Source organism: Rhizomicrobium sp. (assembly GCA_037200045.1).
Taxonomy (GTDB): Bacteria; Pseudomonadota; Alphaproteobacteria; order Micropepsales; family Micropepsaceae; genus Rhizomicrobium.
The window spans coordinates 2093461-2147830 of the sequence record JBBCHM010000001.1; the positions used below are offsets into that span (position 1 = coordinate 2093461).

Annotated in this window: 65 protein-coding genes (2 of these 65 running past the window's edge); 29 read left to right on the forward strand and 36 right to left on the reverse strand. The window is 66.4% G+C overall.

Going from position 1 to position 54370, the window contains the following annotated elements; all coding sequences use genetic code 11:
• A protein-coding gene (locus WDM86_09950; protein MEI9990350.1) for an efflux RND transporter periplasmic adaptor subunit crosses the window boundary here: on the reverse strand, positions 1-517 show its 5' portion. 311 nt of this gene lie to the left of the window's left edge; only the first 517 of its 828 coding nucleotides appear in the window; the start codon lies at positions 515-517; its stop codon lies beyond the left edge, outside the window.
• Positions 514-1149: a TetR/AcrR family transcriptional regulator gene (locus tag WDM86_09955; GenBank protein MEI9990351.1), complete on the reverse strand. Its 636-nt coding sequence runs from the start codon at positions 1147-1149 to the stop codon at positions 514-516. The genes WDM86_09950 and WDM86_09955 overlap by 4 nt, the downstream gene beginning before the upstream one ends.
• Before the next feature lie 135 nt (positions 1150-1284).
• Here WDM86_09955 and WDM86_09960 point away from each other — a divergent pair, with 135 nt between their 5' ends.
• The 4 genes from WDM86_09960 to WDM86_09975 all read left to right on the forward strand — a co-directional run bounded on the left by WDM86_09960 (position 1285) and on the right by WDM86_09975 (position 4327).
• Entirely contained in the window at positions 1285-1887 is a 603-nt protein-coding gene (locus tag WDM86_09960; protein ID MEI9990352.1) for a TetR/AcrR family transcriptional regulator, read from the forward strand.
• Positions 1884-2582 (forward strand): VC0807 family protein, encoded by a 699-nt coding sequence (locus WDM86_09965; protein MEI9990353.1) that lies wholly within the window; start codon positions 1884-1886, stop codon positions 2580-2582. The genes WDM86_09960 and WDM86_09965 overlap by 4 nt, the downstream gene beginning before the upstream one ends.
• Positions 2579-3724 (forward strand): DSD1 family PLP-dependent enzyme, encoded by a 1146-nt coding sequence (locus tag WDM86_09970; GenBank protein MEI9990354.1) that lies wholly within the window; start codon positions 2579-2581, stop codon positions 3722-3724. Before WDM86_09965 ends, WDM86_09970 begins: the two co-directional genes overlap by 4 nt.
• Positions 3725-3787: 63 nt before the next feature.
• On the forward strand, positions 3788-4327 hold the full coding sequence (locus WDM86_09975) for a hypothetical protein (protein ID MEI9990355.1): 540 nt from the start codon (positions 3788-3790) through the stop codon (positions 4325-4327).
• On the opposite strand, the gene WDM86_09980 is transcribed toward WDM86_09975, so the two are convergent.
• Positions 4324-4545 carry a sulfurtransferase TusA family protein gene (locus WDM86_09980; GenBank protein MEI9990356.1) on the reverse strand — a complete coding sequence of 74 codons (222 nt, stop codon included), beginning with the start codon at positions 4543-4545 and terminating at the stop codon, positions 4324-4326. The genes WDM86_09975 and WDM86_09980 overlap by 4 nt on opposite strands.
• Before the next feature lie 70 nt (positions 4546-4615).
• Between WDM86_09980 and WDM86_09985 the strand changes: the two genes are divergently transcribed.
• Complete coding sequence (locus tag WDM86_09985; protein ID MEI9990357.1) at positions 4616-6406, forward strand: long-chain-acyl-CoA synthetase; 1791 nt, start codon at positions 4616-4618, stop codon at positions 6404-6406.
• Positions 6407-6412: 6 nt separating this feature from the next.
• Here WDM86_09985 and WDM86_09990 read toward each other — a convergent pair whose 3' ends face one another.
• From WDM86_09990 to WDM86_10000, 3 genes are all read right to left on the reverse strand, one after another.
• The gene (locus tag WDM86_09990; protein ID MEI9990358.1) at positions 6413-6937 is read right to left on the reverse strand and encodes a cysteine hydrolase family protein; all 525 of its coding nucleotides are present in this window, start codon (positions 6935-6937) and stop codon (positions 6413-6415) included.
• A gap of 82 nt (positions 6938-7019) precedes the next feature.
• Positions 7020-8192 carry an LLM class flavin-dependent oxidoreductase gene (locus WDM86_09995; protein MEI9990359.1) on the reverse strand — a complete coding sequence of 391 codons (1173 nt, stop codon included), beginning with the start codon at positions 8190-8192 and terminating at the stop codon, positions 7020-7022.
• Positions 8193-8369: 177 nt separating this feature from the next.
• Positions 8370-9770: an amidase family protein gene (locus WDM86_10000; protein MEI9990360.1), complete on the reverse strand. Its 1401-nt coding sequence runs from the start codon at positions 9768-9770 to the stop codon at positions 8370-8372.
• Between the two features lie 100 nt (positions 9771-9870).
• Between WDM86_10000 and WDM86_10005 the strand changes: the two genes are divergently transcribed.
• From WDM86_10005 to pssA, 6 genes are all read left to right on the forward strand, one after another.
• On the forward strand, positions 9871-10896 hold the full coding sequence (locus WDM86_10005) for an alcohol dehydrogenase catalytic domain-containing protein (protein ID MEI9990361.1): 1026 nt from the start codon (positions 9871-9873) through the stop codon (positions 10894-10896).
• Between the two features lie 159 nt (positions 10897-11055).
• Positions 11056-11562, forward strand: a complete 507-nt coding sequence (locus tag WDM86_10010; GenBank protein MEI9990362.1) for a PAS domain-containing protein — start codon at positions 11056-11058, stop codon at positions 11560-11562.
• Positions 11563-11602: 40 nt separating this feature from the next.
• Positions 11603-12229, forward strand: coding sequence for a hypothetical protein (locus tag WDM86_10015; protein ID MEI9990363.1), 627 nt, complete (start codon positions 11603-11605; stop codon positions 12227-12229).
• Between the two features lie 123 nt (positions 12230-12352).
• Entirely contained in the window at positions 12353-12649 is a 297-nt protein-coding gene (locus tag WDM86_10020; GenBank protein MEI9990364.1) for a hypothetical protein, read from the forward strand.
• Positions 12650-12737: 88 nt separating this feature from the next.
• Positions 12738-13403 (forward strand): phosphatidylserine decarboxylase, encoded by a 666-nt coding sequence (locus WDM86_10025; GenBank protein ID MEI9990365.1) that lies wholly within the window; start codon positions 12738-12740, stop codon positions 13401-13403.
• Positions 13404-13441: 38 nt separating this feature from the next.
• A complete protein-coding gene (pssA, locus tag WDM86_10030; protein ID MEI9990366.1) occupies positions 13442-14191 on the forward strand; it encodes a CDP-diacylglycerol--serine O-phosphatidyltransferase in 750 nt (249 codons plus the stop codon).
• A gap of 3 nt (positions 14192-14194) precedes the next feature.
• Here pssA and WDM86_10035 read toward each other — a convergent pair whose 3' ends face one another.
• The 5 genes from WDM86_10035 to hrcA form a co-directional block, all read right to left on the reverse strand.
• A complete protein-coding gene (locus tag WDM86_10035) occupies positions 14195-14671 on the reverse strand; it encodes a DUF1003 domain-containing protein (GenBank protein MEI9990367.1) in 477 nt (158 codons plus the stop codon).
• Between the two features lie 106 nt (positions 14672-14777).
• Entirely contained in the window at positions 14778-15350 is a 573-nt protein-coding gene (locus WDM86_10040; protein ID MEI9990368.1) for a DUF4337 family protein, read from the reverse strand.
• 2 nt (positions 15351-15352) lie between these two features.
• Entirely contained in the window at positions 15353-16564 is a 1212-nt protein-coding gene (locus WDM86_10045; GenBank protein ID MEI9990369.1) for a M20 family metallopeptidase, read from the reverse strand.
• Positions 16565-16613: 49 nt separating this feature from the next.
• On the reverse strand, positions 16614-17195 hold the full coding sequence (gene grpE / locus WDM86_10050) for a nucleotide exchange factor GrpE (GenBank protein MEI9990370.1): 582 nt from the start codon (positions 17193-17195) through the stop codon (positions 16614-16616).
• Between the two features lie 16 nt (positions 17196-17211).
• On the reverse strand, positions 17212-18288 hold the full coding sequence (gene hrcA / locus WDM86_10055) for a heat-inducible transcriptional repressor HrcA (protein ID MEI9990371.1): 1077 nt from the start codon (positions 18286-18288) through the stop codon (positions 17212-17214).
• A gap of 114 nt (positions 18289-18402) precedes the next feature.
• On the opposite strand from hrcA, the gene rph reads away from it, so the two are divergent.
• Genes rph through hemW form a run of 3 tightly spaced genes read left to right on the forward strand, consistent with a single transcriptional unit; the run spans position 18403 to position 20860 of the window.
• Complete coding sequence (rph, locus tag WDM86_10060; protein MEI9990372.1) at positions 18403-19119, forward strand: ribonuclease PH; 717 nt, start codon at positions 18403-18405, stop codon at positions 19117-19119.
• Entirely contained in the window at positions 19116-19721 is a 606-nt protein-coding gene (gene rdgB, locus WDM86_10065) for an RdgB/HAM1 family non-canonical purine NTP pyrophosphatase (protein MEI9990373.1), read from the forward strand. The genes rph and rdgB overlap by 4 nt, the downstream gene beginning before the upstream one ends.
• Positions 19718-20860, forward strand: coding sequence for a radical SAM family heme chaperone HemW (hemW, locus tag WDM86_10070; protein MEI9990374.1), 1143 nt, complete (start codon positions 19718-19720; stop codon positions 20858-20860). The genes rdgB and hemW overlap by 4 nt, the downstream gene beginning before the upstream one ends.
• A 104-nt stretch (positions 20861-20964) precedes the next feature.
• Here the strand turns inward: hemW and WDM86_10075 are convergent, their stop codons facing one another.
• Positions 20965-22209 (reverse strand): penicillin-binding protein activator, encoded by a 1245-nt coding sequence (locus WDM86_10075; protein ID MEI9990375.1) that lies wholly within the window; start codon positions 22207-22209, stop codon positions 20965-20967.
• A gap of 86 nt (positions 22210-22295) precedes the next feature.
• Here WDM86_10075 and rsmI point away from each other — a divergent pair, with 86 nt between their 5' ends.
• Genes rsmI through gshB form a run of 4 tightly spaced genes read left to right on the forward strand, consistent with a single transcriptional unit; the run spans position 22296 to position 25229 of the window.
• On the forward strand, positions 22296-23111 hold the full coding sequence (gene rsmI / locus WDM86_10080) for a 16S rRNA (cytidine(1402)-2'-O)-methyltransferase (protein MEI9990376.1): 816 nt from the start codon (positions 22296-22298) through the stop codon (positions 23109-23111).
• Positions 23101-23478: a YraN family protein gene (locus WDM86_10085; protein MEI9990377.1), complete on the forward strand. Its 378-nt coding sequence runs from the start codon at positions 23101-23103 to the stop codon at positions 23476-23478. The genes rsmI and WDM86_10085 overlap by 11 nt, the downstream gene beginning before the upstream one ends.
• A complete protein-coding gene (locus WDM86_10090; protein ID MEI9990378.1) occupies positions 23475-24278 on the forward strand; it encodes a transglutaminase-like domain-containing protein in 804 nt (267 codons plus the stop codon). Before WDM86_10085 ends, WDM86_10090 begins: the two co-directional genes overlap by 4 nt.
• 9 nt (positions 24279-24287) lie before the next feature.
• A complete protein-coding gene (gshB, locus tag WDM86_10095) occupies positions 24288-25229 on the forward strand; it encodes a glutathione synthase (protein ID MEI9990379.1) in 942 nt (313 codons plus the stop codon).
• A gap of 241 nt (positions 25230-25470) precedes the next feature.
• On the opposite strand, the gene WDM86_10100 is transcribed toward gshB, so the two are convergent.
• The 4 genes from WDM86_10100 to WDM86_10115 all read right to left on the reverse strand — a co-directional run bounded on the left by WDM86_10100 (position 25471) and on the right by WDM86_10115 (position 29953).
• Positions 25471-26310, reverse strand: a complete 840-nt coding sequence (locus tag WDM86_10100; GenBank protein ID MEI9990380.1) for a GNAT family N-acyltransferase — start codon at positions 26308-26310, stop codon at positions 25471-25473.
• 100 nt (positions 26311-26410) lie between these two features.
• On the reverse strand, positions 26411-27754 hold the full coding sequence (locus WDM86_10105) for an MFS transporter (protein MEI9990381.1): 1344 nt from the start codon (positions 27752-27754) through the stop codon (positions 26411-26413).
• On the reverse strand, positions 27751-28029 hold the full coding sequence (locus tag WDM86_10110; protein MEI9990382.1) for a response regulator: 279 nt from the start codon (positions 28027-28029) through the stop codon (positions 27751-27753). The genes WDM86_10105 and WDM86_10110 overlap by 4 nt, the downstream gene beginning before the upstream one ends.
• Positions 27938-29953, reverse strand: coding sequence for an ATP-binding protein (locus WDM86_10115; GenBank protein ID MEI9990383.1), 2016 nt, complete (start codon positions 29951-29953; stop codon positions 27938-27940). The genes WDM86_10110 and WDM86_10115 overlap by 92 nt, the downstream gene beginning before the upstream one ends.
• 159 nt (positions 29954-30112) lie before the next feature.
• On the opposite strand from WDM86_10115, the gene WDM86_10120 reads away from it, so the two are divergent.
• The 5 genes from WDM86_10120 (at position 30113) to pstB (ending at position 33342) form a co-directional block, all read left to right on the forward strand.
• Positions 30113-30490 (forward strand): hypothetical protein, encoded by a 378-nt coding sequence (locus WDM86_10120; GenBank protein MEI9990384.1) that lies wholly within the window; start codon positions 30113-30115, stop codon positions 30488-30490.
• 215 nt (positions 30491-30705) lie between these two features.
• Positions 30706-31038: a hypothetical protein gene (locus WDM86_10125; GenBank protein MEI9990385.1), complete on the forward strand. Its 333-nt coding sequence runs from the start codon at positions 30706-30708 to the stop codon at positions 31036-31038.
• Between the two features lie 32 nt (positions 31039-31070).
• Complete coding sequence (pstC, locus tag WDM86_10130; protein ID MEI9990386.1) at positions 31071-31697, forward strand: phosphate ABC transporter permease subunit PstC; 627 nt, start codon at positions 31071-31073, stop codon at positions 31695-31697.
• Positions 31694-32563 (forward strand): phosphate ABC transporter permease PstA, encoded by an 870-nt coding sequence (pstA, locus tag WDM86_10135; GenBank protein MEI9990387.1) that lies wholly within the window; start codon positions 31694-31696, stop codon positions 32561-32563. Before pstC ends, pstA begins: the two co-directional genes overlap by 4 nt.
• Positions 32564-32565: 2 nt before the next feature.
• Entirely contained in the window at positions 32566-33342 is a 777-nt protein-coding gene (gene pstB / locus WDM86_10140) for a phosphate ABC transporter ATP-binding protein PstB (protein MEI9990388.1), read from the forward strand.
• Between the two features lie 2 nt (positions 33343-33344).
• On the opposite strand, the gene WDM86_10145 is transcribed toward pstB, so the two are convergent.
• Together WDM86_10145 and WDM86_10150 are read right to left on the reverse strand one after the other, a co-directional pair.
• Positions 33345-33548: a hypothetical protein gene (locus WDM86_10145; protein MEI9990389.1), complete on the reverse strand. Its 204-nt coding sequence runs from the start codon at positions 33546-33548 to the stop codon at positions 33345-33347.
• A 5-nt stretch (positions 33549-33553) separates the two neighbouring features.
• Positions 33554-34615 (reverse strand): histidine kinase dimerization/phosphoacceptor domain -containing protein, encoded by a 1062-nt coding sequence (locus tag WDM86_10150; protein MEI9990390.1) that lies wholly within the window; start codon positions 34613-34615, stop codon positions 33554-33556.
• A 192-nt stretch (positions 34616-34807) separates the two neighbouring features.
• On the opposite strand from WDM86_10150, the gene WDM86_10155 reads away from it, so the two are divergent.
• Complete coding sequence (locus tag WDM86_10155) at positions 34808-35095, forward strand: hypothetical protein (GenBank protein MEI9990391.1); 288 nt, start codon at positions 34808-34810, stop codon at positions 35093-35095.
• A 57-nt stretch (positions 35096-35152) separates the two neighbouring features.
• On the opposite strand, the gene WDM86_10160 is transcribed toward WDM86_10155, so the two are convergent.
• The 9 genes from WDM86_10160 to WDM86_10200 all read right to left on the reverse strand — a co-directional run bounded on the left by WDM86_10160 (position 35153) and on the right by WDM86_10200 (position 43672).
• Positions 35153-36706 carry a sodium:solute symporter gene (locus WDM86_10160; protein ID MEI9990392.1) on the reverse strand — a complete coding sequence of 518 codons (1554 nt, stop codon included), beginning with the start codon at positions 36704-36706 and terminating at the stop codon, positions 35153-35155.
• Positions 36703-36912: a DUF3311 domain-containing protein gene (locus WDM86_10165; GenBank protein ID MEI9990393.1), complete on the reverse strand. Its 210-nt coding sequence runs from the start codon at positions 36910-36912 to the stop codon at positions 36703-36705. The genes WDM86_10160 and WDM86_10165 overlap by 4 nt, the downstream gene beginning before the upstream one ends.
• A gap of 118 nt (positions 36913-37030) precedes the next feature.
• Positions 37031-37543 carry a hypothetical protein gene (locus WDM86_10170; protein MEI9990394.1) on the reverse strand — a complete coding sequence of 171 codons (513 nt, stop codon included), beginning with the start codon at positions 37541-37543 and terminating at the stop codon, positions 37031-37033.
• Complete coding sequence (gene modA, locus WDM86_10175) at positions 37540-38313, reverse strand: molybdate ABC transporter substrate-binding protein (GenBank protein MEI9990395.1); 774 nt, start codon at positions 38311-38313, stop codon at positions 37540-37542. The genes WDM86_10170 and modA overlap by 4 nt, the downstream gene beginning before the upstream one ends.
• Before the next feature lie 73 nt (positions 38314-38386).
• Complete coding sequence (locus WDM86_10180; GenBank protein MEI9990396.1) at positions 38387-38608, reverse strand: hypothetical protein; 222 nt, start codon at positions 38606-38608, stop codon at positions 38387-38389.
• Positions 38609-38667: 59 nt separating this feature from the next.
• Positions 38668-40182, reverse strand: coding sequence for a YifB family Mg chelatase-like AAA ATPase (locus tag WDM86_10185; protein ID MEI9990397.1), 1515 nt, complete (start codon positions 40180-40182; stop codon positions 38668-38670).
• Between the two features lie 96 nt (positions 40183-40278).
• Positions 40279-41382, reverse strand: coding sequence for a hypothetical protein (locus tag WDM86_10190; GenBank protein MEI9990398.1), 1104 nt, complete (start codon positions 41380-41382; stop codon positions 40279-40281).
• A 24-nt stretch (positions 41383-41406) separates the two neighbouring features.
• The gene (locus tag WDM86_10195) at positions 41407-41817 is read right to left on the reverse strand and encodes a DUF1761 family protein (GenBank protein MEI9990399.1); all 411 of its coding nucleotides are present in this window, start codon (positions 41815-41817) and stop codon (positions 41407-41409) included.
• A gap of 28 nt (positions 41818-41845) precedes the next feature.
• Positions 41846-43672, reverse strand: a complete 1827-nt coding sequence (locus WDM86_10200; protein ID MEI9990400.1) for a tetratricopeptide repeat protein — start codon at positions 43670-43672, stop codon at positions 41846-41848.
• A 102-nt stretch (positions 43673-43774) separates the two neighbouring features.
• Between WDM86_10200 and WDM86_10205 the strand changes: the two genes are divergently transcribed.
• The gene (locus WDM86_10205) at positions 43775-44626 is read left to right on the forward strand and encodes a MoxR family ATPase (GenBank protein MEI9990401.1); all 852 of its coding nucleotides are present in this window, start codon (positions 43775-43777) and stop codon (positions 44624-44626) included.
• Here the strand turns inward: WDM86_10205 and WDM86_10210 are convergent.
• Positions 44623-44847 carry a hypothetical protein gene (locus tag WDM86_10210; protein MEI9990402.1) on the reverse strand — a complete coding sequence of 75 codons (225 nt, stop codon included), beginning with the start codon at positions 44845-44847 and terminating at the stop codon, positions 44623-44625. The two genes, WDM86_10205 and WDM86_10210, sit on opposite strands and share 4 nt — an antisense overlap.
• Positions 44848-44887: 40 nt before the next feature.
• Positions 44888-45271 (reverse strand): VOC family protein, encoded by a 384-nt coding sequence (locus WDM86_10215; protein ID MEI9990403.1) that lies wholly within the window; start codon positions 45269-45271, stop codon positions 44888-44890.
• Between the two features lie 79 nt (positions 45272-45350).
• Between WDM86_10215 and WDM86_10220 the strand changes: the two genes are divergently transcribed.
• Positions 45351-45971 carry a hypothetical protein gene (locus WDM86_10220; protein MEI9990404.1) on the forward strand — a complete coding sequence of 207 codons (621 nt, stop codon included), beginning with the start codon at positions 45351-45353 and terminating at the stop codon, positions 45969-45971.
• 81 nt (positions 45972-46052) lie between these two features.
• Positions 46053-47228, forward strand: coding sequence for a VWA domain-containing protein (locus tag WDM86_10225; GenBank protein MEI9990405.1), 1176 nt, complete (start codon positions 46053-46055; stop codon positions 47226-47228).
• A gap of 6 nt (positions 47229-47234) precedes the next feature.
• Here the strand turns inward: WDM86_10225 and WDM86_10230 are convergent, their stop codons facing one another.
• The gene (locus tag WDM86_10230; GenBank protein ID MEI9990406.1) at positions 47235-48950 is read right to left on the reverse strand and encodes a DUF885 domain-containing protein; all 1716 of its coding nucleotides are present in this window, start codon (positions 48948-48950) and stop codon (positions 47235-47237) included.
• 146 nt (positions 48951-49096) lie between these two features.
• On the opposite strand from WDM86_10230, the gene WDM86_10235 reads away from it, so the two are divergent.
• Both WDM86_10235 and WDM86_10240 read left to right on the forward strand, forming a co-directional pair.
• Positions 49097-49723: a glutathione S-transferase gene (locus WDM86_10235; protein MEI9990407.1), complete on the forward strand. Its 627-nt coding sequence runs from the start codon at positions 49097-49099 to the stop codon at positions 49721-49723.
• A gap of 32 nt (positions 49724-49755) precedes the next feature.
• Positions 49756-50751, forward strand: coding sequence for an RICIN domain-containing protein (locus WDM86_10240; protein ID MEI9990408.1), 996 nt, complete (start codon positions 49756-49758; stop codon positions 50749-50751).
• 4 nt (positions 50752-50755) lie between these two features.
• Here the strand turns inward: WDM86_10240 and WDM86_10245 are convergent, their stop codons facing one another.
• From WDM86_10245 to WDM86_10270, 6 genes are all read right to left on the reverse strand, one after another.
• Entirely contained in the window at positions 50756-52576 is a 1821-nt protein-coding gene (locus tag WDM86_10245; GenBank protein ID MEI9990409.1) for a DUF885 family protein, read from the reverse strand.
• Between the two features lie 118 nt (positions 52577-52694).
• Complete coding sequence (locus WDM86_10250; GenBank protein MEI9990410.1) at positions 52695-53315, reverse strand: methyltransferase domain-containing protein; 621 nt, start codon at positions 53313-53315, stop codon at positions 52695-52697.
• Between the two features lie 11 nt (positions 53316-53326).
• The gene (locus tag WDM86_10255; GenBank protein ID MEI9990411.1) at positions 53327-53713 is read right to left on the reverse strand and encodes a type II toxin-antitoxin system death-on-curing family toxin; all 387 of its coding nucleotides are present in this window, start codon (positions 53711-53713) and stop codon (positions 53327-53329) included.
• Complete coding sequence (locus WDM86_10260; GenBank protein MEI9990412.1) at positions 53710-53937, reverse strand: AbrB/MazE/SpoVT family DNA-binding domain-containing protein; 228 nt, start codon at positions 53935-53937, stop codon at positions 53710-53712. Before WDM86_10260 ends, WDM86_10255 begins: the two co-directional genes overlap by 4 nt.
• An 83-nt stretch (positions 53938-54020) precedes the next feature.
• Positions 54021-54329 (reverse strand): 2Fe-2S iron-sulfur cluster-binding protein, encoded by a 309-nt coding sequence (locus WDM86_10265; GenBank protein MEI9990413.1) that lies wholly within the window; start codon positions 54327-54329, stop codon positions 54021-54023.
• Positions 54326-54370, reverse strand: partial view of an NAD(P)/FAD-dependent oxidoreductase gene (locus tag WDM86_10270; protein ID MEI9990414.1) — the end only. 999 nt of this gene lie beyond the right edge of the window; only the last 45 of its 1044 coding nucleotides appear in the window; its start codon lies off the right edge, out of view; the stop codon is at positions 54326-54328. The genes WDM86_10265 and WDM86_10270 overlap by 4 nt, the downstream gene beginning before the upstream one ends.

The window sequence follows — 54370 nt, forward strand, 5'->3', positions numbered from 1 at the left end:
CGCGGAAATAGACGTCCTCGACCCGGCCGGTGGTGCGCGCGATCACGTCGCGCTCGGAGAGCTGATAGGCGGCGCCGGCGAGCGAGGCGCGCGCCTGCGCGATCTGGGCCTCGATCTGCGCCACCTGCGCGCCGGCGGAATCGTAGGTCGCCTTGGCGACGTCATAGGCCTGCTTGGTGCCGGCCTGCTCGGCGAGCAGGTTGGCTTGGCGGACCAATTGCTTCTGCGCCAGCACCAGATTGGCCTTGGCGGCGGCGAGCTGGCCCTGCGCCACCGCGATGGCGGCGTTGGCCTGGTCGCGGGCCGAGGCCTGGTTGGTGTCGTCGAGCGTGAAGAGAAGATCGCCGGTCCTGACCGCGTCGCCGCGGCGGACCGCGACCCGGGCCACCCAACCGGCCTGGGGGGCGGCGATGAAGGCGTCCTCGCCTTCGACATAGCCGAGCCAGGCGGGCTTGTCGTCGTCCCCGCCGCAGCCCGCGAGCAGCAGCAGCACGGCCAGCATCAGCGCGTGTTTCATGGCGTCTTTCCTTCCGGCGCGAGGCCGCGGAACAGGACATCGAGATGGGTCTCGATCAGGCCCTGATAGTCGTAGGGCTCCGGATCGAAGGCGGCGAAGGTCGAGCGCCACACCGCGCCCAGGAGCACCGGCGCCATGCAAAGGCGGATGACGTGATTCACCGGCGCGCGGCGGAATTCGCCCCGCGCCATGCCGCGCTCGATCACCGAGGACAGCGCCGCCATGCCCTTCTCGATGATCTCGAAGCGGTAGAAGAGCGCGAGTTCGGGGAAATTCCCGCTTTCGGCGATGATGATCTTGGGCAGCACGACACGCTCGCTGTCGAGCAGCGCCGTTATCGATGTGAGCGCGGAGCGCAGGAGGTCGCGGGCCGAGCCTTCATGGCCCGCGATCTGTTCCGCGACGGCGCCGATCGTGTTGCCGATCGATTCGCGCACCAGCGATTTGAACACCGCTTCCTTGTTGTCGAAGTAGAGATAGATCGTGCCCTTGGTCACGCCGGCTTCGCGCGCGATGTCGTCCATCCGCGCCGCGGCATAGCCCTTGGCGGCGAACACTTTCAGCGCGGCATCGAGAATCTCGGCCGGACGCGCCTGCTTGCGACGGCTCCAGCGCTGTTCGTGCGTGTCCATGGCGTCCAATTAATAACTGACCAGTCAGTTATATAGTGAACCTTCTGCCAGAGCCAGTGCGCGCTGGCAGAACAAGGCTGGAACCGCGAATAATAGTTCTTGCATGAAACACCCGTTACATGTAACGGGTGTTTCATGCATGCACCCATTGATCGCCGGACCGAACTGCTTGGCAAGATCGTCGAGGCGCTGCTGGACAGCGGCGCCGGCGATCTGTCGCTGCGCCCGCTGGCCGAGCGCGTGGGCACCAGCGCCCGGCTCCTGATCTATCACTTCGAGTCCAAGGAGGCGCTGGTCGCCGCCGCGCTGGCCGAGGTCCGCCACCGGATCGGCGCTTCGCTCGCGCAGCGTGCCGCCGACATCCATCCGACATCCCTGCGGACGCTGCTCATGATGGCCTGGGAGTGGGCGCTCGAAGAGCCCAACCAGCGCTATTTCCGGCTTCTGTTCGAAGTCGACGGCCTTTCCATGTTCGACCGGATCACGTTCTCCCGCGAAGTCCGGGCGGCCAACAGCGCGGTCTGGATCGCGCTGATCGACAAGGCGGCCCTGCGCCTGTCCGAAGGCGGCAAGACCTTCTCGGTCCATGCCGTCCTGATCCGGGGCGCGTTCACGGGGCTGCTGCAGGAATTCCTCACCACCGGCGACCGCGAGAACACCACCGCCGCGCTCGGCGCCCTGATCGATCTGCTGTCCGGCACCGCGCCCGCGGCTTCTCAGCAAGGATACCGGTCATGACCAGCGTTCCCCCGGCCAAGGGTTGGCGCAAGGTGACGGGCCACGTCGCCGTCCGGGCGCTCTTCAAGAGCGTGCTTATCAACATGGTCGCGCCGGTGATCCTCTACCGGCTGTCGGCGCCGCATTATGTGTCGACCAGTCTTCTGCCGCTGGCGATCTCGGGCGTGCCGCCGATCCTGTGGCTCGCCTATGGCGTGATCAAATTGCGCGCCATCGACTTCCTCGGCCTGTTCGCGGCGGAGAACGTCGTGGTGAGCATGACCGCCCTGGTGCTCGCCCATACCGAGCGCGACGCGCTGATCGGGCGGTCGATGCAGAACGTCGTGCTGGCGGGCATTTTCCTGGCCTCGCTCGCTTTCGCCAGGCCGCTGATGTTCTACATGGCGCGCCAGCTTTCGACCGGCAACGATCCGGCGCAGCGCGACAGCTTCAACCGTGCCGCCGCGCAGCCTTATGCCATGCGCGCCTATCGCGTGCTGACCTGGGGCTGGACGGCGGCGCTCCTGATCAAGGCGGCCGGCGGCTATGTCCTGGCGGCGCATCTGCCGACCAACACGTTCCTGCTCGCCTCGCCGCTCTGGGATCTGGTCAGCGATTCCGTGCTGGTCGGCTGGACCATCGTCTATGGCCGCGCCAGGCTGGCCGCCGCGAGCGACCGCGCGCCGCCCGCGATGTCGTCGGTGGTGCTGCCATGACCGATGAGGAATTGCATGGCCCTCTGCTCAACCAGCAGGGATCGCGCCACAGCCTGAACACCCCGGTCCTGGTGATCGATCTGGACGCGCTTTCCCGCAACATCGCCGCGATGGCCGATTTCGCCCGGAGCAAGGGCCTGTCCCTGCGCCCCCACGCCAAGACCCACAAGAGCCCGGAGATCGCCAAGCGACAGATCGCGGCCGGCGCCATCGGTATCTGCTGCGCCAAGATCGGCGAGGCCGAGGTCATGGCCGATCACGGCGTCGTTCGCGGCCTGCACATCACCTCGCCCGTCGTCTCGCGACCGGCGGTCGCGCGGCTGGCGGCGCTGAACCTTCGCACCGAGGACCTGTTGTGCGTGGTGGACAATCCGGCCAACGTCCAAGCGCTGGGCGCGGCGGCACGCGCCGCCGCGAAGCCGTTGTCGGTCATCATCGACATCGATCCCGGCATTCGCCGCACCGGTGTCGGCTCGCCGGAAGCGGCCGTCGCATTGTTCGAAGCGATCACGTCCGAAGTCTTCCTCACCTACCGGGGCGTGCAATGCTATTGCGGCGCCCAGCAGCACATCGAAGCGTTCGAGGACCGCCTTGAGTCCATGCAGGAGCGGGCCGCCTTCGTCCGCACCGTCATCGAAGCGCTCACCGCCGCGGGCGGTCGGCCGCAGATCGTGACGGGCGGCGGCACGGGCACGCACCGCATCGATCCCACGCTCGATCTCTTCACCGAACTTCAGGTCGGCTCTTATGTGTTCATGGACGGCCAATATCTCGCCTGCGACCTGACCGGCGACGGCGAGCCTTCCCCGTTCGAGACCGCCCTGATGGTCGACGCACGGGTGGTCAGCGCCAACACCCCGGGCCTCGTCACCCTGGATGCCGGCTTCAAGGCCTTCGCCACCGACGCCGAAGCGCCGCTGGTACTGGCCGGCGCGCCGCCGGGCGCGCTCTACCGCTTCATGGGCGACGAGCACGGCGCGCTGTTCCTGCCCGACGGCGGGACCCTGCCGCTTGCCGCCATGGTGACGCTCGGCGCGCCCCATTGCGATCCGACCGTCAACCTCTACGACACCTATCATGTGGTGCAGGGCGACACGCTGCGGGCGCTCTGGCCGGTCGCCGCCCGCGGCCGGTCGCGCTAGACGGCCCTGTATCAAACGCCGGGTCCGATGCGCTAGGATGGGGCGTGCCGGTGGAGAAGAGCCATGACAGTCAAACGCCTAGCCGTTCCGCTGCTTTTCCTGGGACTGGCCGCCTGCGCCACGCCGACGCCCTATGCGCCCGCGACGGGCGACCGGGGCACCGGCTATTCCGACCAGCGGCTGGCTCAGAACCGCTATCGCGTGACGTTCACCGGAAACTCGCTGACCAAGCGCGACATGGTGGAGAACTACCTCCTGCTGCGCTCCGCCGAGGTGACACGCGATGCCGGCTATGCCTGGTTCGCGTTCGACACCCGCGACACCGAATCCAAGACGACCTATCACACCGATTTCGGTGCCTATCCCGGCTGGGGCTGGGGACCCGGCTTCGGACGCTATTGGCATAGCTGGCGCTACGATCCCTGGGACCCCTTCTGGCACGACACCGCCTTCCCGACGACGCGCTACGAGGCCTATGCCGAGATCATCCTGTTGACGCCGGAGCAGGCGAAGGCCGATCCGCATGCGCTGCAGGCCTCCGACGTGATCGCCCGGCTCGGCCCGCAAGCCGCGCCGCCGCCGCCGCCAGCGGCGACGCATTAGGGCCGGCGCAGGACCAGCGTGACGGCATCGCCGTCGCGCGCGCTCGAGAGGACCTCATAGCCTTCCTGGCGGCACATATGCGGGATGTCGATATGCGCGAGCGGATCGTCGGCCACCACCGTGATCTCGCCGCCTCGCGCGGCGCGGGCCAGCGCGCGGCGCGCCAGCAGCGCGGGCAGCGGACACTTCAGGCCTTTGAGGTCAAGCGGCTCGGTCATGGCCTCGCAATTGTTTTCCGTCTAACCATATCCTGGTCTTGAAACCGTCATCCCGCCTGTCACGGATCCCATGGGACTTGCCGCCGCCGCCGCGCGCGAAGCCACTTATATAGCCGCGATCACGAGGACGCTGTGGTCGCTGCGCGACGTCAAGCCGGACAGTCCGCACACCGTCGTCGACATCGTCGAGAAGCAGGCCAGGGCGACGCCGGACGCGGTGGCGTTCTACTACCTCGACCGCACCATGACCTATGGGCAGCTTGACGCCTACGCGAACCGCGTGGCGCATTGGGCCAGGGCCTCGGGCGTCGCGCGCGGCGAAGCGGTCGCGCTGCTGATGGAGAATTGCCCGGAATATGTCGCGACTTGGCTGGGACTCCTGAAGGTCGGCGCCATCACCGCGCTGATCAACACCAATCTGAGGGGCCAGCCGCTCGCCCATTCCATCGCCATCGCCGCGGCGAAGCACGCCATCGTCGGCGCCGAGCTGGCCGAGACCTTCGCCGAAGCGGCGCCGCAGATCGCGCCGCCGCCCAAGGCCTGGCGCGCCGGCGGCGCGGCGCCCGGCTTCGAGGATTTCGACGCCGTGCTGGCGGCCCAGCCGGCCGCGCCAGCCGACAAGGCCTGGCGCGACGGCGTCACAGCCAAGGACAAGGCATTCTATATCTACACGTCCGGCACCACGGGGCTGCCCAAGGCGTCGAACTTCACCCATATGCGCATGCTGTTCATGATGCACGGCTTCGCCAGCGGGCTGAACGCCAAGGCGTCCGACCGGCTGTACAACGTGCTGCCGCTCTATCATTCGGCGGGCGGGGTGTGCGCCATCGGGCCGGCGCTCTTGACCGGCGGCTCGGTCATCCTCAAGCGCAAGCTTTCGGTGCACGAATTCTGGGACGACGTACACCGCTATCGTGCCACGCTGTTCCAGTATATCGGCGAGCTGTGCCGCTATCTCCTGAACGCGCCGGTGCGGCCGCACGAGCGCGACCATGCCATCCGCGCCATCACCGGCAACGGGCTTCGGCCCGAGATCTGGAAGACCTTCCAGACGCGCTTCGCGATCCCCAGGATCATCGAGTTCTACGGCGCCACCGAGGGCAATGTCTCGATGCTGAACTATGACGGCACGGTCGGCGCGGTCGGGCGCGTGCCGCCCTATATGCGCGCCCTCCTCACCACGCGGATCGTGAAATTCGACATCGAGCACGAGATGCCGGTGCGCGGCTTCGACGGCTTCTGCATCGAATGCGCAGACAACGAGGTCGGCGAGACCATCGGGCGGATCGAGAACGAGCCCGGCAAGACCTTCGACGGCTATACCAAGGCGGCCGACACGCAGAAGAAGGTGCTCCACGACGTGTTCGAGAAGGGCGATGCCTGGTTCCGCACCGGCGACCTGATGCGGCACGACCGGCTGGGCTATTACTATTTCGTCGACCGGATCGGCGACACCTTCCGCTGGAAGGGCGAGAACGTCGCGACCAGCGAAGTGTCGGAAGCGCTCGGCGTGGTGCCCGGCGTCAAGGAAGCCAATGTCTACGGCGTCGCGGTGCCCGGTGCCGACGGCCGCGCCGGCATGGCGGCGCTGGTGACCGGCGAGGGCTTCGATATCGGGCGGCTCGCCGAGGCGCTGGCGGGGAATTTGCCGGCCTATGCGCGGCCCGTGTTCATCCGGCTGCTGCCGGAGCTGGAGATCACCGGCACGTTCAAGCAGCGCAAGGTCGACCTGGTGAAGGAAGGCTTCGACCTGAAGGCGATCCGCGATCCGCTCTTTTGGCTCGATCCGGCGACCGGACGGTATGAGCCGCTGACGCCGCGGGCGGTGGATGAGATCGCGGGCGGCCGGTTGAAGTTCTGACTGGAGCTAAAGCATCACCTGCGCCGCCGGGATCACCTCCGCGAAGCTGCCGTTCATCGTGTCGTTCTGGATGGCGACGATGTCCTTGGCTTTCGCCACCTTCGTATCGAAGGTCGAATGCGCGTCGGAGACGAAGGTCACCTTGTAGCCGCGCTCGACCGCGCCGCGGATCGCGGAATCGACGCAGTATTCCGACTGCATGCCGGTCACGACGAGGTGATCGATGCCGGACTTCTTCAGTTTCGCGTCGAAATCGGTGCCGTGGAACGCGCTGGAGTTGTGCTTGATCGTTACGTCGTCGCCCGGCTGCGGCGCCAGCTTGTCGACGAAGGCAAAGCCCGGCTGGCCGGGCTGCATCGCCTCTTCCTCCAAATCATGATGCTGGACGAAAAAGATCGGCGTGCCGTTGGCGCGCGCGGCGGCGATAAGGCCGGCGATGCGGTCGACGACGGCTTCGCCATCGAGCGGCGGGAGGCCCGGCATCGCGAACATGACCTTCTGGACGTCGATGACGACAAGCGCCTTGCTCATGCAAGAAACTCCCCGGTGAGACTGCCCCCTCCCCGAAAAATGCTTCGCATTTTTCGACCCTCCCGTGAACGGGAGGGTTGATTTACTCCGCCGCCTTGGTCGCCTTCTTGGCTTCGGCTTCGTGGTGCTTCTGGATGGTCTGCATCGCCGCGCTCATCGCCGCGCCGATAAAGCGCTCCTTGTTGTCGCGCGCCCAGGCGAAAGCCTCTTCGCGCTTTTCGTTGGCGCCGTTGATCACCGGCGTGACGTGACGCTGCCACAGTTCGTAGGACTTCTTCGTCGCGTCGAAATTCGCCCAGTTGTGCGCGAGCTGGAGGAACACGCCGAACTCGCCCTGCTTGGCCTGGAGCCGGCGGATCTGGGCGATGGCGTCGTCCGGCGTGCCGATGACGAGCTGGCCGTCCTCGACCAGCTTCTCCACCGAGCGCGCCTCGGTCGCCTCGCGGCCCGCCACCGCGCTGATGCCGCCGAAATAGGCCTGCCATTTGGCGAGGCCGAACTTCACGTTCTCGAAGGCCTGTTCGCGGGTCTCGGCGATGTGCACCGGGCCGACCAGGCGCAGGCGCGCCGGGTCCATCGTCTTGCCGTGCTCGGCGGCGGTGTCGTTGGCGATCTTCCAGTTGATGCCGAGCGCGTCATAGCCGCCGGCCTGCGTCGCGGCGACGCACAGCATGCCGAAGCCGTGGCGCCCCGCCAGCTTGCCGCCCGACGGCGTGACCGACGACGCCACCGCCACTTCGGGATGCGGCCAGGTATAGGGCTTGAGCTGGCAGGTCGCGTCGATGAGCGTGAACCAGTCGGATTTGTGCGTGACGCGCTCGCCCTTGAAGAGGCGCAGGATCACCTCGATCGCCTCGACCATGCGGTCGCGCTGGGTCGCGGGCTCGATGCCCATGGCGAAGGCGTCGGACGGCAGCAGGCCGGGGCCGACGCCGAGCATGAAGCGGCCGCGCGTCTGGTGGTCGAGCTGGATGACGCGGTTCGCGGTCATCAGGGGGTTGTGATAGGGCAGCGAGATCACGCCGGAGCCCAGCATGATGCGCCTGGTGCGCTCCGCCGCGGCGGCGATGAAGACTTCGGGGCTGGCGATGATCTCAAAGCCGGCGGAGTGATGCTCGCCGATCCAGGCTTCTTCATAGCCGAGGCGATCAAGATGTTCGATCAGTTCGAGATCGCGCTGGATGCAGAGCGTCGGATCCTCGTCGACCGGATGAAAAGGCGCGAGAAAGATTCCGTTCTTGAGCTTGATCGCCATGACTCTTCCTTCCGATTGTTCTGATGCGACTATGCCATAGCGCATGGCACGCGCCCAACCTTACGCACCGTCACGAAGAGTAGGATTCACGCGGAGGCGCGGAGCCGCGGAGAGCGGGCTCCGCTCCGCGTTCTCCGCGGCTCCGCGTGAGATTCTTCTGCGCGCGGACGCGCGCGATCAAAGCGGTGGCGGCGTAAAGCCGCCGAGCTCATCTTCGATGGCGGCTGCGAAGTCGAACAGGCGATCCTCGCCGTGCCACGGGCCGACAATCTGCACGCCGACCGGCAGGCCCCGCGCGGTCTGCCCGGCCGGCACCGCGAGCGCCGGCGCGTGCAGCGCAGAGGCGGGCGATATCCAGTTGAGCATGGCGCGATAGGGCACCGCTACGCCGTCGACGTCGAGGACGCGTTCGTTGAACCCCGGCTCCTGCTGGTGCGCGAAGGGCGGCACCATGCCGATGGGCATGACGATGGCGTCATAGCGTTCGAAGAAGTCCGCGAGCTTGTCCTTCAGCGCCTGGCGGCGCACCAGCGCCGCGACGTGTTCGCGATAGGTCGGCACGGCGAGCAAGCGGGACAAGGCGATCTCGGCGCCCGCACCGCCGGCGGCGATCAGCGTCAGGTCCGCCTCGCGCATTGCCTCGAAGGATTTCAGGAGCGCGTCGGGATATTCCGATGCCACGATCGGTACCAGGAGCGCGAGATAGGTCTCCATCAGCGCCTGGCCGTCGATGTCGGGCTTGGCGCGCTCGACCTGCGCGCCGGCTTTTTCCAGCGCGGCGGCGGCGCGGGCCACGCCGTCGCGCACATCGCGCGCCAGCGGCCAGGAGGCTTCTTCGTCCCACACCGCGACCAGCGCGCCTTTCACATCGCGGCGCGGTTGCTCGGGCGTTCCGTGCAGCACGCTCCACAGCAGCTTGAGATCATCGGCATTGCGCGCCATCGGGCCGTAGACGCCGATGTCGCATTCGTAATAGGCGCCGGGGCTCGGCGGTACGTGGCCTCGCCCGTCGAGCGCGCGCCAGGTCGGCTTCAACGCGGTGACGCCGCAATAATTCGCCGGATGGCGCAGCGAGCCGCCGATGTCCGAACCGATCTCCAGCGGCGTCACGCCGGTGGCGAGCGCCGCGCCGGCGCCGCCCGACGAGCCGCCGGGGACTTTCGTCACGTCATAGGGATTGTTCGTGGTGCCGTGCAGGACGTTGAAGGTCTGGTAGTCGCCGAGCATGAAGGGCACGTTGGTCTTGCCCCAGATCACCGCGCCCTGCTTGCGCGCGGCGGCGACCACCGTCGCGTCGGCGCAATCCTTGGCGCGGTCCTTGAAGGCGGGATTGCCGGACGTGGCCGGCATGTTCTGCACGTCGAAGCCGTCCTTGATCGTCATCGGCAGGCCGGCGAGCGCGCCGAGCGCCGCGCCCTTGGCGCGCGCGTCGTCGATCGCGGCGGCGTCTTTCCGCGCGCGCGCGATATCGGTTGCGATGACGGCGTTGATCGTCGGCGCGATGGCGTCGTTGCGCGCCAGATGCGCGTCCAGCAATTCGCGGGCCGAGACCTTCTTCGCCTTAAGATCGGCGAGCATCGACCGTGCCGTAGCGTAAGTGTCCACCGCTGCGCCCTCCCGTTTGCCTCTCCCGGAACATGGCATAACGTGCCGCCGCTCGAAATGCTTTGGGGTCCCCATGCGCGCCGCCGTGTTCCAGGAAATCGCCAAGCCGCTGGTCGTGGAGAACATCGCCGATCCGGTGCCGGGGCCGCACGACATCATCCTGCGCGTAAGGACGTGCGGCATCTGCGGCTCGGACCTGCACATGACCGAGGCCGGCACGATCATGCCGCTGCCGGGCGGCGCGGTGATGGGACATGAATTCGCCGGCGAGGTGGTGGAGGTCGGCAAGGCGGTCACGCATCTGTGGAAAGCGGGCGAGCGCGTCGCGGGCTTTCCGGTGATCTGCTGCGGCGAGCATTCGCCGTGCCTGTCGCTGTCACTGAGCAGCGCCTGCCCGAAATTGATTCCCGTCGGGCTGGGCCACAGCCCCGGCGCCTATGCGGAATATGTGCGGATCGGCGCCAGCAGCGGCTACCGCCTGCCGGCGAATGTCTCGTTCCGCGAGGGCGCGATGGTGGAGCCCTTGGCGGTCGGCCTGCATGCCGTCGACATGGCGAAGCTGGAGCGCGGCGCGACCGTCCTGGTGATCGGCGCGGGACCGGTCGGGCTCGCGGTGATGCTGTGGGCGAAGTTCCTGGGCGCGCGCCATGTGATCGTGAGCGAGAAGGCGGATGTGCGGAAGAAGATGGCGGCGCGCTTCGGCGCCACCGACGCGATCGATCCGGACCTGCCGCTGACGCCGCAGGTGCAGAAGATCGCCGGCAAGGCGCCGGACGTGATCTTCGAATGCGTCGGCGCGCCGGGCCTTCTGATGAACGCGATGGCGGAAGCCCCGCGCGGCGGGCGCATCCTGGTCGCCGGCGTGTGCCAGAAGCCCGACACGATCATGCCGCTGATCGGCATCGTGAAGGAGATCGCGATCCAGTTCGTGCTCGGCTATCGCGCGGCGGATTTCGACTATGTCATCGCGATGATCGCGTCCGACCGCGTCGACGTCGAACACATGATCACCGACATCGTCGATCTCGACGCCCTGCCGGCCGCCTTCGAGGCGCTGCGCAAACCGTCGCATCAGTGCAAGGTGATGCTGGAGAACTGAGGTCGCCGTTATATCGGACCGCGATACGCGGGACGTTCGGTCGCAGCACCTTCCGCAACGGAACTGTTACAAGCCCGGCCGCGATTCGCTGCTTGCGGGAATCGCCACTCCCAAGAACCTCTGGAGCGGACACGCGGGAACGCGCGTCCAAAAGGCCGTATGAGCAAGGAAGAAGACCGATTCGTTGACAGCGTTATCAGCGAGAGGCTGCGCGCGGTCCATGGCGTGTGGACGGAACTGGCGGCGGGACGCCTCGGTCCCAAGCGCGCCGAACTGACGCCCGCCAAGCTGCGCCGCGCCACGGCCTGGGCGTTCACCGTCGAGGTGATCGATGGCGGCACGGATTTCCGCGTCGGCTTTCGCGGCGACAAGGTGACCCAGTTCATGGGCGAACCCTGTACGGCGCAAAGCCTTGCGAGCCTGCGCGGCATTGCCTTCTTCGACATCGCGGAGGCGTTGTTCCGGGCCTGCGTCGAGAGCCGCAAGCCGCTGGTCAGCGCACCCCGGCGGACGCAATACAAGGGCAAGGAGCATCTCGAACGCGAAGTGCTGCTGCTGCCCCTGTCGGAAGACGGCGTCACCGTCACCGGGCTTCTCGGCGCGTTCGACACCTGGCAGCTCGGCACCCATTCGCGCGCGGCGGCGACGGCGGCCGCGGCGGATTGAATCTGCTAGGGTGACCGGCGGACTATCGGGACGGGCGGCCATGCCGGCGCACTACGACTACCTGACCTTCACGCTCGCGCGCGGGCGCCAGGCCTGGACCGATTTCGCCGCGCATATCCGTAGCATCGCGGCGCCCGCGATCGCGGCCGCCGGCGGCGAGGTGCTGGGGCTGTTCCAGGGACAACTCGGCTTCGCCTCGAACGAAGCGGCGATCCTGTTGCGGTGGCCGAACGCCCTGCGCGACCGGCTGCGCGAGCTCGATACCGCGCCCGGCGCCGTCGCGATATATCCGCAGAAGCTGACACCGACGGTGCGGCCGGCCGACGACAAGCGGCTCAGGAGCGGCGGCATTTATGTGCATCGCTGGTTCACCGTCGATGCCGACAGCGTGGCGGATTTCGTGGCGCTGTCGAACCGCGCCTGGGAGAATTTCGAAGGCAGCTACGACACCGAGATCTTCGGCCTCTTCATCGCCGAGACGACGGCCGAGGACGTCCGCGACGGCGCCGGAAGGCTGCTCCTGCTGACCTATTATGCGAGCCATGGCGTGTGGGAGAACTCGCGCGACCAGACGCGCGATCCGGCCGGTCTGTTCGCCAAGCGGCATGAACTGACGCGCTCGACCATCGGGCGCAGTTCGCTTGCCGTGCCGCTGACGCAAACCTAGGGAATTGATCCCGCACGGGAATTTCCGGCGTGGCCGAGATTTCGTGACGTCAACGTCACCTTAAGCCTTGCCTACGCCCCCGCGTCTCTCTTAGATGCACGCCTTCAGACAAGGGAGGACGATATGTCCGTCGATGGCAAGTGGAACATCACGATCAATTCACCGATGGGCGCGCAGAAGGCGACGCTCGATCTCAAGGCCGACGGCGCCACGCTGACCGGCACCCAGGCCGCCGCGCAGGGCTCCATGGCCATCGCGAATGGCAAGGCCGACGGCAACAATATCTCCTGGGCCGTCTCGATCACCTCGCCGATGCCGATGACGCTGGAATTCAGCGGCAAGGTCGAGGGCGACAGCCTCTCCGGCAATGTGAAGGCGGGGGCGTTCGGCTCCTTCCCGTTCTCGGGCGGCCGCGCTTAAGCCGCGCCACGATACGGAATCGGGGCGGCGCCGCGATGCGCCGCCCTTTTTCTTTTTACGCGTTACCATCGGGCGCGTCTCGCAGAGGATCGTCGCCTTGCGCATTCCCATCCATCGCGAAGGCTGGCCGTTCATCGCGATCTTCGCGGTCGCGAATTTGCTGATCTATCTGTTCTCGCACGGCGCGGCCCTGCTGTTCGCGCCGCTGACGCTGTGGTGCATCGCGTTCTTCCGCGATCCGGAGCGCACGCCGCCGCCGGGCGAGACGCGCATCGTCAGCCCCGCCGACGGCAAGCTGCTGCCGACCGTCGAGGCCGTGCCGCCCGAGGAACTGGGGCTGGGCCCGGAGCCGCGCCGACGCCTGTCGATCTTCATGAATGTCTTCAACGTGCATGTGAACCGCATGCCGGTCAGCGGCACGGTGGTGGCGCTCGCCTATCGCCCGGGCCGGTTCTTCAACGCCTCCTTCGACAAGGCCAGCGTGCACAATGAGCGCATGTCGGCGCGGGTGCGGCCGGCGGGCGCAACCGATCCGGGCCAGGACCTTGCCGTGGTGCAGATCGCCGGCCTCGTGGCGCGGCGCATCGTCTGCGACATCAAGGACGGCGACGCCGTCCGGCGGGGCGCGCGCTATGGCATGATCCGCTTCGGCAGCCGGTTGGATGTCTATTTACCCCCTTCGGCTAAGATCGTGGTACAAGACGGTTCTGTGACAAAGGCCGGCGAGACCGTGCTCGCGGAACTACAAGGGTAGGTAACCCATTGGCGTATCGTAGAATCGATCCAAGGCGCATGGCCGAAAGGCTCGAAGAGCTTTCCGTCGGCCGCGTCGTGCCGAGCGTGCTCACCCTGCTCGGCCTGTGCAGCGGCATCACCGCCATCAAATTCGCCATCGAGGCCGATTGGGGCGCCGCGGTCATCGCCATCATCTTCGCGATGGTGTTCGACATGCTGGACGGCCGCGCGGCGCGCTTCCTCGGCGCCGATACGCGGTTCGGGGCGCAGCTCGATTCGCTGGCCGATCTCGTCAGCTTCGGTGTGGCGCCCGGCGTGCTCATTTATATGTGGAGCCTGGAGCGCATGGGCAATGCGGGCTGGATCGCGGCGCTGATCTTCTGCGTCTGCTCCGCCATCCGCCTGGCGCGGTTCAACGTGCAGAGCGTGCGCGACGAAGGCGCCACCTCGCACAATCCCTATTTCACCGGCCTGCCGACCCCGGCGGCCGCCGGCCTCGTCATGCTGCCGATGCTTTTGAGCTTCCAGGGCGGCGGCGACATCTTCCGCACCCCGATCGTCAGCGGCGTGATGATCGCGCTCTCCGCCAGCCTGATGGTGAGCCGGCTGCCGACGCCGTCGATCAAGTATATGCGGCCGGCGCCCCGCCACCGCGTGCTGCTCTGGGGCTTTGTCGGCCTTCTGGCCGGGTTCATGTTCACCTGGCCCTGGGTGACGGCGACGGTCGGCATGGCGATCTATCTGGCGTCGATCCCGCTCGGCATCGCGATGCAGGCGCGCCGCGCGCGCACCCATCCGGGCGAATGAGCCTCAGCTCTGCGAGGACAGGATCTCGTCGAGCTTGATGCCCTGCCGCTGCAGCATCGCCATCAGAATCTCGTTCTGACGCTCGAGGTGATGCAGGATCACCTCGACCTCGGCCTCCGCCTTGATGTTCACCTCCAGATCGTGCTCGGCGCGCGCCTCGGAGGCGCGGCCCTGGATGTTCTGGCCGATCATCAGAAGCGGCATGAGCATGATCTGGACCAGGTTCGAGATGAACAGCCAGAACACGAAGCCCATCGGCGGATCGAATTGCAGCGAGGCCGGTGCGAGAAAGTTCCAGCCGAGCCACAGCACGGTCCACACGACGATCAGCAGGAAGAACGTCATGGTGCCGACATGGTCGGTGATCCACAGCGCGACCTTCTCCATCTGACCCATCTGGGCCTTGATGCCGGCATAGGTGTTGCGCAGCGGGTGCTTGGCCCGCAGTTCGGCAAGTTTGGCGAGTGCCGCTGACGCCATGATGATTCCCCCAATGAAAGAAGACGCGTTCACACTATCGTCACGCGCGCCGTCCGTGCGCAATGGCCGGATTTGGAACGCCGGACTAAACTTCGCGTAATGCCGCCTAGAGAGCGTAGGCCGTCCCGAGCAGGACGACGCCGATCGCGCCGAACCCGACGGCGGCGTACCACAGCCACCCTTTATGGGTGATGATCGCGACCGTCGACATGGCGATGCCGATCTCGAACAGCGTGGCGGCGCCGGTCAGCCATTTGTGGCGCTCTTCATGGACGGCGCTGGCGGCCAGCAGGCGGTCGCGGTCCTTTTCGTTGTCCTCGGCCTTTTCGCGCAGCTTGTCCTGCGTGTCGCCGTATTCCTTGGACTGCTTCTTGAAGAAGTCGCCGTCGGCGCTGCCGGCCGGCGCGTTCTTCGCCGCGATGCCGTAGATGTGCTTCTTGATGCTGTCGGCCTGGAACTCGTTCCACGAATCGGTGGCGCGGTCCTGCTGCAGCACCGCCTCGCTGGTGGCGGCGAGCGAGCCTTCGCCCTCCATCGTCTCCAGGCTGCCGGCGGCGGCGGTCAGGACCGCGAGCACCGCGACCGTGATCGCGACGCGCGAGATGAAGGGGTCATGCTCGTGCGAGGCATGCTCGGCATGTTCCATGTGCTCATGCGCTTCGAGCGCGGGATTTTCCACCGTCACACCCCTCCCAGGAACCGGTCGGCGATCGCGGCGTGCAGCGCGACGCCATTGGCCATCGCCGCCTCGTCCATCATCATGCGGTTGGAGTGGCAGGCATGGGCGTGGTGGGCCGAGACGCCGTGCGGCGCCACGCCGAGAAACACCATCGCGCCCGGCATCTTCTGCAGCACATAGGAGAAATCCTCCGCGCCCATGATCGGGGCCGGCAGCCTGGCGAAGCCGTGCTCGCCGAACAGGTCGGTGACGACGCCCTGGGCGAATTTCACGAACGCCTCGTCGTTGATGGTGACGGGATAGCCGGGCTTGAGGTTCACCGTGGCTTCGATGTCGTGCGCCCGGGCGATGTTCTCCGCGATGCGGACGATGCCTTCGCGGGCCGCGGCGCGGCTCTTCTCCGAGAAGCTTCGAAGCGTGCCGAGCAGCCTGGCGCTTTCGGGAATCACGTTCTGGGTGGTGCCGCCTTCGATCTTGGTGATGGAGAGGACGACGGGATCGAACGCGTCGACCCGGCGCGTGACCAGGGTCTGCAGCGCGACCACGATCTCGCACGCCGTCGGGATCGGATCGAGCGTGTAGTGGGGCTGCGAGGCATGGCCGCCCTTGCCCGTGACCTCGATCTCGATCGTGTCGGTCGCCGCCATCAGCGGGCCGGAGCGGGTGGCGACGACGCCGGCCGGGATGTTGGGCGAGATATGGATGGCGAAGGCGGCGGACGGCGCGGGGGCCGCGTCCAGCATGCCTTCTTCGATCACATGGCGGGCGCCGGCATAGCCCTCTTCGCCGGTCTGGAAGAAGAATTTGACATTGCCGTTGAGCCGGTCGCGATGGCGATGCAGCAGATGCACCGCGCCGACCAGCATGGCGGTGTGCGAATCGTGGCCGCAGGCGTGCATGCGGCCTTCGTTGACGGATTTGAATTCGAGATCGGTGTCTTCCGGCATCGGCAGCGCGTCCATGTCGCCGCGCAGAAGGATGGTCGGGCCCTGCTGGGCGCCGCGCAGCGTGACGATCATGCTGGTCGTGGTCTTGCTGTCGGCGATCTCGACATCGAGGCCGGCGAGCGCCTCGCGGGCGCGGCGCGTGGTCTCGGGCAAATTGAGGCCGAGTTCCGGATGCTTGTGGATCTCGCGGCGCAGCGCCACCACCATCGGCATCAAATCCTGCGCGCCCTCGCGCCAGAAGCTCAGATCGCCCGTCGGATTGTCCATCTTGTTCTCCTGTGTCGCGATCCACGCTCCCCCATGGGGCGGGGAAATCCTACGCCGTCGTGTCCACCGTGCCGCCGGGAGCGGCGCCGTTGCCGGTTTCCTTCTTCGCCACCGTCACCATGGCGGGGCGCAGCAGGCGGTCGGCGATCGTGTAGCCGGACTGGACGACATTCACGATGGCGCCGGCCGGCTTGCCTTCGCCCGGAACCTCGGCGATCGCCTGGTGCAGATTGGGATCGAATTTCGCGTCGGTCGTGTCGATCTGCTTGACGCCGTGCACGCCGAGCTTGGCGAGCAATTGCCGCTCGGTCGCTTCCACGCCCTCGATCACCGAGCGGATCTGCGGATCGGCGGCGTCGCGCAGCGCCTGCGGCAGATGGCTGAGCGCGCGGGCGAAATTGTCCGCGATCTCCAGCATGTCGCGGGCAAAGCGCGTGACGGCATATTGGCTGGCGTCGACCCGCTCCTTCTCGGCGCGCCGCCGGACGTTTTCCGTCTCGGCGAGGGCGCGCAACAGCTTGTCCTTCAGCTCGACATTCTCGGCGTTCAGCGCCTGGATCACGTCGGCGGGATGGGGTTGCGCGGGGTCGGCCCTATTCGAATCTTGCGGCAGTTCGTCTTCTTCGCTCATGGGTCTCTCTGATGCGTCAGCCGAGCAATCGGCCGACGACTTTGGCGGTGTGGTCGACCATCGGGATGATGCGGCCATAGTTGAGGCGGGTGGGACCGAGAACGCCGATCACGCCCACGATCTTGCCGGCCGCATTGGCATAGGGCGCGGCGACAATGGAAGAGCCGGAGAGGCTGAACAGCCGGTTCTCCGAGCCGATGAAGATGCGCACGCCGTCGCCCTCGCGGGCGAGTTCGAGCAGGCGGATCAAATCGGCCTTGCGCTCGATGTCCTCGAACAGGGTGCGCACGCGTTCGATGTCGGCAACCGCCTCGACCGTGTCGAGCAGATGCGAGGTGCCGCGCACGATCAGCACTTTCTCTTCCGTGTCGCGCGCTTCGCCGGCCGGCACGGACAGCGTGGCGAGCCCCTCGGCGACGATCTTGGCGGTCAGCACGTCGAGCTCGGCGCGCTCGCCTTCGAGTTCCGCCAGCACCTCGGCGCGGGCCGAATCGAGCGTGCGGCCGCGCAGCCGCGCATTGAGATAATTCGAGGCCTCCGACAGCGCCGAGGCCGGCAGGCCCTTGGGCGTGTCGATCAGGCGGTTCTCGACCTGGCCGTCCTCGCTGACCATGATCACCATCGCCTTGCCGGGCGCGATGGCGGCGAACTCGACATGTTTGAGCACCGCGTCCTGCTTGGACGAGACGACCAGGCCAGCGCAGTTGGAGAGGCCGGACAGCAGGCTGGTCGCCTGGACCAGGACCTCCTCGAGCCGGCGGCCGGTGCCGCTCATCCGCGCCTCGATGGAGGCGCGCTCGTCGGGCGACAGCTCCCCCACTTCCAGCAAGCCGTCGACGAATAGCCGCAGGCCCTTTTCCGTGGGCGCCCGGCCGGCCGAGGTGTGCGGCGCGTAGAGCAGCCCCATGGTCTCCAGATCGGCCATCACATTGCGGATCGAGGCCGGCGACAGGGCCAGCGGCAGGCGCTGCGACAGGGTGCGCGACCCCACCGGCTCGCCGCTCGACAGGAAGGCTTCCACCAGATGGCGGAAGACCTCCCTTGGGCGGTCCCCCAGGATGGCGTTCAAGGTACGGGCAGCCGTCTGATCCAAATATACAAGCCTTTGAAAGGACTTACGTTTTTACGCGAAGGGGCGCGCCATTTGCGCCGCCGGCGGCAAAGCCGCTAGGTAACGGTCGACGCCCGAAACTTCAAGGCAAACAACATGCGCCCTTCTTCCCGCGCAAACGACCAGATGCGTACCGTGACCCTGGAACCGGGGGTCGCCAAGCATGCCGAGGGCTCCTGCCTGGTCAAGTTCGGCGACACCCATGTCCGCTGCACCGCCAGCCTGGAGGATACCGCCCCCGGCTTTCTGCGCGGCACCGGCAAGGGCTGGGTCACGGCCGAGTATGGCATGTTACCGCGTTCCACCCATGAGCGCATGCGGCGCGAGGCGGCGCAAGGCAAGCAGTCCGGCCGCACGCTGGAGATCCAGCGGCTGATCGGCCGGTCCCTGCGCGCCGTGGTCGATCTTTCCGTGCTCGGCGAACGCCAGATCGTGATCGATTGCGACGTCATCCAGGCCGATGGCGGCACGCGCACCGCCTCGATCACCGGCGGCTTCATCGCACTGTCCCAGTGCATCGCCTTCATGAAGAAGACCGGCGCGATCACCAAGCCCGCGATCAAGGACCACATCGCCGCCGTCTCCTGCGGCATCTGGAAGGGCGAGGCCTGCCTCGACCTCGACTATGCCGAGGATTCGACCGCCGAGACCGACGCGAATTTCGTGCTGACCGGCCGGGGCGGACTGGTCGAGGTTCAGGGAACCGCCGAGGGCGAGCCGTTCAGCGACGAGCAGTTCGCGCAATTGCTCAAGCTGGCGCGCAAGGGCATCGGCGAACTCGTCGCGTTGCAAAAGAGCGTGCTGGGCGCATGAGGCTTTCGCGCGGCGACACGCTGGTGGTGGCAAGCCACAATCCCGGCAAGGTCCGCGAGATCGTCGAACTGCTCGCGCCTTATCGGCTGCATGTGATCGGCGCCGGCGATCTGGAGATTGCCGAGCCGGAGGAGACCGAAACGACCTTCGCCGGCAACGCGGCGCTGAAGGCGCTGTGGGTGGCGAACCATTGCGGCCAGATCGCGCTCGCGGACGATTCCGGCCTGAGCGTCGCCGCGCTGGACGGGGCGCCGGGCGTCTACTCCGCCCGCTGGGCGGGGCCGCACAAGGATTTCGGGGCGGCGATGGCGCGCGTCGAGCAGGAGCTCAAGGATCGCGGCGCGACCGACATGTCCGCGAAATTCGTTTCCGCGCTGGCGCTCGCCTTGCCGCACGAGACGCCGCGCATTTTCGAAGGCGAAGTGCACGGCTATCTCGCCTTTCCGCCGCGCGGCGCGAACGGCTTCGGCTACGATCCGATCTTCGTCGCCGAGGGGATGCCACAGACCTTCGGCGAGATGGAGCCCAAGGCCAAGCTCGCGATGAACCACCGCAGCCGCGCGTTCCAGAAGCTGATCGCGAGCGACGTCTTCGCCCCATGAGCGGCTTCGGCATCTATGTCCACTGGCCGTTCTGCGCGGCCAAATGCCCCTATTGCGATTTCAACTCCCATGTCCGCGCCTCGGTCGACGAGCAGGGCTGGATCGATGCGATCGTACGCGAACTGGAATGGACGGCGGCGCGCCAGGGCGCCGACCGGCCCATCGTCGAGACGGTGTTCTTCGGCGGCGGCACGCCGTCGCTGATGCAGGGCACCAGCGTCGCGCGCACGCTGGACACCATCGCGAAGCTCTGGCGCACCGCCAACGATGTCGAAGTCACGCTCGAATCCAATCCGGCCAGCGCCGACAGGGCGCGCTTCGCGGATTACCGCGCCGCGGGCGTGAACCGGCTGTCGCTCGGCGTGCAGGCGCTGAACGATGCCGATTTGAAGATGCTGGGCCGGCTGCACAATGTCGCCGAGGCGAAGGCGGCGCTGGCGCTGGCGATGCGCAATTTCGACCGCGTCTCGCTCGATCTCATCTATGCCCGTCCGTATCAGACGCTGGCGCAATGGCGCGGCGAACTCGCCGAGGCCTTGTCCTTCGGCACCGATCATCTTTCGCTCTACCAGCTCACCATCGAACCAGCGACGCCGTTCGCCACGCTGTACAAGACCGGCGCGCTGACGATCCCCGACGACGACCGCGCCGCCGAACTCTTCGAGTTGACGCAGGAGATGACCGAGGCGGCGGGCCGCCCGGCCTATGAGATATCCAACCATGCGCACCCCGGCTCGGAGGCGCGCCACAATCTGATCTATTGGCGCTATGGGGCGTATGCCGGCGTCGGCCCCGGTGCCCATGGCAGGCTCGATATCGGCGGCAAGCGCATCGCGACCCAGACCGAGCGCCTTCCCGAGCGCTGGCGCGAGGCCGTGCTGCGGCAAGGTCACGGCCTCATCGAGCAGAGCGACATCGCCCCCGCCGATGCCGCGCGCGAACACCTGCTGATGAATCTGCGATTGGCCGAAGGCCTCGACCTCGCCGCTTACCGCGCGCGTTGGAGCACCGTGCCGAACGCGGATCGCATCACGTCCCTCGTCGAAGATGGCCTGCTGATACTGGAGGGTGACCGCCTGACCGCTACTCCGCGCGGCCGCCTGCTGCTCAACAGCGTGATCGCGGCATTGGTCGAATAGATTGGCTCACGCGGAGCCGCGGAGAACGCGGAGATTGAGCTCAACTCCGCGCTCTCCGCGGCTCCGCGTGAATCCTTGGCGCGCTAACGCGCGCCGGAGGCGGTTCAGCTCCCCGGCTTCACGAAGGTCGTCGGCGCGGGATCCACCACGTGGAAACCGTCGGGCGCAATCGCGATGACGGCGAGGCCGCGCTCCGCCGTGCCGTCGGGCGCGAAGCGGAAGATGCCGTCGGCGCCGGCGAAGCCGTTGGGATCGGCCAAGGCGGCGCGCGTGAAGCGCTTATAGGGCTCGCCCTTGGCCAGCGCCGCCACCAGCGACACCGCGTCGTAGGCGAGCGCGGCCAGCGGCGGCGGATTGACGCCGAACGCCTCGCGGAATTTCGCGTTGAACGCAATCTCGCTCTTCGGATCCGGCCCCGCGAACCAGGCGCCGGACAGCGCCGGCTCGGCGAGATTGGCGGTCTCGTTCCACTGGCCGGTGCCCAGCAGCTTCACCTTGCCGGTGACCAGGCCGCCCGCGGTCAGCGCCGGCGCCGCGGCGCGCAACACCCCGCCGCCCTGCGGAAGGAACAGCGCATCGGCATCGGTCTTGGCGATCACGCCCGCCGGCGCGACGACGCCGTCCAGCGTGCCCTCGAAGCGCTCGACCTGGCCGACCTCGCCCTTGCCGTTCGTGACCGCGGCTTTGAACGCGTCGAGCGTGACATCGCCGAAGGCGGTCCGCGGCACCAGCGCCGCGAAGCTGTGCTTGCCCTGGCCGAGCGCGTAATCGATGACGCGGGTGGTGTCGCCCTCGGGCTGGAAGCCCATCAGATAGACGCCGTCGCCCGCCACCGTCCGGTCGGTCGAGAAGGCGAGCACCGGCACGCCGCGGTCGCGCGCCGCGCCGGAGATCGCCTTGACCGAAGGGCCATAGAGCGGCCCGACGATGATCTCCGTGCCCTGTTCCAGCAGTCGGTCGGCGGCGGCGGCGGCGTCCGCCGGCGTCGAGCCTTCATCCGCCGTGATCAGGACGATGTCGTGGTTGCCCGATTCATAGAGTGCCATCTGCGCCGAACGCAGCATGGCCTGCGCCAGAAGCTTCACCGCCGGCGTGCCGCTGGTGAAGGGCAGAATCACGCCCACCCGCACCGGGATGTGGTCGGCCGGGATATTGGACAGGGTGAGGAAGCTCGGCTTGTTTTCGGTCAGGGGATGGCCGGCCGGGGTCTCGGGCTCGGCGGCAGGCGCCGGCGGCGGCGGCGCGACCGGTTTGGCGACGCAGCCGGCCAGTGCTATCGCGGCGAGGCAGGCGATGGCAAAAAGGCGCGCGGCTCCAAGAGGGGCCACCGGACGGGATAGAACAGGCATTGAGACCTCCACAGACCGGCGAAACTAAGGCTTTGGGCACGTTCCGTAAATCGGGCGCGGCGGCGGAACTTGCCCCCGGGCTTTACGTGACGGCGACCCCCATCGGCAATGCCCGCGACATCACCTTGCGGGCGCTCGATGTACTTTCCGGCTGTGACGTCATTGCGGCGGAGGATACGCGCGTCACGTCCAAGCTGCTGGCCATCCACGGGATATCCAAGCCGCTGACCGCCTATAACGACCACAATGGCGCGCGCGAGCGGCCCAAGCTGATCGCCAGGCTGCGCCATGGCGCGCGGATCGCGCTGGTGAGCGACGCCGGCACGCCGCTGGTGTCCGATCCGGGCTACAAGCTGGTGCGCGAGGCGCTGGCCGAAGGCGTACCGGTGCACGCGATCCCCGGCGCCTCGGCGACGCTGACCGCGCTGGCGCTGGCGGGGCTGCCGAGCGACCGCTTCCTGTTCGCCGGCTTCGTCCCGGCCAAGGCGGGCGAGCGGGCGAGCTTCCTGGCGGAGCTGAAACCCATCCGCGCCACGCTGATCCTGTTCGAATCGGCGCAGCGCCTGGCCGAATCGCTGGCGCAGATGGCGGAAATCCTGGGCGACCGCGCCGTGGCGGTGACGCGCGAACTGACCAAGCTGCACGAGGAAGTGCGGCGCGGCACGCTGGCGCTGCTCGCGCCGCGCTATGCGGACGCGCCGCCGCCCAAGGGCGAGGTCACGATCCTGATCGGCCCGCCGGCGCAGGCCGGGGCCGATACCGGGCGCATCGACGCGCTGCTCGACCATGCGCTGCCCTTCATGCCGGTGAAGGCGGCGTCGGAGATGATCGCGCTGGCGCTCGACATCCCGCGCAAGGAAATCTACGAACGCGCGCTGATGAAGAAGACCGATGAAGGCTGACGGCATCACCGCCAAGCGCCGGCGGGCGGAACGGTCCGGCCGCGGCGGCGAGACCTGGGCCGCGCTCCTGCTGCGGCTGAAGGGTTATCGCATCCTGGGTCGGCGGGTGCGCACCCATGCCGGCGAGATCGATCTGGTGGCGCGCTCGCCGCGCGGCATCCTGTGCTTCGTCGAGGTGAAGGCGCGGCCCGATGCACGCGCCGCCGTCGAATCCGTCGCGCCGCGCCAGCGCGCCCGCATCGCGCGCGCCGCCATGCTGTATGTCGCCGGCAAGCCGCAACTGGCGCGCGCCGCCCGCCGCTTCGACATCGTGACCGTCTCGCCGCGCGCTCTGCCGCGCCACATCCGCGACGCCTGGCGGCCATGAGCGAGGACCCGCGCGCCTATCTGGAAAAGCTCGGCCAAGCCGGCGACGGCCCGCACGATATCGCGCGAGCGGCGCTGATGCTGGCGGCGCTCGACCATCCGGGCCTGCCGCTTGAGCCGTTCCGCGCCCATCTGAACGAGATCGCCGATGCGATGAAAAGCCAGGCGGCGATGATCACCCGCGTCGGCGAAGGCGCCAGGGCGCTCGCGATCCTGCTCACCACCCGCTACGGCTATGACGGCGATCGGCTGCACTATGACGATCCGAAGAACGCCGACCTCATCGACGTGATCGAGCGCCGCCGCGGCCTGCCGGTCGCGCTCGGCATCCTCTACATGCACGCCGCGCGCGCCGCCGGCATGACGGCGAGCGGGCTCAACACCCAGAGCCACTTCCTCGTGCGGCTGGGCCATCGCCATGACGACGTCACCGTCGATCCGTTCAATGGCGGCGTGGTGCTGGAAGCCGGCGCCGCGCTTCCGGCGCAGCTCGGCGACGCGCATCTGGCGCAGACGATCGGCGATATCGACGTGCTGCTCAGGCTGCAGAACAACCTGAAGATCCGCGCGCTGGAGAGCGACGATGCCCCGCGCGCCCTGGATGTTGCGACCCGCATGGCGCTGATCGCGCCGAAGCGCGCCGAGGTCTGGTTCGAGCTTGCCCGCCTGAACGAGAATGCCGGCGTGCTCGGCGCCGCGCGCAAGGCCTATGAGCGCTGCCTCGACCTGACGCCCGCCGGCGAGGCGCTGTACAACGAAGCCGTGCTGTCCCTGTCGCAGCTCAAGCGCCGCTTGAACTAGGAGTTCGCCATGCTGACCGTCGCGATCCAGATGGACCCGATCGAGAAGATCGACATCAACGGCGATTCGACCTTCGCGCTGGCGCTGGAGGCGCAGGCGCGGGGCCATGCGCTGCTCTATTACGGGCCGCGCGACCTGTCGTTCCGCGACGGCAAGGTCACCGCGCGCGTGCGTTCGCTGAGCGTGCGCGCGGTCAAGGGCGATCACTTCACGCTGGGCGAGAAAGAGGTCTTCGACCTGTCGCGGGCCGATGTGGTGCTGATGCGCCAGGACCCGCCCTTCGACATGGCCTATATCACCGCGACGCACATCCTGGAGAACATCCATCCCGGGACGCTGGTGGTGAACGATCCCGCGAGCGTGCGCAACGCGCCGGAGAAGATCTTCGTCACCCAGTTCGAAGGCCTGATGCCGCCGACGCTGATCACCACGGACCGCATCGAGATCGACGCCTTCCGCGCCGCGCACAAGGACATCATCGTCAAGCCGCTCTACGGCAATGGCGGCGCCGGGGTGTTCCGCATCAGGCAGGACGACGAGAATCTGGGCGCGCTGCTGGAGATGTTCACCGCGTTCTACCGCGAGCCGGTGATCGTGCAGCGCTATGTGCCCGAGGTGCGACGGGGCGACAAACGCATCATCCTGGTCGACGGCGAGGTGGCGGGCGCGATCAACCGTGTGCCGGCGGCAGGCGAGGCGCGCTCCAACATGCATGTCGGCGGCCGCGCCGAGGCGACGGAGCTGACGGCGCGCGAAAAGCATATCTGCGCCACGATAGGCCCGGAACTGAAACGGCGCGGGCTGATCTTCACCGGCATCGACGTGATCGGCGACTACCTGACCGAGATCAACGTGACCAGCCCCACCGGCATCCACGAAGTGAGACGCTTCGGCGGCGCCGACATCGCCGCCCTGGTGTGGGACGCGATCAAGCGACGGAAGTCTGCGTAGAGACCTCCGGAAAAATATTTCGTGAAATAAAATATCGTTCGCGGCATTGCAGCAATTCGACTTATCCACGCCGCGTCGCGGATTTCTCGGCGTCAGCCGCGGCTTTGCGCCTGCACGAGCGGGGATAAGTCCGTGTACGGATTTATTCTCTCCGCCCTCTTGAACCGAGTCGGTCCAGCCACCAAATCAGCCATATCCCCGCAATCACATCCGAACGCAAGCGTCATCCGGCGCTGCGAAGCTAACCCGCCAGCCCGAACCGGCTTCTGTATCGCGCGTCGATGTTCGAGAGCGGGAAGTAGATGAACACGTCGATGGTCGAGAACTGCTTGTCGATCACCGCGCCGTCGCCGATGCAGCCGCCGGCGCGCAGATAGCCCTTCAAGAGCGGCGGCGAGGCACGCATGCCTTCCTTTTGGTCCACCGCCTCTTTCGGCAACCGGTCCATCGGCACGAACAGCTCCGGCCGCGCCTTGACAGCGATGCCCGGCGGAATCGGGTGGTAATAATAGAGATAGGAGAGCGGCAGCGCGATCGCGTCCGGGTCGGTGCCGGGGAAGGAGGCGCAGCCGAACATCACGTCGATGGAGAAGCGCGCGACGTAAGCGAGCAACCCCTTCCACAGAAGCTGCAAGGTCGTGGTGCGGTTGCGATAGGCCTTGAGCACGCAAGAGCGGCCGAGCTCCAGGAACCGCGTACCGGGCGGATAGCCCTTCAGCATGCCGGAAATGTCGAACTCGCCCGCCGTGTAGAAACCGCCGGCGCGCGCCGCGTCGACGTCGCGGGTCAGCCGGTAGGTGCCGACGACCAGCGGCTGGCCGTCCTCGTCCAGCACCGAACGGTCGACCACGAGGAGGTGGTCGCAGACCTCGTCATATTTGTCGAAGTCGCGGCGCGCCTCGCGCATCGCTAGCGAGGGCACCGCCGCCATCTCTTCGTAGAACACGTGATAGCGCAGCCGCTGGGCCTGTTCGACTTCGCCGTCGGTCTCGGCAAGGCGCACTTCCAGGGCGCCGGCCGTCGCCAGGACGGGCCACTGCGCAAGTCTGCCCTCGAACGGGCCAGGCTCGTGGATGTTCACCAAGCAAACAGATCCCAAGGGTGGGCGCCGACTTGGCTGCAGCCAGCTGGCCCGGACCCGAAGCGCATTTTACCTTAAGCCCCCGGACACAGGCAAACGATCACGACGCGGCGGCCGCCCGCGCGCGCAACGCATGGATGCGCGCGAGCGCCAGAAAGAGCAGCAGGCCGGGGATGCCCGCCAGGCCGCAGCCGATGAAGAACACCGCATAGGCATGCATCAGGTCGCCGCCCCGCCCGAGCCACTCCACGACCTCGCCCGAGAAGCCCTTGAGGAACTTGCCCAGCACGGTGTAGCTCGCCGCCAGGAGGGCATATTGCGTCGCGGTGTAGCCGAGGCTGGTCAGGCTCGACATATAGGACACCAGCGCCACGCCCGCGAAGCTGGTCGCGACGCTGTCGAAAATCATGATAACGATGAAGGCGCCGATATCGGTCCTGGTCGTCGCCAAGACCGCGAAGGCGGCGATAGCGGCGGCCTGCAGGATGCCGCCCACGATCAGGGCGCGGATATAGCCGAAGCGCAGGGCGCAGAAGCCGCCGGCCGCGATCCCGGCTAGAGAGGCCGCGAAGCTGAACGAGCCGCGCACCGCGGCCACCATGTCCTTGGTCAGGCCGATGTCGTGATAATAGGGATTAACCATAGGGCCCATGATGAAGTCGGGCACGCGATAGAAGCTGATCGCCACCAGCATCAGAAGCGCGATCCAGCCATAGGTCTTGAAGAAGGCCAGGAACGGCCCGACGATCGCGTCGCCAAGGCCGCGCAGGGTGTAGAGCGGCGCCGTCTCGGATTTCTGCTCCATCACCGCGTCGGCGCGTGCCGGCTCGCTGGCGAGGAAGGTCGCGACAAGGCCAATCGCCATCAGGGCGCCGTACAGCGCATAGGAGAACGGCCAGCTCGTGTGCTCGGCGACGGCCAGGATGATGGCGTCGGTGGCGAGCAGCGCCACGCGATAGCCGAACTGATAGGCGGAAGAGAGCAGGCCGAGCTCGTCATTGTCCGCCGCGGACTCGATGCGCCAGGCATCGACCACGATGTCCTGGGTCGCCGCCGCCAATGCGGTGAGGAAGGCAAAGCAGGTCAGGGCGAGAAGGCCGTTCTTCAGGCCGACGGCCGCCATGCCCATCAGGCCGAGCCCCACCACGATCTGGGCCAGCGCCATCCAACTGCGGCGGCGGCCGAGCTTGGTAAAGATCGGCGCGCTGACGCGATCGATGATCGGGGCCCAGATCGGCTTCAGCGAATAGGTGATTCCGACCCAGGAGACATAGCCGATGACCGCGAGCGAGGCGCCCTCGTCGCGCATCCAATAGCCCAGCGTGTTGCCGATCAGGAGGAACGGAATGCCCGAGGAAAGGCCCAGCACCAGCATCTGCAGCGTCTTGGGTTGCAGATAGGCCTTGAGCGAATGGCGGGGTCGAGCGGGAACCGCTGCGGTCATGCCGCGGCGGTGGTGATCGGCGCAGGCGGGAAGAAGACGTTGAACATGTCATCCAGCTGGGCGGGGTCGACGGGTTTGGTCAGAAAACCATCCATGCCCGCGTCTTTGCAAGCCCGCTTGCCGGTTTCCAGCGCATCCGCCGTCAGGGCGACGATCGGGGTGCGCCGCCGCCCGGTCGCGGTCTCATAGGCGCGGATCGCCCGCGTCGCCTCGATCCCGTCCATGCCGGGCATGTGAATGTCGGTCAGCACGATGTCGAATTCGCCGGTCTCCATCGCCTTCACCGCCCGCCTCGCCGGAGGTGACTTCGATCACGGAATGACCGCGGCGGCGCAGCAATTCGCGGGTCAGCATCAGGTTGATCGGATTGTCCTCGGCCAGGAGGATCCGGATGGCGCCGGGCGCCTCGGCGCGCGCGGGCGCCGTCATCGGAAACGATGCCCGTGGCGCCGCATGGATCGGCAGGGCTGATCGGGGCGCTTCTCCTCCAGATGGCGCAGCCGCGCAACGAGGGTCGACAGGCGCACCGGCTTCACCAGATAGCCCGCGAACCCCATGTCGCGCATGGCACCGAGCTGCGAGCGCGCCGCCGGCGTCAGCACGACGAGGGCCGGCACGCCGCGGTCGGGCGCGGCCGGGGGGGCTCGGTTCGGAATCCGTTCCGGCATCGATCAGCATGAAGTCCGGGCGCCTTCCGTCATTGGGATTGAACACCGCGCCACCCACGGCACGGACCTGCGCCGCCAGCCCGTCGCGCAGCATGGTGTTGCGCGTCACGATGGCGATCGTGATGCCCTGCAGGGTCTCGGCCTGGGAATCCGGCGCGGGCTTGACCACCACCGACGGCAGGGTGAACCAGAACTTGCTGCCGCCGCCCGCCGCCTCGTCGATGCCGATCTCGCCGCCCATCGCCTCAACCAGCTTCTTGGAGATCGCGAGGCCGAGGCCCGAACCGCCGAATTTGCGCGCATGGCTGGAATCGGCCTGGACGAATTCGCGGAAGATCTCGTCGCGCTTTTCCTTCGGCACGCCGACGCCGGTGTCGCGCACCTCGAATCTGAGGAAGCGGCGATCCGGACCGTCGACCACGCGCACCGAAAGCTCGACGCCGCCGCGCTCGGTGAACTTGACCGCGTTGCCGACCAGATTGGTCAGCACCTGGCGCAGCCGCACGCTGTCGCTGCGCACCACCGCCGGCACGGCGGGATCGACCACGGCGACGAGCTCGATGTCCTTGTCATGGGCGCGCGGGCAGGAGAGTTCGACCACGCCTTCAATCAGCGGGCGCAGATCGACCTCGTCGTCTTCCGGCGAGAAGGTGCCCGATTCGATCTTGGAGAAATCCAGGATGTCGCCGATCAGCGTGAGCAGGGCCTCGCCCGACTGGCTGATCGCCTCGACATAGGTGCGCTGCTCGGGCCGAAGCTCGGTTTCCAGCAGCAGCCGGGCCATGCCGAGCACGCCGTTCATCGGCGTGCGGATCTCGTGGCTCATCGTCGCCAGGAAGCCGGATTTGGCGCGGCTGCCGGCTTCCGCCTTGTCGCGCGCCTCGACGATCGCGTCTTCCAGGGCCTTGCGCTCGGTGATGTCGCGCCCGACGCTCTGGACTTCGACCAGCCGGCCTTGCGCATCGCGCACGGCGTAGTCTTCCAGGCGATCCAGCGCCAGCCATAGGCGGTGCGGACATGCTGGTCGTAGCGCACGCGGGCGCGGCCCGTCTCCAGGCCGGCGAAGCTGCCGAACAGGGGCGCCCGGCTCTCGGGATGCAGTTCCGGCGCGAAAGCGGCACCAGACAGCGCGGCGGGGATCGAGCCCGAACAGCTTGAAGAACGCGTCATTGCCATAGGTCAGCCGGCTGTCCGGGGCGCGGCGGAAGATGGCGTCGCCCTGCGCGTCGACCAGCGCCTTGTAGCGCGCCTCGCTCTGGTTGAGCCTGGCGTTGAACGCGGCGGCGGAGGCCAGCGACTGTTCCAGCCGGCCGCTCGCCGATTTGAGCTGTGCCGCCTGGCGGTCGAGAATCTCGGTGCGCTGGCGGGCGACGACGAATTCGTGCAGCAGGAAGCTCAGCACGATTGCCACGAGAACCGCGAACCAGCCCGGCGCCATCAGCGTGAAGCGGTTGTGCAGCACAACGTCGCCAAACGCGACAAGCAGAAGCGCGAACGCGATCAATCCCGTCGAAGTGCGAAGCGCGCGCAACCGGCTATACCTGTTCCAAGCCCCTGGAAGAGCTTGCCTTGCACGCTCTTCAAAAAGCTTTAAAGCGCCGGGTTCCGGCAGGGTTTAGAAAAGGTTAATCTCGCCCGCCCGCGCCACAGAGCGCCGGGCGGTTCAGGGTACAACTTCAGGAGGATAGTCATGCGCATCTCGATGCTGGCGCTCGCCGGCGCCTTTGCCCTTATCGCCACGGCGGCCTATGCCGACGATCCGATGGCGGTCACCTATAGCAACACCGTCACCACCAAGAACGCCCAAACCGGCGCCGTCGGCACGCTTCTGTTCAACGCGGACGGAACCTATACCGCCAGCGGCGCCGGCGCCGACGGCAAGACCGTCACCTATCCCGGCAAATGGGTCACCAAGGGCAGCGGCGCCACGCTGTGCCTGACGCCTTCTATCCCCAACGGGCCGGGCGAGACCTGTTCGCCGCTGGCGACGCATGCGGTCGGCGAACATTGGACCGTGACCAACAGCGCCGGACAGAGTTTCGATGTTGTTGTAAGCGCCGGCCGCTGAACACCCTTCGGCCAAAGCGCCGCGCGGAGGTCCCTCCGCGCGGTTCTCTTTTATAATCAATATCTTACACGATTTCTCGCGTCACCGACGCGGCTTGTCACAAAAGCTTTGCAAAACTGTGATGGTCCTTGCGCGCAACCCCGGTGGGATGGGTGTCACGTGACCTCCGCAAGGCAGCTCCGCTGCCGCCGCACCCTCTCGACTGGCGCTCTTCCATGGCCGACACCGCGACTGCCGAACAGATGATGAGTACTCCGGACAGGGCCGTTGCGGTCAGGAAGGGCGGAACGCGCGATGCGCAGTTCCGCGTGCTGACCTTTATCGCCGCGCTGATGGTTCTGGCCATATTCGCGGGCGTGATGGCATCGCTGATCATCGGCGCGATGCCGGCGATCAAGGCGTTCGGATTTCCCTTCATATGGACCGAAGCCTGGAATCCGGTGACCGAGAAATTCGGCGCGCTGGCCTCGGTCTATGGCACGCTGGTGACGTCCTTCCTCGCCATGCTGCTGGCGGTTCCACCGGCATCGGCATCGCTATTTTCCTGACGGAAATCTGCCCCAGGCCGCTGCGCCGCCCGATCGGCATCGCGATCGAATTGCTCGCCGGCATTCCCAGCATCATCTACGGCATCTGGGGCCTGTTCATCTTCGCGCCCTGGTTCCAGGAGCATGTGCAGACTTGGGTCGTCGACCGGTTCGCGAACGTTCCCTTTCTGCAGGACATCTTCGGCGGGCCGCCCTACGGCATCGGCATGTTCACCGCCGCCCTGATCCTATCCATCATGATCCTGCCGTTCATCTCCTCGGTGACGCGCGACGTGTTCGACACGGTGCCGCCGATGCTGAAGGAAGCGGCCTACGGGCTCGGCTGCACGACCTGGGAAGTGATGTGGCGCGTGGTGCTGCCCTTCGCGCGCACCGGCGTGGTCGGCGGCGCGATGCTAGCGCTCGGCCGCGCGCTGGGCGAGACCATGGCGGTGACCTTCGTGATCGGCAACGACCATCACATCCACAATTCGCTGTTCGCGCCGGCAACGACGATCTCGGCCACCATCGCCAACGAGTTCACCGAGGCGGTGGGCGACCTCTATCTGCCGTCGCTGATCGAACTCGGCCTGATCCTGTTCTTCATCACCTTCGTCGTGCTGGCCAGCGCGCAACTGATGCTTCGGGCGCTGGAGCGCCGCGCCGGGAGCGCTTCATGAGCGACATTCAAAACATCAAGAGCGCCAAGAACCCCGCGCTTTATGCCCGCCGGAAATTCCGCAGCGGCTTCCTCCTCACCCTGGCGGTGCTCGCGGCCGTGTTCGGCATGGCCTGGCTCGGCTTCATCCTGGGCGCGCTGTTCTACAACGGCATCACGTCGTTCGATCCCAAGCTGTTCACGCAGATGACGCCGCCACCCGGCGAGGACGGCGGCTTGGCCAACGCGATCGTCGGCAGCCTTATCATGACGGTGATCGCCGTCGCCGTCGGCACGCCGATCGGCCTTCTGGCCGGAACCTATCTCGCGGAATATGGGCGCTATGGACGGCTCGCCTTCTTCGTCCGGTTCGTCAATGACATCCTTCTGAGCGCACCGTCGATCGTGACCGGCCTTTTCATCTACGAGATCATCGTCGTGAAAATGGGGCACTTCTCCGCCTGGGCCGGCGCCGCTTCGCTCACGGTGATCGTGATTCCCGTCGTGGTACGCACCTCGGAGAACATGCTGCTCCTGGTGCCGAACGGGCTGCGCGAGGCCGCCGCCGCGCTCGGCGCGCCGCGCAGCAACGTCATCCGCGCCGTGACCTGGCGCGCGGCGCGCGCGGGTATCGTCACCGGCGTGCTGCTGGCGATCGCGCGCATCTCGGGCGAGACCGCGCCGCTGCTTTTCACCGCGCTCGGCAACTCGTTCTGGAGCACCGACCTGAACCAGCCGATGGCCAGCCTGCCGGCGGTCATCTTCCAGTTCGCCATGAGTCCCTATGAATATTGGCACCGCCTGGCCTGGGCCGGCGCGCTGCTCATCACCGCAGCCGTGCTGACGCTGAGCATCGTCGCACGCCTCCTGCAACCCAAGCGGAGTTAGGAATGAACGCCATCACCGTCGCGACGGACGTCAAGGTCGATATCAAGGATCTGAGCTTCTATTACGGCTCGACGAAAGCCCTGAAGAACGTCTCGATGCCGCTTTACGACCGCAAGGTGACCGCGTTCATCGGCCCGTCCGGCTGCGGCAAGTCCACGCTGCTGCGCATCCTGAACCGCATCTACGAGCTTTATCCCAACCAGCGCGCCGAGGGTTCGGTCGTGCTCGACGGCGAGAACATCCTGTCGAGCCGCGTCGACACCAACCTGTTGCGCAGCCGCGTCGGCATGGTGTTCCAGAAGCCCACGCCCTTCCCGATGACGATCTACGACAACGTCGCCTTCGGCATCAAACTCTATGAGCGCATGGCGCGCTCCGAGCTCGACGGCCGCATCGAGGACGCGCTGCAGCGCGCCGCGCTGTGGGGCGAGGTGAAGGACAAGCTGCGCGAATCGGGCCTGTCGCTTTCCGGCGGCCAGCAGCAGCGCCTGTGCATCGCCCGCACCGTGGCGACGCGCCCCGAGGTGATCCTGCTCGACGAGCCGTGCTCGGCGCTCGACCCGATCTCGACGGCGAAGATCGAGGAACTGATCGACGAACTCTCGGCGGACTACACGATCGTCATCGTGACCCACAACATGCAGCAGGCGAGCCGCACCTCCGATCAGACCGCGTTCATGTATCTGGGCGAGCTGATCGAGTTCGGGCCGACGGAGAAGATATTCACCGCCCCCGACAAGAAGCAGACCGAGCAATACATCACCGGCCGCTTCGGCTGATTTTACTGCATCATCCGGGCGACGATGCGCCCGGCCGGCGTCGGCATCACAAGGCCCATGCCGGTCGAGATCAGACCCAGCGCCAGCAGGCGCTCGCGGCAATGCCGCGGCACGCTGCCGAGGCTGCCGGCGCTGCGCGCGATGACGTCGCGCAGGGCGGTCATCTCGTCCAGCGTCAGATCGGTTCCGCGGGGGATGCGGTCCATCCGGGTCAGACCGGGCGCGCGGTGAAGGTGGCGTGGGTGACCGCGACGGTCAGTCCGCCGGACGAATTCGTCGATTCGACCTTGGCGTTGAGCTGCTGCGCCAGCGCGTTCACCAGGCTCGTCCCGAGGCCGCCCTTGGCGGGCGCTTCCGCGGGCCGGCCGACGCCGTTGTCGGATACGGAGAGCCGCCAGTCCGCCTCGTTCGCTTCGAAACGCACCGTCACGGTCGCGCCGGCGGGTTGCCCGGGAAACGCGTATTTCAGGGCGTTGATGACGAGCTCGGTCACGATCAGGCCGAGGCTGATCGCGTCGGCCGAAATCAGCTGGCAGGGATCGGCGCTCACCTTCAGCGCCGCGGCGTGGTCGTCGTCGATCATGGACTCCGCGAGCGAGGCGCAGAGCTTCGACAGATAGGGTTCGATATCGATCAGATCGGCCCGGCCCGAACTGTGCAGATGACGTTGGACGGCGGCGACCGAGATCACGCGGCGATGCGCGTCCTGAAGGTGCTGGCGGGTCTCGTCGGAGTTCACCGCGCGGGCCTTGAGCATCAGGATGCTGGCGATGATCTGCAGGCTGTTGACGATGCGATGCTGCATCTCTTCGAGCAGCATCTCCTTGTGGAGGACCAATTCGTCGGCCTGCGCCTTCAACCGGTCTTTTTCGGCTTCGACGGCACGCCGGTCGGTGATGTCTTCGATGTTGAGGATGACGGCCGGACGCGCGCCCGGCTTGTGGGCGATGGTTCGGGCGTACAGAAGCAGCACGCGCCGGCCGATGCGCGGAAACTCGTGCGATATCTCGACGGGCTCGGGGACGCTCTGCAGCCCCGCCGTGGCATCGAGCAAACTGCGCAGCGCCGGGATGTCCCAGGCGCCATCATCCAGCGCGAACAGCGAGCAGTCGAGCAGGACCAGCGGATCGAAGTGGAAGGCGCGATGAAACGAAGCGCTCGCGAAGAGGATGTTGGACTCGCTGTCCAGGACGAGCACAGGCTCGCGCACCGTATCCACGATGATTTGCGCGAGAGCGCGCGCGTCTTCGACTTGCTCGAAGAGCTTTTCCACAACGGTCTTTCTGAAAGCGGCGCGACCCTACGCCTCCCGCACCGCAATAGCAAAGCATGTCGTCGCGGATCGAATGCGCCGCGAGGGCGTTTCCATCATGAGCAAGCGCTTCGGGCGCGCGCCCTATCCCGCGCCATTTCCCTTCGGAAGCCTCGCGCGGGTATCTTCAAGGACACGATAATGTTGAACAAGATGAGCCTGCTGCTCGCAGCAACGGCGATTTCGGTGTGCGCCGGCTCGGCAGGCGCTGCGACTTTGAACTTTGGGAATAACAACGGTCATCGTACCGGCGGCACTTCGCTGATGGTCGATTTCGGCACGATCGCCTTCGGCTACAATGACGGCTATTGGGATACCGGCCATCGCTGGCACGCATGGCGCAACAACGCCGAGCGGACCAGCTACCGCGGCAATCACGGCTCGAATTTCCACGGCTACAATCACACGCGCGACCAGAACAATGGCTGGCGCGGCCACTAGGTCATTCTCACGCGGATGCCCGGGGCGCGACGTGCTCCGGGCGCCGCCTGATGTCAATTACGCATAATCCGCTTCCACCGTCGCGTCGTTTGGCGGCGTGCGCAGGACGGCGTTGAACAACCAGCTGAACGCCACGCTCACGACCAGATTCAGCGCCAGCGACGACACCGCGGCATAGCAGGGGATCGTCAGCCCGAAGATGTGGATCGGGAAGATCGAGACCTTGAAACCGTTGAGATAGGCCATCCAGGTGCCGCTCGCGATGCCGGCCAGCCACCCGATCAGCAGCGCCCAGGGATTGAGCCGGTTGGTGTAGAGACCCAGGATCACGCTCGGCAGCGTCTGGATGATGATGATGCCGCCCAGCAGTTGAAGCTGGATGGCGTAGTTCGTCGGCAGCTCGATGATGAAAAGCAGCGCGCCCAGCTTGACGATCAACGACACGATCTTGGCGACCTGCGCCTCGCGCGCTGGCTTGCACGCCGGGTCGATGTATTCGCGATAGATGTTGCGGGTGAAGAGATTGGCGCAGGCGATCGACATGATCGCGGCCGGCACCAGGGCGCCGATGGCGATCGCCGCGAAGGCGATGCCGACGAACCAGCTCGGAAAGGCGTGCAGGAACAGCGCCGGCACCGCGTACTGGTTTCCGAACGCCTTGAAGCCGGCGGCGTATTGCGGCATCGACTTGACCCCCGCCGACACCGCCATCGTGCCGAGCAGCGCGATCAATCCCAGCGCGAAGGAATAGGCCGGCAGCACCACGGCGTTGCGCCGCACGACATGCTGGCTCGACGAGCTCAAGAGCCCCGTCACCGCGTGCGGATAGAGGAACAGCGCCAGCGTCGAACCGAGCGCCAACGTGGCATAGGCCGCCTGCGGACCCAGGCTCGCGGCCGTCGCGGGACCGAGGATCAGCGTCTTGGGATCGGCATGGGCGAAGATCTTGCCGAAGCCGCCAAGCTCGGCCGGGATCACGATGACGGCGGCGATGACCGTGATGTAGAGCAGCGCGTCCTTCACCAGCGCGATCAGCGCCGGGGCGCGCAGCCCGCTCGAATAGGTATAGACCGCCAGCACCACGAAGGCGATCAAGAGCGGCAGGTCGTGCACCACGCCGATGCCCGGCACCGCCATATCCATGTCGATGCCGAGGCCGGCGATGGCGACCTCCATGCCGACGAGCTGCAGCGCGATATAGGGCATGGTGGCGACGATGCCGGTGACCGCGACCGCCAGCGCCAGGGTGCCGTTGCCGAACCGGCCGCGCACGAAGTCGGCGGCCGTCACATAGCCCTTGGCCTTCGACACCGCCCAGAGCCGCGGATAGACCGCATAGACGATGGGATAGACCAGGATCGTGTAGGGAACGGCGAAGAAGCCGCTGGCGCCCGCGCCGAACATCAGCGCCGGGACGGCGATGAAGGTGTAGGCGGTGTAGAGATCGCCGCCCAGCAGGAACCAGGTGACGACGGTGCCGAAGCGCCGCCCGCCCAGGCCCCATTCGTGCAGCTCGTTGAGATCGCCGCGGCGCCAGCGCGCGGCGACGAAGCCCAGCACGGTGACCAGCAGGAACAACGCAACGAAGATTGTGACCGCGACCGTGTTCATGGCGCGCGCTCGTCCAGGAAATAGACCGGGATCAGCACGGCGACGCCGAGCAGGATCCACAGCATCTGGTACCAGTAGAAGAAGGGGATGCCGGCCAGCATCGGCTCGACGCGATTGTAGGACGGCACCCACAGCATCGCGACATAGGGAATCAGCAGCAAAAGATGGATCGCGCGAAAACGCCTGCGCCGTTTCGGTTCGGCCATGCCTGCCCCCTGATTCCCTTTTGGGGAAATCCTTACGGCAAGCAGCGAAATCCGCAAAGGCCGGCGCGAGGCGGCCGCGTCGTCGAGATCGTGGCGGTCGCCGGCCCGGCGATTGCCGCTATTTTGCGCCCCAGAACCAGGGCGTGACGGCCAATTCGATCCGGTCCGTCGCACCGTTGCTGATCTCGATCGTCACCGGCTTGCCCGTCAGCGTGAACCGCACGCTCTTGCGCAGACCGGGGCAATCGGGATCGCCCGAATGCTGGGTCGAAGGAACGGGCCTGCCGTCCTGGATCACGTCGATCCAGGCCTCCGCCGAGAGCGACACCAGATAGTCGCCGGCCGCCGGCGCGGCGAAGGCGACATAGCCAGAGAATTTCGCGGGATCGCTCGGCTTCTCGGAGGACACCGGCAGCGCGCCGCCCACCGCCAGCGTCAGGGCGACGGCGAGAGGCGGCGCGGCGGCCAGCGTCGTGCCCGAGGCGGTATCGGCTTTCACCGCTTGCAGCAGCGCGAGCTCGTGATCCACCGGCCAGAAGAACTTCGAGCACGGCGGCGCGTCGGCGGCGCGCGCCGGCATGGCCGCCAGAAGCAGCAGGCCGCCGACGACACCCGCGCGATACGGCGTCATGGCGCGCCCAGAATCGTGAATCCGTCCTTGGTGAAGATGGCGCGCGCTTCCGGCCCGCTCAGGAAGTCGAGGAACGCTTTCGCCTCGGGCTTGGCGTCCTTGACGAGAGCCGCCGGATAGACGATCGGCGCATGCGTATCGTCCGGGAAGGTGCCGACGACGTGCACGCCTTTGTCGCTCAGCGCATCGGTGCTGTAGACGATGCCGAGCGGCGCCTCGCCGCGCGAGACATAGGCGAGGGCGGCGCGCACATTCTCCGCCGGCGCGAGCTGGCCCGCGACGCTGTCCCAGACGCCGAGCGCGGTCAGCGCCGCCTTGGCGTATTTGCCCGCCGGAACCGACGCCGGATCGCCGACCGCGAGCTTGCCGCCATGCAGCGCGCCGACGAGATCGAAACGCGGCGCGATGACGATGGTGACGCTCTGGTCGACCGGCGCGATCAGCACGAGGTGATTGCCGAGCAGGGTCTTGCGCGTGCCGGCGACGATCAGGGCCTTCTTGTCGAGATAATCCATCCAATCGGTGTCGGCGGAGACGAACAGATCGGCGCCGCCCGACGCCTCGATCTGCTTGGCGAGAACCGAAGATGCGGCGAAGGAGAACACCGCGTCATTGCCGGTCTTGGCCTTGTAAGCCTTGCCGACGTCGTTCAGCGCATCGGTGAGCGAGGCGGCGGCGAACACGGTGACACTCGCGGCCTGCGCGGCGAGCGGAACGAGCGCGAAAATCGCCGCGGCAAGACAGGCGCGGATCAGCCGTCCGAAACGCATGGATATCCCCCGGAGTGAAGAAATCTTCGCCTGACGTGATATCCGAAGGAATATCACGAGTCGAGACGGCGCGTCAGGCGGTGCGCCGGCCGGCGAGGATCAGGCCGATGCCCGCCAGAACCACCACGACACCGGCAATAGTCGGAATCCAGACCGTGTGGTCTTCCTGGGACGTCACATGGATCGGCCCGGCGTCGAGGACCGGCTTGGTCTCCGTGTAGCTGAAATGGCCGAACAGCAACGCGCCGACGCCCAGGATGACGAGCACCGCACCAATCAGCGTCAGACTGTGCATGAAAATCCCCTTTGGCGTGACCGCCAGCACGGAAACGAGCGCGAAGAGAGATAGTTCCGTCAGCCCAGATGCCGGATCCGGCGGTAGGACAGCGCCTCGGCGATGTGGGGCCGGGCGACCCGTTCGGCGCCGGCGAGGTCGGCGATGGTGCGCGCCACACGCAGCACGCGGTGATAGCCGCGCGCCGTCAGCTTCATCGCCTCCGCCGCCTCAGTCAAAAGGCGCTGGCCCGCCGGCTCGGGCGTTGCGACCTGCTCCAATATCTCGCCCTCGGCTTCGGCGTTGGTGCGCAGGTTCCGTCCCGCATAGCGGGCGCGCTGGACGTCGCGGGCCTTCGCCACGCGCCTGGCGACCTCGGCGCTGCCTTCGGCCGGCGGCGGCAAAGTGAGATCGGCGGCCGAGACGCTCGCCACCTCGACATGCACGTCGATGCGGTCGAACAAGGGGCCCGATATCCTCGATTGATAATCGACGGCGCATTTTGGCGCCCGACCGCAGGCCTGTGCCGGATCGCTCAGATAGCCGCAGCGGCACGGATTCATCGCGGCGATCAACTGGAACCGCGCCGGAAAACGCACATGCGCATTGGCGCGCGCCACCACGGCCTCGCCGGTCTCGATCGGCTGGCGCAGCGAATCGAGCACACCGCGTTGGAATTCCGGCAACTCATCGAGGAAGAGCACACCCAAATGGGCAAGGCTCACCTCGCCCGGCTTGACCCGCAACCCGCCGCCGGTCAACGCCGCCATCGACGCCGAATGATGCGGATTGCGGAACGGCCGCTGGCGCGAGATCGCGCCACCGGGCAATTCGCCGGCCAGGCTCTGCACCATCGAAAGTTCGAGCGCCTCGCGCGCGTCGAGCGGCGGCAGCAGGCCCGGCAATCTCTGCGCCAGCATCGATTTGCCCGCGCCGGGCGGACCAATCATCAAGAGATTGTGGCCGCCGGCGGCGACAATCTCGATGGCGCGCTTGGCGGTCTCCTGGCCTTTCACGTCGCGCAGGTCGGGAGCGCTGCGAGTGTCGTCGGCGAGCTTGGCCACCGGCCGGCTCAGGACCTGATGGCCCTTCATGTGATTGACCAGTGCGATCACCGACGGCGCCGCGACGATTTCGAGGTCGCCCGCCCAGGCGGCTTCGGCGCCGCAGGCCGCCGGGCAGATCAGGCCGCGATGCTGGCTGCTAGCGGCAAGCGCCGCCGGCAAGACGCCGGCGACGGTGGTGATCTGCGCATCGAGCGAAAGCTCTCCGAGCGCGACGTAATTGGCGAGTTCGCTCGCCGGCAGCACGCCCATCGCGGCCAGCAGGCCGAGCGCGATGGGCAGGTCGTAGTGGCTGCCTTCCTTCGGCAGGTCCGCCGGCGCCAGGTTCACCGTGATGCGCTGATAGGGCAGCGCGAGCCCGATCGCCGACAGGGCGGCGCGTACGCGTTCCTTGCTTTCGGCCACCGCCTTGTCGCCGAGGCCGACGATATTGAAGAGGCCCTGCGTGCCGCTGCCGATATGGACCTGCACGTCCACTTCGCGGGCCTCGATCCCCTGGAACGCAACGGTATAGACGTGTGCAACCGTCATGGCTGGCCGGCCCCTTGGGGCGATGTTTCGGAGGGGCCGCAACACAACATGCAACGCGGCGTTGCGGCACCATCTAAGCCCGCCAAAGCGCCGCGATCAATGCGCCGCCAGGATGCTCCAGAGATAGTCGTGGGTCTTGAAGCAATGCAGCAGCGCCGGGTTCACCGGGCCGACCGGGCGCTTCGGCAGGACCGCGTAGTTCGGCGCGCCATGCTTGTCGAAGGCGGAATAGGCGTGGCAGGTGATGCAGGACGTATCCGGCACCGGCACGCCCTTGTTCATCCGCTCGATCACCGAATTGGCGAGGATCGTCGGCCCGGCCGCGGTCCCGAAAGCGACCTGCGTGCCTTTGAGACAGTAATTGGTCCACACCGGATCGAGGTGGCGGCTGGCGAAAAGCTGCACCAGGGCGAGCGTCTTGAGGCAGGGGCCGTAATCGGTGTTCGGCACCAGCCGCGAGGGCAGGTTGGCGAGGAGCGCGCCGAAATCGTCATGGCAGCCGATGATGTCGCAGCGGCCGGGATTGCTGCGATGCTCGAAGGTCATCCACAGCCATTGCGGCAGGGCTTTGCTCTGGACCGACATGCCGACCAGAGCGTATTCGCCGGCGCGCCCGTTCATCGTCGCGGTGTTGGTGTAATAGGCGCGGCGGACATCGGCCGCGGTCCTGTAGGCGTACGGCAGCCAGCGCAGCAAATCGGCGATCAGCACCCAATCCGCTTTCACCACGATCGAGTCCTTGGGGAAATCGATCGGCTTGGTCGCGCCATAGGCGGCGGCAAGACCGGCGGTCGAATAAAGATTGTTGGCGACGATGTATTGGAAGACCGGGCGGTTGTGCTGGACCTCTTCGCCGATGCAGGCGCCGGGCGGGAAATTCCCGGCCTTGCCATCCTTCGGCAAACAGTCCGCCGGCGGCGCCGCGGCACCGTGAACGGCCAGGAGCTCGGAGACGGCCGCGAGGCTGCGGGTCAGATGCTTGGCGCCCGGCGCCGGCCATTTCGGCGACTTGCCGGAATAGATGTCGTCGTCGGACGCCCAGGTCTCGAAGGCAACAGCCTTGACGCCCGGCGCGCCGGCGGGCGCGGTCATCGCGGCGAATACATCCCACGCCATCCGATCCGGCGACGCCGCTGGCGCGGCGGTGGCGAATAGAAACCCGACCAATGCGAGACTCGCGCACACACCGAACCTGGTCATCGGACCCTCCGGTCTTTAAGCGATTCAACGCATCGCGAGAACATAACCCGCCGCGCCGCCTGCCAGCGCCATGCGCGCGAGCCAGCCCAGGCAATGGGCGAAGGTGACCTTGCCGTCGATCTTGATGAAGAAGCCGTTGATCGCCAGGATCACGACCGGTCCCGCGAGCCAGACGAGAACGGCGATCTGGAGCCCCGCGACGATCCCGGCCGCGCCGGCGACGGCGCAGAGCGCGACGACCGCGCCGCTCATCACATAGCCGATGAGGCTCGACCAGATGATGGCGCGCCGCTCCGAGCCTTCGCGGATACCCGGTCGCCAGACTTCAGGAAATTTGTTGTAGGCGTCGTGGAACAGCACGCCCATGAACAGCCAGTCGGTGAACATCGCCACCGTGCCCGCGCCGAAAGCGGCCGCGACCAGCATCCCGTTCACGCGTATCCCCCGCTTGACGGCGGACAATCTAGACGGGAATCGCGTCGAAGGCGATGGTCGTGCGATCCGCTGCCGAGCGGAACGGCACCGTGCCGTGCCACATATACGAGGGAAACAAGACAAGCCGCCCCGGCACCGGCTTGATCGCGCGGCGGATCGGCTGGCCCAGGGCGGTGTCGAAGGGCGGCTCGCCGAATTTGATCCAGCCTTGCCGTTCGGCCTCGTCGTCGACCGCATCCGGCACCGCCACGTGATAGCAGGAACTGATCCAGCCCTTGGGATGGATGTGGTTGGTGTGGAATCCGGCATCGCGCAGCCGCGACGACCAGGAACCGGTGAAACGAAAACCTTCCGCGCGCCGCGAACCGAGCGGATGCGTTTCGTCATCGTCCATCCGGGCGATATAAGCAGCAACCGCCTCCTCGATCCGCGCACGCAGCGCCGCTACCAGCGCGTTGTCGCCGTCGAACAGCGGGTCCATCGTCTGGGTGCCGCGCCGCAGCGTCTGGTCGATATGCTCGCGCGCATCGCCGTGCAGCGCGTCGAGATGGGCGTTCAGCGCCGCGTTGAACGCGGCCATGTCCGTGAAGCCGTCCGGCGGATCCAGATCGAAGACCTGCACATGGCGCTCGTAATCGGCCAGCGCCGCGGCGCGCGGATCGCGGTTCAGCCGCAGCGCAAGCTCGTGCATCGCCAGGGCCGCCTGATCGAGCGGCTGCCGCGCGACCGCGTCTTCGGTGAGCGTCAGCGCGCGCGCCGCATCGCCCGCGCGCAACAGCGTGCCCGCGAGGTTGACCTGGGTCGGCACGTCGTCGGGCTGCAGCGCCAGCGCCTTTTCATAGGCCGCGATGGCGGGCTCCAATTGCCCCAGCCCGGCCAGGGCCAGCGCCAGGCCGTTCTGCGCCGCCGGATTCTCCGGCTCCAAGGACGCGGCGCGTTCGAAACAGGCGCGCGCCTCTTCGAAGCGCCCGGTGCGCGCGAGGAAGCCGCCCTTGCCGATCAGAAGCACTGCCGGACGCGGCAGGCGCGCGGCGGCTTCGTCGTAGGAATTCAGGAACTCCGCGTCGCGCCCCAGGCGATAGAGCAGGGCGTTCAACTCCTGATGCGCGGCGAGATGGCCGGGATCGCGCGCGAGGGCGCGGCGATAGCCCGCCACCGCATCGTCGTTGCGCCCCAGATGCTGCAGCACGCCGGCGCGATTGGCCTCGCCCCGCGGCAGATCGGGCGCGCGCGCCAGCGCGGCGTCGAACTGGGTCAGCGCTTCGCCGTAACGCCGCTGCATCTTCAAGGCGACGCCGAGATTGTGCTCCATCGCGGCCCGCAGGGCCGGCGGCGACGGGAGTTCGATCGCCAGACGCAGGATCGTCTCGGCTTCCTTCGGGCGCTCGACATCGTTGAGCAGCGCGCCGAAGCTCAAGAGCGCGGTGAAATTGTCGGGCTCCAGCCGCAGCGCCGCGCGGAAATTCTTCTCCGCGAAGACGAAGTCGCCCAGGCCGTGCTGGACCTGGCCCAGCACGAGCAGCGTATCGGCATTGTTCGGATCGGCGCGCGAAGCCGCGCGCAAGAGCACGATGCCCTCCTCGGCGCGTCCCGTGCCGGCCAGCAGCCGGCCGAGATTGGTCATGACATTGGGCTGTTTCGGGCGCAGCGCCAGCGAGCGGCGATAGAGCGCTTCCGCCTCGGAAAGCCGGCTCTGATTGGCGCGGACCAGGCCCATGAGCTGCAGCCCGTCCGGCTCGAACGGCCGCACCGACAGCAGCTGGCCCAGGACCCGCTCGGCCAGTTCCCACAGACCCTGCCGGATCAGGTTGATCGCCTGCGCGATCGGCTCGGCCGTCTGGTTTTGTCCGCTCATGTTGCCAGTTTAGCGGCAAAGCGCCCGAAAGGCGCGCCCTTGCGCATGGTCCCGCCGCCACCTACGCTTTCGGCCACGCTATTATCCACCCAAGAGAGCATCATGGCCCGTTTCGAAGGTACCGACCGCTATGTCGCGACGGACGATCTGAAGATCGCCGTCAACGCGGCCATTACGCTGGAGCGCCCGCTCCTGATCAAGGGCGAACCCGGCACCGGCAAGACCGAACTCGCCTTCCAGGTCGCCGGCGCGCTGAAATCGCCGCTGATCACCTGGCACGTCAAGTCGACCACCAAGGCGATCCAGGGCCTCTACGAATACGACGCCGTGACCCGCCTGCGCGACAGCCAACTCGGCGAGGAGCGGGTGAAAGACGTCAAGAACTATATCCGCAAGGGCAAGCTGTGGGAGGCCTTCGAGATGAAGGGCCGCCCGGTCCTGCTGATCGACGAGATCGACAAGGCCGACATCGAATTTCCCAACGACCTTCTGCTCGAACTCGACCGCATGGAATTCTTCGTCTACGAGACCGGCGAGACGATCAAGGCGGCGGTGCGCCCGATCATCCTCATCACCTCGAACAACGAGAAGGAGCTGCCGGACGCCTTCCTGCGCCGCTGCTTCTTCCACTACATCAAATTCCCCGAGCGCGAGACGATGCAGAAGATCGTCGACGTGCACTATCCGAACATCAAGCAGAAGCTGGTGAGCGAGGCGCTCAACGTCTTCTACCAGATCCGCGACGTGCCCGGCCTCAAGAAGAAGCCGTCGACCAGCGAGCTGCTCGACTGGCTGAAGCTGCTGTTGAACGAGGACATTCCGCCGGAAGCGCTGAAGGAAAAGGACCCGACCAAGCTGATCCCGCCGCTGCACGGCGCGCTGTTGAAGAATGAGCAGGACGTCCACCTGTTCGAGCGGCTGGCGTTTCTTGCGCGGAGAGAGAGCCGGAACTAGGCGTTGATAAGGCCGATCCGGGCTTCAATCTTTTGAAGTCTCTCCTCGACGCGGTCAATCCGCGTCGCGACATGCGCATATTGCGCCTGCAATCCCGCAACATTGCTTTCGAGCATGCCTACGCGGAACGTCAACTCGCGAATGTCCTTTCGCGTCTCATCGACGACGGAACGGATATGCCGCAGATGCTCCAACACGAGGCTGTCGAGTTCACCGCTCATGCGCTTAGCATGACATAGAAACAAACACAGAACAAGATAGTCACCGGTCGTGCGGTTTGTCCGCCCGCCGCTGTGCCACATGCCACAGCACGCCGGCGGGATCGACGACATAGGCGACGCGCAAACCCCAGGGCTGCGTCGCCGGCGGCTTGGGCGCCGGCACGCCGAAGCGGCCGGGCAGATCGAGAGTTTCGATATGCGCCCACCAGGCATCGAGGTCGTCGACCATCAGCTGCATCATGAAATTGCAGCCCTCCTGGTAATAGCGCTGCAGGATGAAAGACGTCGCGCCGATGCCGAAGATCGCGACCTCGCTGTCGAGCCTTTTGGTGAAGCCAAGCGCCTCGTAGAAGGCTCGGCTGGCATCGAAATCCTGGGTAGGCAGGAAGGGCCGCGCCGCTTCGTTTCCGTCCGGGATCGTCATGCTTCGCCTCGCCTGCGCCGCGTATTGTGCGCGGCCGTCCTCTGATAGTATCGCCGGGCGACATTTCCGAGAATGCCATATGATTCAGACACCGCTTCGCCTTGCCCTGGCCGTGCTGGCATTTGCGGCGTCGCCCGCCCTTGCCCAGACCACGGATATCGACGCCTTCAAGGACGCGCCCGACGAGGCGAAGGTGCATGCGGCGTCGGGCTTCGTTTGCCCGCAATTCATCGGCCATTTCGAGCGCGACGCCTATGGCGAGCGCGATCCCTCGATCGGCTCGGACTTCTGCGCCTATTCGGCGCGCGACGGCGTCTATGGCACGATCACGCTGACGCCGCTGAAGGCGGCCTATGATCCCAAGACCGCGCTGGTGCCCGAATTCACCGAGCAGGAAGGCATCGGCGGCAAGATCGTCGGGGAGAAGACCATGCTGCTCGGCGGCGGCACGACGCCGATCTCGGTCTATCAGCGCACCTACGAGACCGCGGCGCTGGAGACGCTGCATTACCGCATCCTGTTCTCCGGCGGCACGGTCGGCGACTGGGCGCTGGAGGCGACGGTCGAATTCGCCACCCCGCGCGACGACGACGCCAAGCAGCAATTCCTCGACACCGTCTATGCCGAGGCGCTGGCGCATATCGCCAAGCAGGCGCCGCCCGCACCGGCGTCAACAACCGTCGCGCCGCCGCCCAAATAGCCCGATTTTCGGGCCCTTGGCCCTTGCGCGTGGGGCGCGCTAGACTTCGCGCGATCGCTATCGCCTGCCCGGAAGGTTCCCATGTTCTTCCAGTTTTTCGACGAACTCCGCGCCGCCAAGATTCCCGTCACGCTGAAGGAATATCTCGCGCTGATGGACGCGCTCGATCACGACGTGATCGACATGAAGATCGACGAATTCTACTACCTTTCGCGCACCGCGCTGGTGAAGGACGAGCGCAATCTCGACAAGTTCGACCGCGTCTTCGGCCATGTGTTCAAGGGCCTCGAAGGCCTCGACGCCTCGCTCCTGGCGCAGATCCCCGAGGAGTGGCTGAAGGCGCTGACCGAGAAATTCCTTTCCGAGGACGAGAAGAAGCAGATCGAGGCCCTGGGCGGCTGGGACAAGCTGATGGAGACGCTCAAGGAGCGGCTCGATGAGCAGAAGAAGCGCCACGAGAAGGGCAACAAGATGATCGGCTCGGGCGGCACCTCGCCCTATGGCAACAGCGGCTACAATCCCGAAGGCGTGCGTATCGGCCAGGACAAGTCGCGCCACGGCAAGGCGGTCAAGGTCTGGGACAAGCGCGAATACAAGAACCTCGACGATTCGGTCGAGCTCGGCACCCGCAACATCAAGGTGGCGCTGCGCCGGTTGCGCAAATGGGCCCGCCAGGGCGCCGAGACCGAACTCGATCTGCCCGGCACGATCACCGACACCGCCAACAAGGGCTATCTCGATTTGCGCCTGGTGCCGGAGCGGCACAACACGGTGAAGGTGCTCTTGTTCTTCGACATCGGCGGCTCGATGGACGCCCACATCAAGCTGTGTGAAGAACTTTTCAGCGCGGCCAAGACCGAGTTCAAGCACATGGATTTCTACTACTTCCACAACTGCCTCTATGAGGATGTGTGGAAGGACAATCGCCGGCGCCACAACGAGAAGATCCCGACCTGGGACGTGCTGAATAAATATCCGCGCGACTACAAGGTCATCTTCGTCGGCGATGCGACGATGAGCCCCTATGAGGTCACCTATCCCGGCGGCAGCGTCGAGCACTGGAACGAGGAGCCGGGCGCGGTGTGGCTCGACCGCGTGACGAACCTGTTCGAGCACGCGGTGTGGCTGAACCCGGTGGCGGAGAAGCATTGGGAATACACCCCGTCCATCGGCCTGATGAGCCAGCTGTTCAACGGCCGCATGTATCCCTTGACGCTCGCCGGCCTCGACAATGCGATGCGGGAATTGAACCGCTGATACGCATCACAAGGCCGGGCCGTCCTTGCCCAGCATCTCGCGGCGGATGATCGCGACCGGCACCAGGCCCGCGTTCAGGAACGCGTCGTGGAACTTGCCGAGGTCGAACGCCTTGCCCTGCTTTGCCGCCACGTCGGCGCGCAGCTTGAGGATTTCGAGCTTGCCCAGCGTGTACGAATAATAGCCGGGATCGGACGTGCCGCGCTTGGCCTCGTTGGGCGCGACCGAGGGCGGCTGAAAGCATTGCGTCGCCATCATCTGCGTCGCCTCGTCCAACGTCATGGCGCCGGTGTGCATCTTGATCGCGGCGACGAGCCGGCAATTGCGCAGCAGGGCATCCTGCAATTGCGCGAGCTTGATCTTCGGATCGCCGGCGCCCAGCCCCTCATCCAGCATCATCTGTTCGGCGTAATGCGCCCAGCCTTCGGTCGTGGAATAGGACTGCGCCGTCTTGCGCACCAGCGACCAGTTCGGATTGGCGCGGGCATACAGATATTGCGTGAAATGGCCGGGCAACGCCTCGTGCACCGAAAGATTCTGCAGCAGCGCGCGGTTGAAATAGGCCAGCAGCTCGTCGCGTTTCGCCGCGGGCCAGCTCGGCTCCGGCGGGGTGATGAAGTAGTAGGCCTTGGTGGCGTGGGTCTCCAGCGCGCCGGGGCCGTCCATCTGGCCGAAGATGACCGCGCGCGCGAAAGGCGGCGTCTCCGCGACGACCGGCAGCATCCGCGACGGCAGCGTGACGATGCGATGCCGTTCGATGAAGGATTGCAGATTCGCCAAACCGTCGCGCGCGGTCGCGATAAGATGGGCCGCATCGGGATGATCGGCCTCGATCTCGGCCATCGCCCGTGCCGGATTTTTCGGATCGACCAGCTTTTCCGTGGCGAGAAAAGCGGCGTGGTCGCGGGCCAGCTGCGCCTCGCCCGCTTCCAGCACCTTTTCCACCGGCACATCGACCATGTCGCTGGCGAGCAGCCGCTGCAGCGCGGCGCGGCCCAGGACGAACGATCCGTGCGCGTTCGGTTTCCGCGCCACCAGCCAGGCCTTGAAATCCTTCGCGGCGTCGACCGCCGCCTTCGTCGAACCCGCCAATTGCGCCTGCAGCGCGGCGTCCTTCACGCCCAGGAAGGCCTTCGGCACGTCGTTGCCGAGAAAGGCGATGCCGCCGTCGAGATTTTGCAGCGCCACGTCGATATCGACCGGCGGCATGTTCGTCAGGTTGCGTTTCGCATCGGCGAGCATGGCCGGCATGCGGGTCTCGCGCGCGATCAGGCTGCGCAGGCGTATGTCGAGCGGCGCGAAATCGCGCTCGATCAGCTGGAACGCCGCGGAGGTGAGAAGACCGACATAGACGCCGGGATCGTGGCGCCATTGCTGCACCGTTTCGTCTTCCAGCAACTGCCCGCCGATCTCCGCCATCAGCACGTCGCGCTCGTCGCGGTCCATCGGCGAAAGCGTGGCGCCGTCGATGGCGTGCAATCTGGCCTCGGTATCCTTCAGCCGTGCGATTTCCGTCGCATGGGCGGCGGCGGACACGTCGTCCAGCTCGCCGTCCCGATTGTGCAGACCCGTCGCGGTCGCGAAGGTGGGATGCGCCTTCCACTGGGCGCTGAAATAATCCTGGACGACGGTTTGATACGTCGCGGCGGGCGCCGCTGCGGCGGCGGCCGGCCATGCCAGGACGGCCATCGAACAGATCGCCAAAGTAATCGTGCGGCGCATGCTTCTCCCCCCGTCAAGATCGGAGCGGCAAGCCTCGCATCATCGGGCATCCGATGACAACTCGCGGCGCGACGCGGGCAATCGACGCCTCTTGCGAGTCCCGGAAACACCTGATCCGATACGGCAAAATATCCGGGGAGCACGCCATGACGATCAAGATCCACCACCTCAACAATTCGCGCTCGCAGCGCATCCTGTGGCTGCTCGAAGAACTCGAGACGCCTTACGAGATCGTGAAGTATCAGCGCATGTCGCCGGTGCCCTTCGCGCCGCCGGAGCTGAAGGCGGTGCATCCGCTCGGCAAATCGCCGGTGCTGGAAGACAAGGGCCGCGTGATCGCGGAATCGGGCGCCGAGGTCGAGTATCTGATCGACACCTATGGCAAGGGCCGCTTCAAGCCGGCCGCCGGGACCGACGATTATTGGCGCTATATCGAGTGGATACATTACGCGGAAGGCTCGGCGATGCTGCCGCTCCTGATGGCGCTCTATACCGGCATGCTCGGCGAGGCCGCGGCGGTGCTGAAGCCGCGCGTCGACAGCGAGATCGCCAACAACCTCTCCTACATGGAAGCCAGCCTGGGCGGCCGCGATTTCTTCGTGGGCAACGAGCTGACCGGCGCCGATATCCAGTTGATCTTCGTCGTGGAGGCGGCCGGGGCGCGGCTTGCGCCCTATCCCGCGCTGGTGAAATATCGCGAGCGCATGCAGGCGCGTCCCGCCTACAAGCGCGGCATCGAAAAAGGTGGCGCGTACGCGTTGATGAGCCGCTAGGCGATCGCGGCGTCGGTCGGAGGAGGAAGGCCATGACTCGTACAGCCGACGGGCCGGCGCGCCCCGCCGCCCCTCCTCCGCCCGGTTCGCACTTCTACATCCTGAGCAAGGCGCCGAGCGGCGCGGGCGGCGTGCTCGCCATCGCCGCCTTGAACGGCGTGGTGCTGGTCGTGGCGCACCAGACGGGCGATGATCGGCAATTGTGGGCGCGGCGGGCGCTCTCCGACGGAAGCTATGCGCTGATCAACAAGGCGGCCAAGCTTTGCATCGGCGCCTATCCCCCGCAGAACGGCACCCCGCTTCAGCTCTATCCGCTCAATCAGATCGAGACCAGCCCGTTCACGCATTGGCGCGACGACACGGTTCCGGGCGATTACAATGCGATCAACGCGTCGGTCGATTGGGAGCAGAAGATCAACATACCCACCGATGGTCCCTATTTCCCGGGGCAGACGCTGGTGACCTGGCAATGGAGCCATGGCGCGCCCAACGAGCTCTGGGCGCAGGTGAGCGCGGGCGAGCCCAGCTATACGCTGGCCTCGCTCGCCTTTGATACGGCCAAGGCGCGCATCGACACGCTGGCGCCGATCGCCGGCAATGACATAGGCGTGCTCAACAACGAATCCGTGCAGGCCAACCTGCCGATTTTCACGGTGCAAAGGCTGACGACCGCCTACGGTTTTCACCCGGCGGCCGGCTCCCCCGACATCGAAATCCCCTATCACGGTCCCCGGCCTGCCCTGGACGCGAATGGGCTTGTCGTGCTGGTCGAGGGCGATTGGCGGTATGGAACGTCCGCCCAGTCGTTCGTCGACACTCCGTTCCAGATCATCGTCGCGGTGCCGCCGAAGACCGCCGTGGCCTATGGCGCGCGGGAAGCCTGCGCCCAGCTGACGGTCCCCTATGCCGCGACGTTCAACCTGTTGTCGGACGGCAAAAGCGAGACGATACAGGTCAGCGGAAGCTTCACGGCGATGTGCCCCTATCGGGTCTACGCGGAATTCGAAAACGCGTCGCCCGTCCGCTGACCGCTCAGGCGGATTTGCGCGCCGCAATATAGGCATCCGTAATCGGATCGATCATCGCCAGCGGCACCGCGCCGCCGATCAGCATCGCGTCGTGGAAGCTCTTGATGTCGAACCGGGCGCCCAGCGCGTCGCGCGCCTTCTTGCGGGCGGCGAGGAAGGTCAGCTTGCCCAGCATGTAGCCGCAGGCCTGGCCCGGCATGATGCAGTAGCGGTCGATCTCGGTGATCGCGCCGCTCTCCTTGTCGCCCAGCGTATCGACATAGAATTTGGTCGCCTGCTCGCGGCTCCATTTCATGCTGTGGATGCCGGTATCGACCACCAGGCGCACGGCGCGGAACATCGCATCGTGCAGGAAGCCGATGCGGCCGAAGGGATCGTCCTTGTACATGCCCATCTCGTCGGCGAGCTGCTCGGCATAGAGCGCCCAGCCCTCCAGGTAGGACGAGAAATAAGTCAGCTTGCGGATCAGCGGCATCTTGGCCTCGCGCTGGATCGAAAGCTGGAGGTGATGGCCCGGAATCGCCTCGTGATAGGTGAGTGTCGGCAACAGCCAGCGCGGCTGCTCGGCGGTGTCGCGCAGATTGATCCAGTAGATGCCCGGGACCTTCCCATCCAGCGACGGCGCGTTGTAGGAGCCGCCGGCCTGCCCCGCCTCGATCTCCTTGGGCACCCGCTTGATCACGACATCGGCCTTGGGCAGCACGCCGAAATAGTCGGGCAGCCGGGCGCGGACCGCGGCGACCTTGACGTTCAGATCGGCGATCAGCTGATCCTTGCCCGCGTCGGTGTTCGGGTAGAGCATCTTGGGATCGACAAACATCGCGCGCAGCCGCTCGCCGACCGTGCCCTTGGTCAGGCCGTGCTGCTTCATGATCGCGTCGATCTGCGCGCTGTGGTCCTTGATGATGTCGAGGCCGGTCTTGTGGATTTCCGCCGGGCTCATCGTGGAGGTCGTCCAGGTCAGGACGCTGTCGCGGTAATAGGCCTCGCCATCGGGAAGCTTCCACACGCCGGCGTCATGCGTCGCCTGTTTGCGCATGTCGGTGAGGAGCGCGATCTGCCGGTCGAGCGCGGGATAGACCTTGTCGGTCAGGATCTTCGCCGCCGGCGTGCCCCAATCGCCCGCGATGGCCTTGTCCTTGGCGCGCCGGACCAGCGACATCGTCATCGACGCGCTGTCCGCCGGCTGGCCGCGCAGCCCGTTCATCTGCTCGATCGCGTTGTCGAGGCAGAAATCGGGCGGGATCACGCCGAGCGCCACGTCGTGGCGCACGATTTCGGCTTCGCCGTCGAGGCGCGGCCCGAACTGTTCCAGGCGCGCGAGATAGGCGTCGGCGTCGTCCTTGGTCTCGATCGTGTGCTGGTTATCGAGGAAGGAGGGGATGCCGCTATAGAGACCGCCCATCTGGTTGATCACATAGGGCGAGCCGGCGCCGCCGCCGCCATAGGCGTAGCGCGCGTCGGTGATGACCCCGTTGCGCAGGCCGAAGATCACCACGTCGTAGCTCTGCCGGTCTTCGCCGCCGACCGAATTGCGGTCGAAGGTCGAGAGCCGCGCGAGCTGGCTGGCGAGCAAGGTCTGGGCGCGCACGACCGCGGCGAGCGAGGTCTCGTCGAGTTCGCTCTTCTGGTGCTTGCGCGCGCCGGTGTCGACGCCCAGCCCGGTCGCGGAGATCGGCGAGAGGTCGAGGTTCTCGCTGACGAAGGTGTCGAACAGCGCGTTCAACTGCGTGGCGGGCGCATCGGCGGCCAAAGCGGGCCGGCCCAGGGCCATCACGGCGGCTCCCGCCGCCCCCGATTTCAGCAGCGAACGGCGATCCAGCATGATGAAAACCCCTTTGGTCCCGCTTGGAAGCTAGGGAGTGACCTGACGCGCGGCAAGGGAGCCGCGCCGGGCCGGCTTCACGTTCGCGTGTCGGCTCGAGCACGAACCGCGCGCCGGTTCACCCGCGCGTGGCGCTTCCCCAATAGTTGAACCCCGCGAAGCGCGGGGTGCCGGGAAGATACATCGTCGCCATGTCGTCGACGCGAAAGCCCGCGTCGCGGATCAGCTTGGGGATCGGCCGTCCGACATGGCAGCCGCCGCCGATCGCCTTCCACACCGGTGTGATCCGCCGTTGCCAGCGCGCAACGCTCGCATCCGGCGCCTCGCCATGCTCGCAGAAGATCATGCGTCCGGCGGGTTTCAGGACGCGCCGCATCTCGCCCAGCGCCTTCATGACGTCCGGGATCGTGCACATCGTATAGGTGATGAGGATGGTGTCGGCGGCGTCCGCGTCGAGCGGAATCTGCTCGCCCGGCAGGTCGAGGAATTCGAGCGGGATCGGCGACGCGGCCACGCGTTCCGCCGCGCGGGCCCGCATTTGTGCGGAAGGCTCCAGTGCCCAGAGGCGCTCGACCTTCTTGGGATCGTAGAACGGCAAGTTATGGCCGGCGCCGAACCCGATCTCCAGCACGCGCCCCTCGGCGCGCGGGACGACCTTGCGGCGCTGATAGGTGATCGGCTTGGCGCTCATCGCCGTGTCGAGCAGCCAGGGCAGGATGTGTCGATCGTAGAAGCCCATGTGTGTCTCGGCTAACGCGGCTGGATATTCTTGCGGATCCAGCCGGCCAACTCGTCCTCGCTGAAGGCGCTGGATGCCACGGACAAGACGACCATGACTGCCTGCCCATCGTCGACGGCAAGGTCGAACCCGTTCAGCACAAGAAACGATTCCAACGCGACGAGCGCCGTTCGTTTGTTGCCGTCGATGAATGCATGGTTCTTGGCAATGCCGAACGCATAGGCCGCGGCCAAAGCCGCTACGTCTGGTTCGCCATAGGCCGCCAAATTTTGCGGTCGCGCCAGCGCCGATTCGAACATTCCCGGATCGCGAATTCCCGAAGCCCCACCATGCTCGGCGAGTTGTTCGTCATGTGCGGCCAACAAGGCATCCGGATCCAACCAGACCCAGGTTGTCATTTCGCTAACTCGCGAAGCGCATTGCGCCGCTTTTTCATGACTTGACGCATGATTTCCATCTGGCTGCTCGTGTCGGGGTCATAGGGACTGACACGAAAGCCATCCGGCGCCGGGGTCACCGTGATGGTGTCGCCCTTATCGACCTTCATCGCCGCCAGCATCTCCTTGGGCAGCGTGACACCCACGGAATTACCGATCTGGATGAGCTTGAGCTTGTAGTGCATGGCCATCTCCGTTCCAACGGATGTTAGAACGGAACGTTATAACAAATGTATAACCATGACAAGCTGGTAGTTGCCGAACCGGTTTATTCCGGCGCGACGGTCACCTTGATGCCGTCCAGTTCGTCGGCGCAGACGATCTGGCAGGAGAGGCGCGAGGTCGGCTCGACCGCCAGCGCCATGTCGAGCATATCGATCTCGGCGTCCGAGGGCGGGGTGAGCTTCTCGTACCAGCCGTCGGTCACATAGACGTGGCAGGTGGCGCAGGCGCAGGCGCCGCCGCATTCCGCCGCAATGGGCAGGCCGGCGTCGCGCAGGATCTCCATCACGCTCCAGCCGTCGCGGCCTTCGATTTCGCGCGTCGCGCCGACGCGGTCGGTGGCGATGATCTTCATGCGGAGACACCCAGCTTCTTCTGCAGGTTCGACGACGAGGT

Bases quoted from the DNA above. Each gene is read 5' to 3' on its own strand.
- WDM86_09955 (MEI9990351.1), bottom strand. From the start codon at position 1,149: ATGGACACGCACGAACAGCGCTGGAGCCGTCGCAAGCAGGCGCGTCCG.
- WDM86_09960 (MEI9990352.1), top strand. From the start codon at position 1,285: ATGCATGCACCCATTGATCGCCGGACCGAACTGCTTGGCAAGATCGTC.
- WDM86_09965 (MEI9990353.1), top strand. From the start codon at position 1,884: ATGACCAGCGTTCCCCCGGCCAAGGGTTGGCGCAAGGTGACGGGCCAC.
- WDM86_09970 (MEI9990354.1), top strand. From the start codon at position 2,579: ATGACCGATGAGGAATTGCATGGCCCTCTGCTCAACCAGCAGGGATCG.
- WDM86_09975 (MEI9990355.1), top strand. From the start codon at position 3,788: ATGACAGTCAAACGCCTAGCCGTTCCGCTGCTTTTCCTGGGACTGGCC.
- WDM86_09980 (MEI9990356.1), bottom strand. From the start codon at position 4,545: ATGACCGAGCCGCTTGACCTCAAAGGCCTGAAGTGTCCGCTGCCCGCG.
- WDM86_09985 (MEI9990357.1), top strand. From the start codon at position 4,616: ATGGGACTTGCCGCCGCCGCCGCGCGCGAAGCCACTTATATAGCCGCG.
- WDM86_09990 (MEI9990358.1), bottom strand. From the start codon at position 6,937: ATGAGCAAGGCGCTTGTCGTCATCGACGTCCAGAAGGTCATGTTCGCG.
- WDM86_09995 (MEI9990359.1), bottom strand. From the start codon at position 8,192: ATGGCGATCAAGCTCAAGAACGGAATCTTTCTCGCGCCTTTTCATCCG.
- WDM86_10000 (MEI9990360.1), bottom strand. From the start codon at position 9,770: ATGCTCGCCGATCTTAAGGCGAAGAAGGTCTCGGCCCGCGAATTGCTG.
- WDM86_10005 (MEI9990361.1), top strand. From the start codon at position 9,871: ATGCGCGCCGCCGTGTTCCAGGAAATCGCCAAGCCGCTGGTCGTGGAG.
- WDM86_10010 (MEI9990362.1), top strand. From the start codon at position 11,056: ATGAGCAAGGAAGAAGACCGATTCGTTGACAGCGTTATCAGCGAGAGG.
- WDM86_10015 (MEI9990363.1), top strand. From the start codon at position 11,603: ATGCCGGCGCACTACGACTACCTGACCTTCACGCTCGCGCGCGGGCGC.
- WDM86_10020 (MEI9990364.1), top strand. From the start codon at position 12,353: ATGTCCGTCGATGGCAAGTGGAACATCACGATCAATTCACCGATGGGC.
- pssA (MEI9990366.1), top strand. From the start codon at position 13,442: ATGGCCGAAAGGCTCGAAGAGCTTTCCGTCGGCCGCGTCGTGCCGAGC.
- WDM86_10035 (MEI9990367.1), bottom strand. From the start codon at position 14,671: ATGGCGTCAGCGGCACTCGCCAAACTTGCCGAACTGCGGGCCAAGCAC.
- WDM86_10045 (MEI9990369.1), bottom strand. From the start codon at position 16,564: ATGGACAATCCGACGGGCGATCTGAGCTTCTGGCGCGAGGGCGCGCAG.
- grpE (MEI9990370.1), bottom strand. From the start codon at position 17,195: ATGAGCGAAGAAGACGAACTGCCGCAAGATTCGAATAGGGCCGACCCC.
- rph (MEI9990372.1), top strand. From the start codon at position 18,403: ATGCGCCCTTCTTCCCGCGCAAACGACCAGATGCGTACCGTGACCCTG.
- rdgB (MEI9990373.1), top strand. From the start codon at position 19,116: ATGAGGCTTTCGCGCGGCGACACGCTGGTGGTGGCAAGCCACAATCCC.
- hemW (MEI9990374.1), top strand. From the start codon at position 19,718: ATGAGCGGCTTCGGCATCTATGTCCACTGGCCGTTCTGCGCGGCCAAA.
- WDM86_10075 (MEI9990375.1), bottom strand. From the start codon at position 22,209: ATGCCTGTTCTATCCCGTCCGGTGGCCCCTCTTGGAGCCGCGCGCCTT.
- WDM86_10085 (MEI9990377.1), top strand. From the start codon at position 23,101: ATGAAGGCTGACGGCATCACCGCCAAGCGCCGGCGGGCGGAACGGTCC.
- WDM86_10090 (MEI9990378.1), top strand. From the start codon at position 23,475: ATGAGCGAGGACCCGCGCGCCTATCTGGAAAAGCTCGGCCAAGCCGGC.
- gshB (MEI9990379.1), top strand. From the start codon at position 24,288: ATGCTGACCGTCGCGATCCAGATGGACCCGATCGAGAAGATCGACATC.
- WDM86_10105 (MEI9990381.1), bottom strand. From the start codon at position 27,754: ATGACCGCAGCGGTTCCCGCTCGACCCCGCCATTCGCTCAAGGCCTAT.
- WDM86_10110 (MEI9990382.1), bottom strand. From the start codon at position 28,029: ATGGAGACCGGCGAATTCGACATCGTGCTGACCGACATTCACATGCCC.
- WDM86_10120 (MEI9990384.1), top strand. From the start codon at position 30,113: ATGCGCATCTCGATGCTGGCGCTCGCCGGCGCCTTTGCCCTTATCGCC.
- WDM86_10125 (MEI9990385.1), top strand. From the start codon at position 30,706: ATGGCCGACACCGCGACTGCCGAACAGATGATGAGTACTCCGGACAGG.
- pstA (MEI9990387.1), top strand. From the start codon at position 31,694: ATGAGCGACATTCAAAACATCAAGAGCGCCAAGAACCCCGCGCTTTAT.
- pstB (MEI9990388.1), top strand. From the start codon at position 32,566: ATGAACGCCATCACCGTCGCGACGGACGTCAAGGTCGATATCAAGGAT.
- WDM86_10145 (MEI9990389.1), bottom strand. From the start codon at position 33,548: ATGGACCGCATCCCCCGCGGAACCGATCTGACGCTGGACGAGATGACC.
- WDM86_10155 (MEI9990391.1), top strand. From the start codon at position 34,808: ATGAGCCTGCTGCTCGCAGCAACGGCGATTTCGGTGTGCGCCGGCTCG.
- WDM86_10160 (MEI9990392.1), bottom strand. From the start codon at position 36,706: ATGAACACGGTCGCGGTCACAATCTTCGTTGCGTTGTTCCTGCTGGTC.
- WDM86_10165 (MEI9990393.1), bottom strand. From the start codon at position 36,912: ATGGCCGAACCGAAACGGCGCAGGCGTTTTCGCGCGATCCATCTTTTG.
- WDM86_10170 (MEI9990394.1), bottom strand. From the start codon at position 37,543: ATGACGCCGTATCGCGCGGGTGTCGTCGGCGGCCTGCTGCTTCTGGCG.
- modA (MEI9990395.1), bottom strand. From the start codon at position 38,313: ATGCGTTTCGGACGGCTGATCCGCGCCTGTCTTGCCGCGGCGATTTTC.
- WDM86_10180 (MEI9990396.1), bottom strand. From the start codon at position 38,608: ATGCACAGTCTGACGCTGATTGGTGCGGTGCTCGTCATCCTGGGCGTC.
- WDM86_10185 (MEI9990397.1), bottom strand. From the start codon at position 40,182: ATGACGGTTGCACACGTCTATACCGTTGCGTTCCAGGGGATCGAGGCC.
- WDM86_10190 (MEI9990398.1), bottom strand. From the start codon at position 41,382: ATGACCAGGTTCGGTGTGTGCGCGAGTCTCGCATTGGTCGGGTTTCTA.
- WDM86_10200 (MEI9990400.1), bottom strand. From the start codon at position 43,672: ATGAGCGGACAAAACCAGACGGCCGAGCCGATCGCGCAGGCGATCAAC.
- WDM86_10205 (MEI9990401.1), top strand. From the start codon at position 43,775: ATGGCCCGTTTCGAAGGTACCGACCGCTATGTCGCGACGGACGATCTG.
- WDM86_10210 (MEI9990402.1), bottom strand. From the start codon at position 44,847: ATGAGCGGTGAACTCGACAGCCTCGTGTTGGAGCATCTGCGGCATATC.
- WDM86_10215 (MEI9990403.1), bottom strand. From the start codon at position 45,271: ATGACGATCCCGGACGGAAACGAAGCGGCGCGGCCCTTCCTGCCTACC.
- WDM86_10220 (MEI9990404.1), top strand. From the start codon at position 45,351: ATGATTCAGACACCGCTTCGCCTTGCCCTGGCCGTGCTGGCATTTGCG.
- WDM86_10225 (MEI9990405.1), top strand. From the start codon at position 46,053: ATGTTCTTCCAGTTTTTCGACGAACTCCGCGCCGCCAAGATTCCCGTC.
- WDM86_10230 (MEI9990406.1), bottom strand. From the start codon at position 48,950: ATGCGCCGCACGATTACTTTGGCGATCTGTTCGATGGCCGTCCTGGCA.
- WDM86_10235 (MEI9990407.1), top strand. From the start codon at position 49,097: ATGACGATCAAGATCCACCACCTCAACAATTCGCGCTCGCAGCGCATC.
- WDM86_10240 (MEI9990408.1), top strand. From the start codon at position 49,756: ATGACTCGTACAGCCGACGGGCCGGCGCGCCCCGCCGCCCCTCCTCCG.
- WDM86_10245 (MEI9990409.1), bottom strand. From the start codon at position 52,576: ATGCTGGATCGCCGTTCGCTGCTGAAATCGGGGGCGGCGGGAGCCGCC.
- WDM86_10250 (MEI9990410.1), bottom strand. From the start codon at position 53,315: ATGGGCTTCTACGATCGACACATCCTGCCCTGGCTGCTCGACACGGCG.
- WDM86_10255 (MEI9990411.1), bottom strand. From the start codon at position 53,713: ATGACAACCTGGGTCTGGTTGGATCCGGATGCCTTGTTGGCCGCACAT.
- WDM86_10260 (MEI9990412.1), bottom strand. From the start codon at position 53,937: ATGCACTACAAGCTCAAGCTCATCCAGATCGGTAATTCCGTGGGTGTC.
- WDM86_10265 (MEI9990413.1), bottom strand. From the start codon at position 54,329: ATGAAGATCATCGCCACCGACCGCGTCGGCGCGACGCGCGAAATCGAA.